Source organism: Caulobacter sp. GW821-FHT10A06 (assembly GCF_059415805.1).
Map to the genome: position 1 here is coordinate 832,753 of NZ_JBWKNY010000001.1, position 49,989 is coordinate 882,741.

45 protein-coding genes (1 of these 45 only partly in view) are annotated in these 49,989 nt (G+C 67.4%); 29 read left to right on the forward strand and 16 right to left on the reverse strand.

Features of this window, described 5'->3' with window-relative positions; translation table 11 throughout:
* Nucleotides 1–146, reverse strand: the start of a protein-coding gene (locus AC07NF_RS03730; protein ID WP_492810782.1) for a GGDEF domain-containing protein. 916 nt of this gene lie to the left of the window's left edge; only the first 146 of its 1,062 coding nucleotides appear in the window; it begins with the start codon at nt 144–146; the stop codon falls past the left edge of the window.
* Nucleotides 147–341: 195 nt separating this feature from the next.
* Here AC07NF_RS03730 and AC07NF_RS03735 point away from each other — a divergent pair, with 195 nt between their 5' ends.
* On the forward strand, nt 342–1,799 hold the full coding sequence (locus AC07NF_RS03735) for a coniferyl aldehyde dehydrogenase (protein ID WP_494630793.1): 1,458 nt from the start codon (nt 342–344) through the stop codon (nt 1,797–1,799).
* Between the two features lie 36 nt (nt 1,800–1,835).
* Nucleotides 1,836–2,981 carry a glycosyltransferase family 61 protein gene (locus tag AC07NF_RS03740; protein ID WP_494630791.1) on the forward strand — a complete coding sequence of 382 codons (1,146 nt, stop codon included), beginning with the start codon at nt 1,836–1,838 and terminating at the stop codon, nt 2,979–2,981.
* Here AC07NF_RS03740 and AC07NF_RS03745 read toward each other — a convergent pair.
* Nucleotides 2,978–3,250, reverse strand: a complete 273-nt coding sequence (locus AC07NF_RS03745) for a hypothetical protein (protein WP_494630788.1) — start codon at nt 3,248–3,250, stop codon at nt 2,978–2,980. The two genes, AC07NF_RS03740 and AC07NF_RS03745, sit on opposite strands and share 4 nt — an antisense overlap.
* A gap of 167 nt (nt 3,251–3,417) precedes the next feature.
* Here AC07NF_RS03745 and AC07NF_RS03750 point away from each other — a divergent pair, with 167 nt between their 5' ends.
* Together AC07NF_RS03750 and AC07NF_RS03755 are read left to right on the forward strand one after the other, a co-directional pair.
* Nucleotides 3,418–3,858 (forward strand): hypothetical protein, encoded by a 441-nt coding sequence (locus AC07NF_RS03750; RefSeq protein WP_494630786.1) that lies wholly within the window; start codon nt 3,418–3,420, stop codon nt 3,856–3,858.
* Nucleotides 3,855–4,538 (forward strand): HTTM domain-containing protein, encoded by a 684-nt coding sequence (locus tag AC07NF_RS03755; RefSeq protein ID WP_494630782.1) that lies wholly within the window; start codon nt 3,855–3,857, stop codon nt 4,536–4,538. The genes AC07NF_RS03750 and AC07NF_RS03755 overlap by 4 nt, the downstream gene beginning before the upstream one ends.
* Before the next feature lie 162 nt (nt 4,539–4,700).
* Here the strand turns inward: AC07NF_RS03755 and AC07NF_RS03760 are convergent, their stop codons facing one another.
* Nucleotides 4,701–6,365: a DEAD/DEAH box helicase gene (locus AC07NF_RS03760; protein ID WP_494630779.1), complete on the reverse strand. Its 1,665-nt coding sequence runs from the start codon at nt 6,363–6,365 to the stop codon at nt 4,701–4,703.
* Between the two features lie 122 nt (nt 6,366–6,487).
* Between AC07NF_RS03760 and AC07NF_RS03765 the strand changes: the two genes are divergently transcribed.
* The 3 genes from AC07NF_RS03765 to mfd are packed head-to-tail and all read left to right on the forward strand — an operon-like array spanning nt 6,488 to nt 11,008.
* Nucleotides 6,488–7,219 (forward strand): class I SAM-dependent methyltransferase, encoded by a 732-nt coding sequence (locus AC07NF_RS03765; RefSeq protein ID WP_494631702.1) that lies wholly within the window; start codon nt 6,488–6,490, stop codon nt 7,217–7,219.
* Between the two features lie 23 nt (nt 7,220–7,242).
* Nucleotides 7,243–7,536, forward strand: a complete 294-nt coding sequence (locus AC07NF_RS03770) for an FAD assembly factor SdhE (protein ID WP_125158468.1) — start codon at nt 7,243–7,245, stop codon at nt 7,534–7,536.
* Nucleotides 7,537–7,540: 4 nt separating this feature from the next.
* Nucleotides 7,541–11,008: a transcription-repair coupling factor gene (gene mfd, locus AC07NF_RS03775; RefSeq protein ID WP_494630775.1), complete on the forward strand. Its 3,468-nt coding sequence runs from the start codon at nt 7,541–7,543 to the stop codon at nt 11,006–11,008.
* Between the two features lie 6 nt (nt 11,009–11,014).
* On the opposite strand, the gene AC07NF_RS03780 is transcribed toward mfd, so the two are convergent.
* The 3 genes from AC07NF_RS03780 to AC07NF_RS03790 all read right to left on the reverse strand — a co-directional run bounded on the left by AC07NF_RS03780 (nt 11,015) and on the right by AC07NF_RS03790 (nt 14,893).
* Nucleotides 11,015–11,635 carry a DsbA family protein gene (locus tag AC07NF_RS03780; RefSeq protein ID WP_494630772.1) on the reverse strand — a complete coding sequence of 207 codons (621 nt, stop codon included), beginning with the start codon at nt 11,633–11,635 and terminating at the stop codon, nt 11,015–11,017.
* 837 nt (nt 11,636–12,472) lie between these two features.
* Entirely contained in the window at nt 12,473–14,260 is a 1,788-nt protein-coding gene (locus tag AC07NF_RS03785) for a hypothetical protein (RefSeq protein ID WP_494630769.1), read from the reverse strand.
* Nucleotides 14,261–14,377: 117 nt separating this feature from the next.
* A complete protein-coding gene (locus AC07NF_RS03790; RefSeq protein ID WP_492810767.1) occupies nt 14,378–14,893 on the reverse strand; it encodes a GNAT family N-acetyltransferase in 516 nt (171 codons plus the stop codon).
* 160 nt (nt 14,894–15,053) lie between these two features.
* On the opposite strand from AC07NF_RS03790, the gene secG reads away from it, so the two are divergent.
* From secG to AC07NF_RS03810, 4 genes are all read left to right on the forward strand, one after another.
* The gene (gene secG / locus AC07NF_RS03795) at nt 15,054–15,611 is read left to right on the forward strand and encodes a preprotein translocase subunit SecG (protein ID WP_494630767.1); all 558 of its coding nucleotides are present in this window, start codon (nt 15,054–15,056) and stop codon (nt 15,609–15,611) included.
* Between the two features lie 114 nt (nt 15,612–15,725).
* Nucleotides 15,726–17,378, forward strand: coding sequence for a CTP synthase (gene pyrG, locus AC07NF_RS03800; protein ID WP_492810763.1), 1,653 nt, complete (start codon nt 15,726–15,728; stop codon nt 17,376–17,378).
* Between the two features lie 125 nt (nt 17,379–17,503).
* Nucleotides 17,504–17,686 (forward strand): 50S ribosomal protein L32, encoded by a 183-nt coding sequence (gene rpmF / locus AC07NF_RS03805; RefSeq protein WP_172263992.1) that lies wholly within the window; start codon nt 17,504–17,506, stop codon nt 17,684–17,686.
* 123 nt (nt 17,687–17,809) lie between these two features.
* Complete coding sequence (locus AC07NF_RS03810) at nt 17,810–18,796, forward strand: retropepsin-like aspartic protease (RefSeq protein ID WP_494630764.1); 987 nt, start codon at nt 17,810–17,812, stop codon at nt 18,794–18,796.
* 3 nt (nt 18,797–18,799) lie between these two features.
* Here AC07NF_RS03810 and AC07NF_RS03815 read toward each other — a convergent pair whose 3' ends face one another.
* A complete protein-coding gene (locus AC07NF_RS03815; protein ID WP_494630761.1) occupies nt 18,800–19,564 on the reverse strand; it encodes an enoyl-CoA hydratase in 765 nt (254 codons plus the stop codon).
* Between the two features lie 113 nt (nt 19,565–19,677).
* Here AC07NF_RS03815 and eno point away from each other — a divergent pair, with 113 nt between their 5' ends.
* The 8 genes from eno (at nt 19,678) to AC07NF_RS03855 (ending at nt 29,102) form a co-directional block, all read left to right on the forward strand.
* Nucleotides 19,678–20,958 carry a phosphopyruvate hydratase gene (gene eno, locus AC07NF_RS03820; RefSeq protein ID WP_494630758.1) on the forward strand — a complete coding sequence of 427 codons (1,281 nt, stop codon included), beginning with the start codon at nt 19,678–19,680 and terminating at the stop codon, nt 20,956–20,958.
* Between the two features lie 373 nt (nt 20,959–21,331).
* Complete coding sequence (locus AC07NF_RS03825) at nt 21,332–21,634, forward strand: FtsB family cell division protein (protein ID WP_047405705.1); 303 nt, start codon at nt 21,332–21,334, stop codon at nt 21,632–21,634.
* A 167-nt stretch (nt 21,635–21,801) separates the two neighbouring features.
* Nucleotides 21,802–22,833, forward strand: a complete 1,032-nt coding sequence (pdhA, locus tag AC07NF_RS03830) for a pyruvate dehydrogenase (acetyl-transferring) E1 component subunit alpha (protein ID WP_454716210.1) — start codon at nt 21,802–21,804, stop codon at nt 22,831–22,833.
* Complete coding sequence (locus AC07NF_RS03835) at nt 22,830–24,194, forward strand: pyruvate dehydrogenase complex E1 component subunit beta (RefSeq protein WP_494630753.1); 1,365 nt, start codon at nt 22,830–22,832, stop codon at nt 24,192–24,194. Before pdhA ends, AC07NF_RS03835 begins: the two co-directional genes overlap by 4 nt.
* Nucleotides 24,195–24,340: 146 nt before the next feature.
* Nucleotides 24,341–25,636 (forward strand): pyruvate dehydrogenase complex dihydrolipoamide acetyltransferase, encoded by a 1,296-nt coding sequence (locus AC07NF_RS03840; protein ID WP_494630751.1) that lies wholly within the window; start codon nt 24,341–24,343, stop codon nt 25,634–25,636.
* A gap of 24 nt (nt 25,637–25,660) precedes the next feature.
* Entirely contained in the window at nt 25,661–26,137 is a 477-nt protein-coding gene (locus AC07NF_RS03845; protein ID WP_492810752.1) for a glutathione peroxidase, read from the forward strand.
* Nucleotides 26,138–26,219: 82 nt separating this feature from the next.
* Nucleotides 26,220–27,620 carry a dihydrolipoyl dehydrogenase gene (lpdA, locus tag AC07NF_RS03850; RefSeq protein WP_492810751.1) on the forward strand — a complete coding sequence of 467 codons (1,401 nt, stop codon included), beginning with the start codon at nt 26,220–26,222 and terminating at the stop codon, nt 27,618–27,620.
* 18 nt (nt 27,621–27,638) lie between these two features.
* Entirely contained in the window at nt 27,639–29,102 is a 1,464-nt protein-coding gene (locus AC07NF_RS03855; RefSeq protein WP_494630747.1) for a DUF6880 family protein, read from the forward strand.
* On the opposite strand, the gene AC07NF_RS03860 is transcribed toward AC07NF_RS03855, so the two are convergent.
* From AC07NF_RS03860 to AC07NF_RS03870, 3 genes are all read right to left on the reverse strand, one after another.
* Nucleotides 29,099–29,494: a DoxX family protein gene (locus AC07NF_RS03860; RefSeq protein WP_291874390.1), complete on the reverse strand. Its 396-nt coding sequence runs from the start codon at nt 29,492–29,494 to the stop codon at nt 29,099–29,101. The two genes, AC07NF_RS03855 and AC07NF_RS03860, sit on opposite strands and share 4 nt — an antisense overlap.
* 84 nt (nt 29,495–29,578) lie before the next feature.
* Entirely contained in the window at nt 29,579–31,132 is a 1,554-nt protein-coding gene (locus tag AC07NF_RS03865; protein WP_494630743.1) for an AMP-binding protein, read from the reverse strand.
* Between the two features lie 104 nt (nt 31,133–31,236).
* Entirely contained in the window at nt 31,237–32,139 is a 903-nt protein-coding gene (locus AC07NF_RS03870; protein WP_494630741.1) for an alpha/beta fold hydrolase, read from the reverse strand.
* A 230-nt stretch (nt 32,140–32,369) separates the two neighbouring features.
* Here AC07NF_RS03870 and lipA point away from each other — a divergent pair, with 230 nt between their 5' ends.
* Together lipA and AC07NF_RS03880 are read left to right on the forward strand one after the other, a co-directional pair.
* A complete protein-coding gene (lipA, locus tag AC07NF_RS03875; RefSeq protein WP_494630737.1) occupies nt 32,370–33,347 on the forward strand; it encodes a lipoyl synthase in 978 nt (325 codons plus the stop codon).
* A 5-nt stretch (nt 33,348–33,352) separates the two neighbouring features.
* A complete protein-coding gene (locus AC07NF_RS03880) occupies nt 33,353–33,805 on the forward strand; it encodes a type II toxin-antitoxin system RatA family toxin (protein ID WP_494630735.1) in 453 nt (150 codons plus the stop codon).
* Here AC07NF_RS03880 and AC07NF_RS03885 read toward each other — a convergent pair.
* Genes AC07NF_RS03885 through AC07NF_RS03895 form a run of 3 tightly spaced genes read right to left on the reverse strand, consistent with a single transcriptional unit; the run spans nt 33,802 to nt 36,591 of the window.
* Nucleotides 33,802–34,917, reverse strand: a complete 1,116-nt coding sequence (locus AC07NF_RS03885) for an FUSC family protein (protein WP_494630733.1) — start codon at nt 34,915–34,917, stop codon at nt 33,802–33,804. The two genes, AC07NF_RS03880 and AC07NF_RS03885, sit on opposite strands and share 4 nt — an antisense overlap.
* The gene (locus AC07NF_RS03890) at nt 34,918–35,409 is read right to left on the reverse strand and encodes a CinA family protein (protein WP_291874380.1); all 492 of its coding nucleotides are present in this window, start codon (nt 35,407–35,409) and stop codon (nt 34,918–34,920) included.
* 33 nt (nt 35,410–35,442) lie between these two features.
* Complete coding sequence (locus AC07NF_RS03895) at nt 35,443–36,591, reverse strand: bifunctional 2-C-methyl-D-erythritol 4-phosphate cytidylyltransferase/2-C-methyl-D-erythritol 2,4-cyclodiphosphate synthase (protein ID WP_494630728.1); 1,149 nt, start codon at nt 36,589–36,591, stop codon at nt 35,443–35,445.
* 99 nt (nt 36,592–36,690) lie between these two features.
* Between AC07NF_RS03895 and dusB the strand changes: the two genes are divergently transcribed.
* The 8 genes from dusB (at nt 36,691) to hflX (ending at nt 46,569) form a co-directional block, all read left to right on the forward strand.
* Nucleotides 36,691–37,698: a tRNA dihydrouridine synthase DusB gene (dusB, locus tag AC07NF_RS03900; RefSeq protein ID WP_494630726.1), complete on the forward strand. Its 1,008-nt coding sequence runs from the start codon at nt 36,691–36,693 to the stop codon at nt 37,696–37,698.
* Nucleotides 37,695–38,810 carry a two-component system sensor histidine kinase NtrB gene (locus tag AC07NF_RS03905; protein ID WP_492810734.1) on the forward strand — a complete coding sequence of 372 codons (1,116 nt, stop codon included), beginning with the start codon at nt 37,695–37,697 and terminating at the stop codon, nt 38,808–38,810. Before dusB ends, AC07NF_RS03905 begins: the two co-directional genes overlap by 4 nt.
* Before the next feature lie 2 nt (nt 38,811–38,812).
* On the forward strand, nt 38,813–40,234 hold the full coding sequence (locus AC07NF_RS03910; RefSeq protein WP_492810732.1) for a sigma 54-interacting transcriptional regulator: 1,422 nt from the start codon (nt 38,813–38,815) through the stop codon (nt 40,232–40,234).
* 71 nt (nt 40,235–40,305) lie between these two features.
* Nucleotides 40,306–42,564 carry a sensor histidine kinase NtrY-like gene (locus tag AC07NF_RS03915; RefSeq protein ID WP_494630719.1) on the forward strand — a complete coding sequence of 753 codons (2,259 nt, stop codon included), beginning with the start codon at nt 40,306–40,308 and terminating at the stop codon, nt 42,562–42,564.
* Nucleotides 42,561–43,949: a nitrogen assimilation response regulator NtrX gene (gene ntrX / locus AC07NF_RS03920; RefSeq protein ID WP_492810729.1), complete on the forward strand. Its 1,389-nt coding sequence runs from the start codon at nt 42,561–42,563 to the stop codon at nt 43,947–43,949. Before AC07NF_RS03915 ends, ntrX begins: the two co-directional genes overlap by 4 nt.
* The gene (locus AC07NF_RS03925; RefSeq protein WP_492810727.1) at nt 43,950–44,813 is read left to right on the forward strand and encodes a D-amino-acid transaminase; all 864 of its coding nucleotides are present in this window, start codon (nt 43,950–43,952) and stop codon (nt 44,811–44,813) included.
* A gap of 157 nt (nt 44,814–44,970) precedes the next feature.
* Entirely contained in the window at nt 44,971–45,219 is a 249-nt protein-coding gene (hfq, locus tag AC07NF_RS03930) for an RNA chaperone Hfq (protein ID WP_013079113.1), read from the forward strand.
* 12 nt (nt 45,220–45,231) lie between these two features.
* Nucleotides 45,232–46,569: a GTPase HflX gene (hflX, locus tag AC07NF_RS03935; protein WP_492810725.1), complete on the forward strand. Its 1,338-nt coding sequence runs from the start codon at nt 45,232–45,234 to the stop codon at nt 46,567–46,569.
* Here hflX and AC07NF_RS03940 read toward each other — a convergent pair.
* The 3 genes from AC07NF_RS03940 to AC07NF_RS03950 are packed head-to-tail and all read right to left on the reverse strand — an operon-like array spanning nt 46,566 to nt 49,571.
* Nucleotides 46,566–47,381, reverse strand: coding sequence for an alpha/beta fold hydrolase (locus AC07NF_RS03940; RefSeq protein WP_494630712.1), 816 nt, complete (start codon nt 47,379–47,381; stop codon nt 46,566–46,568). The two genes, hflX and AC07NF_RS03940, sit on opposite strands and share 4 nt — an antisense overlap.
* Entirely contained in the window at nt 47,378–48,214 is an 837-nt protein-coding gene (mazG, locus tag AC07NF_RS03945) for a nucleoside triphosphate pyrophosphohydrolase (RefSeq protein WP_494630709.1), read from the reverse strand. Before mazG ends, AC07NF_RS03940 begins: the two co-directional genes overlap by 4 nt.
* A complete protein-coding gene (locus AC07NF_RS03950) occupies nt 48,171–49,571 on the reverse strand; it encodes an MFS transporter (RefSeq protein ID WP_494630706.1) in 1,401 nt (466 codons plus the stop codon). The genes mazG and AC07NF_RS03950 overlap by 44 nt, the downstream gene beginning before the upstream one ends.
* Between the last annotated feature and the right edge of the window lie 418 nt (nt 49,572–49,989).

The window sequence follows — 49,989 nt, forward strand, 5'->3', positions numbered from 1 at the left end:
GCACCGTCCGGGTCGGCGACGTAATGCGTCCACAGCTCGAAGTTCAGCGCGGTCGGCCACACCTGGTGGCGTTCCATGAGCTCCAGCGCACGCGAGGCGATCTTGTAGGCCTCGGGACCGCGCAGCGTGGTTTCGACGTCCGACATCTTTTCTTCCCCCATCGGTGCTTTCCCTTGCGGAAACCCCGATCGCTTGGAGCCTGACCTTAAACTGGAGAGTTCTTACGAGGCGTTAAGAACGAACAACGTTCGCTTGCGCCTCGTCTTCGGCTCGCTCATGGTGATCGCTGATAAGGTAAGTTCCGTCGCGTAAGGCGGATCCTGGGGAGGAGCGACAACGCCATGAATGCACCGGTGAATCTGTCCTTCGACGCCCACAAGGCGGCGATGAACGACGTGTTGCAGCGCCAAAAGGCCGCGCACCTAAAAAATGGGCCGCCGAGCGTCGAAAAGCGCATCGATTGGCTCAACCGCTCGATCGATCTCTTGATTGGTCATCAGGCCGAAATCGCCCGCGCCGTTAATGAAGATTTCGGCTCGCGCTCGCCTGAAGCGACCGCGCTGACCGATGTCGCCGGCTCGATCGGGCCGCTGAAATTCGCCCGTGAAAACGTCGCCAAATGGACGCGCCCCGAGAAGCGCAAGACCACGCCGGCGATCCTGGGTTTGTTCGGCGCCAAGGCCACGGTGCAGTGGCAGCCCAAGGGGGTGGTGGGCGTGATCAGCCCGTGGAACTTCCCGGTCAACCTGACCTTCGCCCCGCTGGCCGGGATTTTCGCGGCCGGCAACCGGGCGATGATCAAGCCGTCGGAATTTACGCCGGCCACGTCCGAGCTGCTGAAGGCGATGTTCGCCAAGGCGTTTGCCGAGGACGAGGTCGCGGTGTTCGTCGGCGGACCCGAAGTGGGTCAGGCCTTCGCCGGGCTGGCCTTCGACCACCTGGTCTTCACTGGCGCGACCTCGGTGGCCCGGCACGTGATGCGGGCGGCGGCCGAGAACCTGGTGCCGGTGACCCTGGAGCTGGGCGGCAAGAGCCCGGTGATCCTGTCGCGCGGCGCGGACATGGCCACGGCCGCGGCGCGGATCATGAACGGCAAGACCCTGAACGCCGGCCAGATCTGCCTGGCGCCGGACTATGTCTTCGCCCCGCAGGACCAGGTCGAGAGCTTCGTCGAGGAGGCCAAGGCCGCCGTCGGTCGTTACTTCCCGACGCTCAAGGACAACCCGGACTACACGGCCGTGGTCGCCCAGCGCCACTACGACCGGGTGAAGGGTTATGTCGACGACGCCCGGGCCAAGGGCGCGCGGATCGTCGAGATCAATCCGGCCGGCGAGGACCTGACCCAGCAGGAACACCGCAAGATCGCCCCGACCCTGATCCTGGATCCCACCGACGACATGAAGGTGATGCAGGAGGAGATCTTCGGCCCGGTGCTGCCGGTGAAGACCTATAAAAACGTCGACGAGGCCGTGGACTATGTGAACGCCCACGACCGGCCGCTGGCCCTCTACTGGTTCGGGACCGACGAGGCCGAGAAGGACCGGGTGCTGGAGCGCACCACCAGCGGCGGCGTCACGGTCAATGACGTGATCTTCCACGTCGCCCAGGAGGACCTGCCGTTCGGCGGCGTCGGCCCGGCCGGCATGGGCGCCTATCACGGCCACGACGGCTTCCGCGAGTTCAGCCACCGCAAGGCGGTGTTCCAGCAGCTGAAGAAGGACATCGCCCCGATGCTGGGTCTGCGCCCGCCGTACGGGGAGGGGATCCGCAAGTACCTGGCCGGGCAGATCAAGAAGTAGCTTCAACAGGACGGCGCGGCATGCTCCAAGCGGCGCATGTCGTTGCCTCTGCGTCCCATCGTCGAAGCCCAGGACTTGCCTCGAATGCAGGTCCCCGAACTGCGCGAGCGTTTCGGGCGGGGCGAGAGCGGGATCGCCTGGTCGCCGGAGCATGACGCCTCGGTTGGCGCGCCGGTCGGCGTGCTGGGTGGCCCTGAAGCCGCGGCCTGGCCGCACGACTTCGCCGCGCCGCCGCCGGTGGACGTTCCGGCGACCTGCGCGATCGGCGAGGCCTGGTGGTTCCCGCGCTTTGGCGGCCTGATCGGGACCGACGGCGCGCTCTACAACGCCACGATCGGCGAGGTTCGGCACGGCTCCCAGGACCTGTCGATCCTGCCGGGGGTCGGGGAAAACACGACCCGGTTCATGCCGCCGACCACTGCGCTCGAGATCGAGACGGGGGCGGTGTTCCTGCCCTGGGGTGCGGGTTTCAACTACGGCCACTTCGTCATCGACGCCCTGACGTCGTTGCAGTTGCTGGAGCAGGCCGGCCTGCTGGAGGGCGTTCCGGTGCTGGCCCCGAAGCTGACGCCCTGGCAGCGCGACCTTATTGCCCTGGCGTTCCCGGACCTCGTGGTCCGTGAGGTCGAGGCGCCGGTCGTCCAGCTGAAGCGGGCGGTCTTCGCCACCAGCATGGACCACTTCCTGCACCACCCGAACGGCGTGTTGGCCGATGTCGCCGCGCGGGTTCTGGCGCGAGCGCCGGCTGGCAAGGGCGCCAAGCGCGTCTATCTCTCGCGCCGGGGCCAGTCGATGCGGGTGATGGTCGGCGAGGCGGCGTTCGAGAAGGCCCTGGCCGCGCGCGGCTTCACCATCGTGCGGCCCGAGACCCTGAGCGCCGGCGAGCAGGTCGCCCTGATCCGCGACGCCGACGTGCTGGTCGGGGCCAGCGGCGCGGCCCTGGCCAACGCCGTTTTCCTGCAGCCTGGCGCGCGGGTCGTGGAGATCCAGCCGCTGAACTTCACCAGCCAGTGGGTGAGGGCGGCTTGCCGGCAGGTCGGTGTAGACTGGCGCGGTTATGTCTGCGCGTCACCCTGCCCGGCGGGTGAGGCGCCGCTGCTGGCCAGGTTCCGTCGAGGCTTCAAGTTCGCCTTCAGGCCGCCCTTGGACGACCTGTTGGCGTTTGTGAATGCGGCGCTCTAGAGGATGCCCTTGCGGCCCGGGACCCACGGGTCCAACGGCTGCTGCTCCTCGCGCTTGACCATGCCGTAGTAGCCGGCGACCCAGACGACCGCGAAGGTGAACAGGCCGCCCCAGAAGCCGCCTGGCGTGGCGAACCACACCGTCAGGCCACTGATCGAGGCCGCGAGGCCCAGCATCGACCAGCGCAGCAGCACCGAGAAGGCGTGATAGGTCTTCTCGTGCGAGATCAGGATGGCTTCCTTGTCGAGTTCGGGTTCGATGGCGGCCACGTTGCAGTCCTCCCATTCTTTTTTGGGTTCTGGCGGACCGGCCGAGCTCCGGCGCGATCAAAGCCGAGAACGGACGATACGATAACAGCGTTCCGCGAGCCTGGCCATTGGGCCAGCGGCGTCCGTCCGGCTAGGCTCCGATCTCGCCCGCGATTCTGGAGGGACCCGTGCGCAGTCCCCTGAAGCTGCTCCTGCCCGCGCTGATCCCGTCCTGGAACTTCTTCGACGTGATCGCCCCGTCGCCGCGCGTGGAGTACGTCCGGCTGCGGTCGATCGGTGATGCGACGGGGGAGTGGAAGGCGTTTCGGCCGAGACCGCAGCGCCTGTCGCCGCTGCAGATGCTGGCGCGCCTGGTCTGGAACCCGCGCTGGAACGAGAGCCTGTTCCTGGTCAGCTGCGCCGAGCGCCTGGGCGACGACGAGACCGCCCATAGCGAGAGCGAGATCTTCAAACGCATCGCCGCCGATGTGATCCGCGAGCCGCAGGACGCCGAACGGCCCTGGCTGTGCTTCCGCGTGATCTTCGTCAGCCGTGTGGGCGAGGCCCTGGTCGATGAGGTGCAATACCAGCCCGCGCCACGCCGCTTGGCGGAGATCGTTGTCGCATGAGCCTGCAGCTCGCCGCCCGCCTGACCGAGATCCTGCTGGCCCTGGCGTTGATCCAGCAGAGCCTGGAGCACATGGTGCGGTTCCGCAGCGAACAGGTGCTGTTCGGCGTCCGGATCGCCCTGTGCCTGCTGGTGCTGGCTGGCATCGCCGCGCCTTGGCCGCTGGTTGGGCTGGCGGGTCTGTCGGTGCTGATCCTGTACCGCTTCGAAGGCCCCTATAACGGCGGGAGCGACCGGATGGGGCTGCTGGCCCTGTGGTGCCTGACCGCCGCGCGCCTGTTGCCGACGCCGCCCTTGCAGGAGCTGGCCTTCGGTTATCTGGGGGCGCAGCTGATCCTGTCCTACGTCATCTCCGGCGGGGTGAAGATCATCAACCCCGACTGGCGTTCGGGCCGGGCCCTGGCCGATGTCTTCCGGTTCTCGGCCTATCCGGTTAACGAAGCCCTGCGCGCCTGGGCCGACCGGCCGCGCGTGCTGCTGGCGATGTCGTGGGCGGTGATGGGGTTCGAGCTGATCTTCCCGCTGACCCTGTTGTGGAAACCCGCCCTGATCGCCGGCCTCGTGGTCGCCGGGACCTTCCACCTGGCCAATGCCTGCCTGTTTGGCCTCAACCGGTTCTTCTGGACCTGGCTGGCGGCCTATCCGGCCATCCTGTGGCTGCAGGCGCGGTTGTTCCACTGAGGGACCGAAACCTCGTCCTTCGACAAGCTCAGGATGAGGTTTCTAGTGAATTGCCGTCAAAAGTAGTCCTCATCCTGAGCCTGTCGAAGGACGAGGGCGGGCCAAGAAAAAGGCGCCGAACCTGAGGTCCGGCGCCTTCGTCATTCGATCGAGGTCGAAACCTTACTTGCCGCGCGGCGGGCGGGCCAGGAAGGCCGGGACGTCGTTGCCGAAGCCGACCACGCGGCGGTCGTCGTCGTCGCGGTCACGGACCGGCTGGACGCCACGCACTGGACGCTCGGGGCGTTCCGGCCGTTCGCTGCGCTCAGGGCGTTCGCTGCGTTCCGGACGCTCGGCGCGTTCAGCACGCTCCGGACGTTCAGCGCGGGCAGGGCGCTCGGCACGTTCAGGGCGTTCAGCGCGTTCGGAACGCTCGGCTTCAACCGCCGGAGCGGCTTCGGCGCGCGGGGCGCGATCGCGTTCGCGGCGCGGGCGGCGCTCGCGGGCGGGACGTTCCTCAGCGACAGCGGCTTCGGGCGCTTCAGTCGCGGCGACGACGGCCTCGGCCGGCGCGTCGGCGGCGGTTTCCTCGGTGCGACGGCCACGGCTGCGCGGGGACGGGCGGTCGCCACGGTCGGGGCGATCGCTACCGCGATCACGACCACCGCGCTTGCGGTCACGGTCGCCGTCGCGCTTGACGGTCACGGCGTTGGAGTAGTCGAGCTCGAGCTTCTCTTCGTCCGGGGTCGAGCCGATCAGCTTGACCACCTTGTCGAAACCCTTGTCGTCGGCCGGGGTGACCAGCATGTAGGTCACGCCCGTGCGGCCGGCGCGGCCGGTGCGGCCGATGCGGTGGACGTAGTCGTCGGCGTGGTGCGGAACGTCGTAGTTGAACACGTGGCTGACGGCCGGGATGTCCAGGCCGCGCGCGGCGACGTCCGAGGCCACCAGGATCTTCAGCGCGCCCGAGCGGAAGTCCGCCAGGGTCTTCATGCGCTGGCTCTGGTCCAGGTCGCCGTGGATCGGGGCGGCGTCGAAGCCGTGCACCTTCAGCGACTTGGCGACGATGTCGACTTCGGTCTTGCGGTTGCAGAACACGATGCCGGTCTCGATGCCGGCCTTCTCGACCAGGGCCCGCAGCGCCAGGCGCTTGGCCTTCGGGTCGGAGGTCGGAACCTTGACCAGCAGCTGGGTGATGTTGGCGTTGGTCGTGGCGGGCTTGGCCACCTCGATCCGCACCGGATCCTTCAGGAACTGCTTGGTCAGGCGCGTGATTTCCGGCGGCATGGTGGCCGAGAAGAACAGCGTCTGCTTCTTGGGCGGCGTCATCTTGAAGATGCGCTCGATGTCGGGGATGAAGCCCATGTCCAGCATGCGGTCGGCTTCGTCGACGACGAGGAACTGCACGCCGGTCATCAAGAGCTTGCCGCGCTCGAAGTGGTCGAGCAGGCGGCCGGGCGTGGCGATCAGCACGTCGACGCCGCGGTCCAGCTTCTTTTCCTGATCGCCGAACGAGACGCCGCCGATCAGCAGCGCCCACGAGAGCTTGGTGCCCTTGGCGTACTTCTCGAAGCTGGCGGCCACCTGGTCGGCCAGTTCGCGGGTCGGGGCGATGACCAGGGCGCGCGGCATGCGGGCCTTGGCGCGGCCCGACTGCAAGCGGTCGATCAGCGGCAGGGTGAAGGCGGCGGTCTTGCCGGTGCCCGTCTGGGCGATGCCAAGCACGTCCTGGCCCGCGAGGGCGACGGGGATGGCCTGGGCCTGAATCGGGGTCGCAGTGGTATAGCCGGTGTCGGCGACCGCCTGCAGGGTCGTGGGCGAAAGCCCGAGGTCGGTAAATTCGGTCATTACACGCTGGTCTGATCGGAGCCGCCCGTGCTTGGGCGAGCGGGCGGCGCGGATTCGCCAGACCTGCTCCGAAGGTGGGGATAAATAGGCGTAAAGTCGGCAAAGTCAATCGCCACAAGGCGATAGGGGGTATTCGGAAGATGAGCGACAACGGCTGGAAAGCTTCCGCCAAGGCCTGGATCGCCGACATGGGCGAGGCTGGAGACTACGGACGCCAGTGGGTGCTGGACGCGCCGATGATCGAGCGCCTGCGCTTGCTGACGCCCCGCCGAGCCCTGGATGTGGGCTGCGGGGAGGGGCGGTTTTGCCGGATCCTGCGCCGCGAGGGCTTCGCCCCCGTGGGCCTGGACCCGACCGCGGAGTTGCTGGACGCGGCGCGGGCGAAGGATCCGGACGGGACCTATGTCCACGGCCAAGCCGAGGTCCTGGACTTCCCCGACGCCAGCTTCGACCTGGTGGTCAGCTGCCTGTCCCTGATCGACATCGAAGCCGCCGACCGGGCCATCGCCGAGATGACCCGGGTCCTAAGGCCTGGCGGGACGCTGCTGATCGCCAATCTGACCAGCTTCTCGACGGCCCGCGCGCATGGCGGCTGGCAGAAGAACGTGCTGGGCCACAAGACCCAGTTCGCCATCGACCACTATCTGGAGCCTCGCGCCAGCTGGGAGGAATGGCGCGGCATTCGTATCCTCAACTGGCACCGTCCGCTGAAGGACTACATGCATTGGTTCCTGGGCCAGGGGCTTGTCCTGACCCACTTCGACGAGCCCGCGCCGCATGGTGGGCCGGCCGAGCGTGCTGACAGATACCGGCGCGTGCCCTGGTACCTCATCATGGAGTGGCGCAAGCCTTAAGGCCCCTCTATATCCGCCAGCACATGACGATCGACCACGACTCCCGCCTTCGGCGCCTTCGTTTCCGCGCCTGGCATCGCGGCTTCCGGGAAGCGGACCTCATTCTAGGCCCGTTCGCGGATGTCCATGGCCCGAACCTGACTCCCGAGCAGATCGACACGCTGGAGACCCTGCTCGAGGAGTCGGACCGCGAGATCTACGCCTGGATCGTCGGCCAGGAGCCGACCCCTGAAAAGTTCGAGACGGACGTCCTGGCGATGATCCGTGCGTTCAGGTTCGAGGCGCACGCCTCGCGCCCGACCGGAGACGGCGCTTAAAAGCATGAGCTACGACGCCAAACAGATCGCCAAGGCCGCGGGCGGCCTGACCCTGGCCGGCGCGCCGGAAGGCTTCGACGCGCTGGTGATGGCCGACATCGCCCGGGCGCGCGGCGGCCTGACCGCGTTCGTGGCCCGCGACACGGCCCGCGCCGGCGCCTTTATCGACGCCCTGAAGTTCTTCGCGCCCGAGATCGAGGCGGTGCTGTTCCCGTCGTGGGACTGCCTGCCTTACGACCGCATCGGTCCGTCCTCGGGCGTCTCGGCCACCCGTATGGCGACGCTGTCGCGCCTGGCCCGAGGCCTGGGCGAGAGCAAGCCGGCCATCCTGGTCATCGCCGCGCCGGCCCTGCTGCAGCGGGTGCCGACCAAGGACGTGCTGCTGCGCGCCAGCTACTCGGCCAAGGTCGGCAATGTCGTCGATATCAAGGACCTGGAGCGCTATTTCGCGGTCAACGGCTACACCCGCGCCTCCACCGTCTCTGAGCGTGGCGAGTTCGCGATCCGCGGCGGCGTCATCGACGTCTATCCGCCGGCGGCCGAAGAACCCGTGCGCCTGGACCTGTTCGGCGACACGCTGGAAAGCATCCGCGCTTTCGACCCCGAGACCCAGCGCTCGACCAAGCAGCTGAAGGAAATCGACCTGCTGCCGGTCAGCGAGGCTCTGCTGGACGCCGACGGCATCTCGCGGTTCCGCAAGGGCTATGTCGCGCAGTTCGGCGCGCCGGGCGATGATCCGCTGTACGCCGCCGTCAGCGAGGGCGGCCGCCGCGCCGGTCTCGAGCACTGGCTGCCGCTGTTCTACGAGCGAATGGCGACGCTGTTCGACTATCTGCCGGCCGGCAGCCTGATCGGCGTCGACCACCAGGCCGCCGAGGCCCGCGACGAGCGCCTGGCGATGATCGCCGACGCCTATGACGCCCGCGCCAGCGCCGACCGCAAGTCGGCCTACCGCCCGCTGGCCCCCGAGGCGCTGTACCTGACCGCCGCCGAATGGGACCGCGAGCTTACCGACCGCCCGCACCGCCTGTTCACGCCGTTCCAGCCCCAGGGCCTGGACGTCGTCGATCTTGGGGCAAAACTGGGCCGGGTCTTCGCCGCCGAGCGGGCCCAGGACAGCGTCAACCTGTTCGAGGCCACCGCCGACCACGCCAAGAAACTGGCCGCCGATGGCAAGCGCGTGCTGTTCGCCTCGTGGTCCGAGGGCTCGTCCGAGCGCCTGGGGACCATGCTGGCCGATCACGGCCTGAAGAAGATCCCGTATGCCGGCTACTGGCAGGCGGCCAAGGCCAATGATCCCAAGACGCCGCAGCGGGTCGTGCTGCCGCTGGACCATGGCTTCGAGACCGACCAGCTGGCGGTCATCTCCGAGACCGACATCCTGGGCGACCGCCTGGCCCGCCCGCGCAAGAAGCGCCGCGCCGCCAACTTCCTGGCCGAGGCCAGCGCCCTGACGCCGGGCGACCTGGTCGTCCACATCGATCACGGCATTGGCCGCTACGAGGGCCTCAAGACCCTGGACGTCCAGGGCGCGCCGCATGACTGCCTGGACCTGATGTACGGCGGCGAGGCCAAGCTCTATCTGCCGGTCGAAAATATCGACCTTTTGACCCGCTACGGCGCCTCGGACCCCGAGAGCGTCCAGCTGGACAAGCTGGGCGGCGCGGCTTGGCAGGGGCGCAAGGCGAAAGCGAAAGAGCGCCTGCGGGTCATGGCCGAAGGCCTGATCCAGATCGCCGCCGCCCGCCAGCTGAAGTCCGTCGAGGAGACCGACGCGCCGCAGGGCGTGTTCGACGAGTTCTGCGCTCGCTTCCCCTACGAGGAGACGGACGACCAGCTCAGCGCCATCCACGACGTGCTGGAGGACCTCTCGTCCGGCAAGCCGATGGACCGCCTGATCTGCGGCGACGTCGGCTTCGGCAAGACCGAAGTGGCCCTGCGCGCGGCCTTCGTGGTGGCGATGAGCGGCAAGCAGGTGGCCATCGTCTGCCCGACGACGCTGCTGGCCCGCCAGCACTACAAGACCTTCAAGGACCGCTTCCAGGGCTGGCCGATCAAGGTCACGCGCCTGTCGCGCCTGGTCACCGGCAAGGAAGCCGCCGAGACCCGCGAAGGCCTGGCCGATGGCACGATCGAGATCGTCGTCGGCACCCACGCGGTGCTCTCAAAGCAGGTCTCGTTCAAGGACCTGGGCATGGTCATCGTCGACGAGGAGCAGCACTTCGGCGTCAAGCACAAGGAGAAGCTGAAAGAGCTTCGCGCCGACGTGCACATGCTGACCCTGACCGCGACGCCGATCCCCCGGACCCTGCAGATGGCGCTGTCGGGCATCCGCGAGATGTCGATCATCGCCACGCCGCCGGTCGATCGCCTGGCGGTGCGCACCTATATCAGCCCGTTCGACCCGGTGACCCTGCGCGAGGCCCTGCTGCGCGAGAAGTATCGCGGCGGCCAGTCCTACTACGTGGTGCCGCGCATCAAGGACCTGGAGGACATCGAGAAGTTCCTCCGCACCCAGGTGCCGGAGGTGAAGTACGTCGTCGGCCATGGCCAGATGGCGGCCACCCAACTGGAAGACGTGATGACGGCCTTCTACGAGGGCCAGTACGACGTGCTGCTCGCCACCACGATCGTCGAGAGCGGCCTCGACATCCCGTCGGCCAACACCCTGATCGTCCATCGCGCCGACATGTTCGGCCTGGCCCAGCTCTATCAGATCCGAGGCCGCGTCGGCCGGTCCAAGGCCCGGGCCTACGCCTATCTGACCACGCCGGTCGAGAAGTCGCTGACCCTGTCGGCCGAGAAGCGCCTGCAGGTGCTGCAGTCGCTGGACAGCCTGGGCGCCGGCTTCCAGCTGGCCAGTCACGACCTGGACCAGCGCGGCGGCGGCAACCTGTTGGGCGACGAGCAGAGCGGCCACATTAAGGAGATCGGCGTCGAGCTCTACCAGCAGATGCTGGAGGACGCGGTCGCCGAACTCCGCCAACGCCAAGGTCAGGAAGCCCTGCTGGAGGATCGGGGCTGGTCGCCGCAGATCAACACCGGCGCGGCCGTGATGATCCCGGACGAGTACGTCCCGGACCTGAACGTCCGCCTGTCGCTCTATCGCCGCCTGTCCGACGCCGAGCAGGCCGCCGATCGCGAAGCCCTGGCCGCCGAGATGATCGACCGCTTCGGCCCGCTGCCACCCGAGACCGACAGCCTGCTCAAGGTCGTCGCCATCAAGGGTTTGTGCCGCGAAGCCAATGTCGCCAAGATCGATGTCGGCCCGAAGGGCGCCGTCGCAAGCTTCCGCAACGACACCTACGCCAACCCGCTGGGGCTGATGCAGTACGTCGGCAAGAACAGCATCATCTGGAAGGTGCGTCCGGACCAGAAGGTCGTGGTCAAGGGCGAGTGGGACACCCCCGCTCAGCGCCTGGACGCGGCCGAGAAGATCCTGGCCGTGCTGGCAAAGTTGGCCAAGGAGTAGGGGGCTTTAAGCCCCTGGATTCTTGGCGGCGCGGATCTTCTGCAGCACGCCCTTCAGCTCCTCGCCCGACAGCGCGCCGGGGATGAGATAGCCGTTGATCACCAGGCCGGGCGTGCCCTGAAATTGCAGGAGCGCGGCCTCGCGCGCGTTGCGCGCCAGGATGGCGTCGATCTCGCCGCCGTGGGCCTTGAGGTCGCGGGTCAGCCGGGGCCAGTCCACGCCAGCCTGCTTGGCGACGGCGTCGACCATCGGCTTGTCGCTGAGACGCGTGGGCGAGAGCATGAAGGCCCGATGCACGGCCTCGTACTGGCCTTGATAGGTCGCCGCCAGCGCCACCCGCGCGGCGTGCTCGGACACGTCGCCGAAGATGGGCCAGTCCTTGTGGACGACGGCCAGCCGGCCGTCGGTCTTCAGCGCATCGGCCAGGACCGGCTCCATGCGCTTGCAGTAGCCGCAGTTGTAGTCGCCGTACATGACGATGACGACGTCAGGGGCCGCAGCGCCCAGGCGCGGTACGCCGGGGTCCTTGAGCAGGTCCTTGAAGCCGTATTCGGCGGCGGAGGCGGTTCCGCAGACGGCCAGCGCGACGACGGACAGGGCGAGCGCCACGAACTGACGGAACGGCATGGCGGGTACTCCGGAGACTAGGGGCGCAGGCATAGCGGATTCGATGGAAAAACCCCTCTCTCATGGAGAGAGGGAGGGGCCCGCCGCGAAGCGGTGGGAGGGTGAGTGGGTACGCCGGTCGACGGCGTGCCGGCACTCCGTCAGACGTCCTAACCACTCACCCCAACCCTCTCTCTAAGAGAGAGGGAGTTTATGGGGATTAAGCGGCCTCTATCCTCGGAATTCGCGATATAGACTTCTGTAAAATCAACGCCCTGTCGATTTTACACGCCTCCGAATGATCCGCGCTCAGAACCCCTCGACAATGATCCCACCTCGTCGCGAGGAAAGGGCGCATGGCCAGCGACCGTTGCGGCGGCGGGGTGTGATCGAGCGGTGAAGGTCCGAGGGGGATACTCGGACGGTCCGGGGCTTCAGCGTGCTGGCTGAACCCGCCCGCCGCTGGCGTGGTCGAAGGCAAAGGGGTGTGTCTTAGCCATTTTTGGCTCGCCTTCTTCGACCGTTGGAGCTTGCCGGAAACGGCGAGGTCCGGCTCCCGGTAAGGCCTGAACAGGGCCACCTGACGGGACGCTGGCGGATAACGATCGCGCGGAGCGTCTGGCTTCGTCGAAACGGTACTAACTCAAACACAGTCCGGGCGCGGCCCGGCGCTCCGCGTCCCTTTCCACCCACTCGCAGCTTCGGGGCGCGAGGGCGATGAAACACGTTCCCTCCCCCTCGATGGGGGAGGGGCAGGGGTGGGGGTGACTACGGCGTCGGATGCCGCGCACGGCGTCCAGCTCAGCAGGTCACCCCATCCCCAACCCTTCCCCATCAAGGGGAAGGGAGAAGACTCCATCAATCCGCGAAGTAAGCCACGTGGACGTGCATGTGACCGATGTCCTTGCCCCCGAAGACCAGGCCGTTGGGGCCGATGTGGACGTGCTTGTCCAGGTCGTCGCGGTGCAGCTCGATCGTGTCGCCGTTGCAGGTGTCGGTCAGGCGGATGGTCTCGGGCACCTGGGTGGCGGTCGAGTCCAGGGCGGTGAAGCCGTTGGTGGTCAGGATGCCGAACTGGCGCCACTTCTTGGGCTTGACCTGCTTGCCGTTCCAGTTCTCGCCCAGACGCGCGCTGGCGATGTGCTGGACCGGGATGTCGCTGATGCCGAACAGGTTGTCGCGGCGCCATTGCTGATAGAACCAGCTGTCGACACTGCCGGCCGAGCAGAAGTTCTCGCTGACGATATTGGGCCAGCTGTCGCGGATGGCCGTGGCCTTGGCGTTGAACAGCTGGAAGTAGCCGTTCGGCTCGAAATTAGTCTGCTCGCCCTTGCCTTCGACCTTCTGGCTGTCGACGCGGCTGGTGAAATACAGGCAGCCCGGGTTCCACGAGTGCGACATGAACAGCTCGTAGAAGCCCTCGAACATGACGATGTCGGCGTCGGTGAAGACGATCCAGTCCGCGTCCTTCAGCCCCTTGAGGCCGTCGTTCAGCATCTTGCCCTTGTTGAAGGCGTGGTCGTCGTCGAAGCAGCGGTCCGAGATCACCAAGGTCGCGCCGTTTTCCTTGACCACTTCCTGGGTGCGCAGGTCGTCGCTGGAGGTGACGACGATCATCTCGTCGAACTCGCGCATGTTCTGCGGCAGGGTCAGGGCCAGGTCGTCGCCGTAGCCGACCGAGGTCAGGACGCAGGCCAGTTTGCGCGGCTTGGTCGAGTTGTGGCCGATGCCGACGCGGCGGCCCGAGCTGGCGTCGCCCACATAGTTGTCGCGGGTCTCGACCTGGCGCTTCTGCATGTGCAGGGCGGGGTCGAACATCTCATAGGCGCGCTTGCGGATCGCCGGGCTGCCCAGCTTCTTCAGGATCGCCTTGTGCTCGGCCGAGATGATGTCGCGGTCCAGCAGGTCCAGCTGCGACGGCCCCGGCTGGGCCAGGCCGCAATAGTTGCAGAGGTCCAGCTGGTCCTTGAAGTCTTCGGGCGTGCGCTGCCACCAGCCGTGCTCGACCGGCCAGGCGCGCTGGCCGTCGAAATACAGGCGGTCGATGGCGCCGGCCACTTCACAGAAATAGGCGCCCTTGTCGTTGATCGTCGCCGACCACAGCTTCTGCACCCAGCAATTGTCGCGATTGTACTCCCACTCGGCGTCCGACATGCCGGTCGCCTGGGTGTAGTCCTTGCGGCTGATCAGCAGCGCCTGGTGCTGGCCCGCGGTCTCGTGGGTGTTGGTGTTGAAGTGGCTGTAGACCTCCATGATGGTCTCGTAGTTCTTGTAGAACCCGTTCCCGAGGCTGGTCCAAAGTCCGCGGCCGTTCGAGCGGTCGAACAGGCGCTGCGTGGCGAAGTCGTTGAAATCCTTGATCGGCGCCTTGCCGTTATTGGTGTTCGGGCCGCCCCACAGCTCGGCGAACCGGCGCGAGATCTGCTCGAAATTGCCGTGCAGGGTGGGTTCGCCGGCGATGACGCCGATCACCTTGTTCGGGGCGTTCCAGCCTTCCATGCTCTTTACCGAGCGCTCGAAGGTCTCCAGCTCCATGTCCCGGCGCTGGGTCTGGTGCGGGATCAGCCGCGTGCAATTGCTGCAGGCCAAGTGGCACTTGGTGCTGATGTCGATCTGGACGATGTCCATGTCGGCGGGCGAGCGCATCGGGATCTCCGTTCCGGACGCACCCGATTCGGGGTGCGACGGTTAACGCAGACCATGCCTGCGTTAATCTCTCGGGTCGATAATACTGATCGCCGCACCCAGACTCTAGACTTCCGACTACAGATCCAGGGCGTAGAGACGGCGGTCGCGACGCTCGCCGTCGCGGTGCACGGCGCCTTTCAGATAGCCCTCGGCCTTGAAGCCCAGCTTCTGCAGCAGGTGCTCGGCGCGGTTGTCGCCGACGTGGGTGCTGGCCACCAGGCTCTTGAGGCCGCTGCTGGCGCCATAGGCGAGGAGGGCGCTGACCGCCTCAGCGCCGAAGCCCTGGCCCCAGCCCTTGCGGTCGACCACGAAGCGGATCTCGGCCCGGTCGTGGCGCTTGTCGATATCGATGAACTCGCAATAGCCCAGGAACGCGCCGCTGGTCGTATGGCGGATGCACCAGTAGGCGGCGTCGCCGGCGACCATCTGGTCGACCTGGGCGGCGACGCGGCTGGTCACCTCGTCAGGATCCTCGATCGGTTCCTGGTCCAGGTTCGACATCACTTCCGCATCACTGAGGAACGGATAGATCAGGGGCGCGTCGTCGACCGTCAGGGGAGCGAGGGTCAGGCGTTCGGTCTCGAGGATCATGCGGTCCGGAGAATTGGCTTGGGGGACTTAAGGGACTTGGGGGGCTTGCGTGGGAGAGCACGCTTCCCAGCTATGGCGCGTAGCCGCCTCTAGTGGTAGAGGGGCCGCTTCGTTTTTCGCGTGGCATTTCGCCCGCGCCCGGATCGAGAACAACTTCGTCATGCTCATCGGCGTCCTGCTGGCCATCAATATCGTCGTCTGCCTCGGTCTGATCGGGGTCGTCCTGCTGCAACGCTCGGAAGGCGGCGCGCTGGGCATGGGCGGCGGCAACACCGGCTTCATGACCGCTCGAGGCGCCGGCGACCTGCTGACCCGCATCACCTGGATCCTGTTCTCCATCTTCCTCGTGATCAGCCTGACGCTGACGATCCTGACCGGTCGCTCCAACACCGGCGGCTCGGTCACCGACCGCCTGAACATCCAGAGCCTGGACGCCAAGACCCTGAACGCCGCGCCGCTGCCTCAGGCTCCCGCCACCGATCCGTCGGCCGCCCAGCCGGGCGCCATCCAGGCTCCGGCCCCGCAGATCAACGCCCCGGCCCCGACCGCGCCGCAGCCCTCGCTGCTGGCTCCGGCACCGGCGGCGCCGGCCCCGACTCAAGCGGCCAAGAAGCCGGCCGCGGCTCCGAAGGCGGCGGCCAAGCCGGCCGAGACGGCTCCGGCGCCCGCAGCGACCCCGACGGTCGCGGCTCCGCCGACTGAGCAACCGAAACAATAACCGTCCCAAGACGGATCTGAACCGACCCCCGAGGGCAACCTCGGGGGTTTAATCTTGTTGATGAACGCAGGTCTTTTCACCGGCGTCGTCGAATCACGGGTAATCTGATCGCCCATGACGCGGTACATTTTCATCACCGGCGGCGTGGTTTCCTCGCTTGGCAAAGGTTTGGCCTCGGCGGCGCTCGGCGCGCTGCTGCAAGCGCGTGGCTACACGGTTCGCCTTCGTAAGCTCGACCCCTATCTCAACGTCGATCCGGGCACGATGAGCCCGTATCAGCACGGCGAGGTCTTCGTGACCGACGACGGGGCGGAAACCGACCTGGACCTTGGCCACTACGAGCGCTTTACCGGCGTGTCGGCCAAGAAGGCCGACAACATCACGACGGGCCAGATCTACAAGACGATCATCGAGAAGGAGCGCCGCGGCGACTATCTCGGCGCGACCGTCCAGGTGATTCCGCACGTCACCAACGAGATCAAGGACTTCGTCCTGTCGCCCGCCATGGACGAGACGGGCGGCAAGCCGGTCGACTTCGTGCTGGTCGAGATCGGCGGCACCGTCGGCGACATCGAGGGCCTGCCGTTCTTCGAGGCCATCCGTCAGCTGCGTCAGGACCTGCCGCGCGGCCAGAGCTGCTACGTGCACCTGACCTTGCTGCCGTTCATCAAGACGGCCGGCGAGATGAAGACCAAGCCGACCCAGCACTCGGTCAAGGAACTGCGCTCGATCGGTATCCAGCCCGACATCCTGCTGTGTCGCTGCGAGCAGGAGATCCCGGCCGAGGAAAAGCGCAAGATCGCGCAGTTCTGCAATGTCCGCCCCAGCGCGGTCATCCAGGCGATGGATAGCTCGTCGATCTACGCCGTGCCGATCGACTATCACCAGGAAGGCCTGGACGCCGAGGTTCTCGACGTCTTCGGCATGCACGACGCCCCGGCGCCGGACCTGACGCGCTGGAAGACGATCGACGACACCGTCCAACACCCCGACGGCGAGGTCACCATCGCCGTCGTCGGCAAATATACCGTCCTGAAGGACGCCTATAAGTCGCTGATCGAGGCCCTGCACCACGGCGGTCTGGCCAACAAGGTCAAGGTCAACCTGGACTGGGTCGAGAGCGAGACCTTCGAGGGCGACGAGGGCGCGGCCGCGGCCCGCCTGGAGAACGCCCACGCCATCATGGTGCCCGGCGGCTTCGGCGAACGGGGTGCGGAGGGCAAGATCCGCGCGGCCCAGTTCGCCCGCGAACGGAAGGTGCCGTACTTCGGCATCTGCTTCGGCATGCAGATGGCCGTGATCGAGACCCTTCGAAACGTCGCCGGGATCAAGGACGCCAGTTCGTCCGAGTTTGGCCCCACAGAGCGTCCCGTGGTCGGCATCATGACCGAGTGGATCAAGGGCAACGAGACCGTCCAGCGTCGCGCCAACGACGATCTGGGCGGCACCATGCGCCTGGGGGCCTACGAGGCGGTCCTGACGGCCGGTTCGAAGGTCGCCGAGATCTATGGCGGCACCGAGATCAGCGAGCGCCACAGGCACCGCTACGAGGTCAATATCGGCTACGCCCACCTGATGGAGGACGCCGGCCTGAAATTGACGGGACGCTCGCCCAATGGCGTGCTGCCCGAGATCGTCGAGCGGGACGACCATCCGTGGTTCATCGGCGTCCAGTACCACCCGGAACTGAAGAGCCGTCCGTTCGCGCCGCACCCGCTTTTCGCCAGCTTCATCGCCGCGGCGAAGGAGCACGGAAGGCTTGTGTGACGCTTTTTCCCCGGGTGCTTGCATCCGGGGAGAGATTCGGGCATAAGCCCCCGCTCACGCGGCGGCCTGGGTCGAACCCTAGCCGCCGCTCCTAATTTTCACGCTCAGCGAGCAGAGTCACTTCGATGGCCGTTCCCAAAAGAAAAACTTCGCCTTCTCGCCGGAACATGCGCCGGTCGCACCACGCCCTGGGCGCCAACTCGTTCGTCGAGGACAAGGACACCGGTGAGCTCCGCCGTCCGCACCATGTCGATCTGAAGACCGGCATGTACAACGGCAAGCAGATCCTGACGCCGAAGGAAGACTAAGGTCTCCTTCCGTCACTGACGGCTTTGAAAACGCCGCCCGGTCCGCCGGGCGGCGTTTTTCGTCGTATTTCCGTCGCGAAATAAAAGAACGGTGTTACGCTTCCCGCAAGGGAGGATACGCCCATGCTCACACGCCGCGACATAGCGGCGGGACTGGGTCTTTCGCTGGCCGCGCCACCGGCGCTGGCGGGCGCGATCACGCCGGTCTCGCTGTCTCAGACACCACCCGCTCCCGTCCCGCCGGTCGAGCAGCCGCTGCTGATCCTCGACGCTTCCCTGGACCAGGACGCCCGCCTGACCGTGCCGGTCATGATCAACGGGCAGGGGCCTTTCCAATTCGTCGTCGACACGGGCGCCGACCGCAGCGTCCTGACGCCGGGCATCGCCGAGCGCCTGGTCCTGCCGCGCGGACCGGACGTGATGGTGCACGGGGTCTCCGGCTCGGTCCTGAGCCAGACGGCGCGTGTGACCCTGCTGCGCAGCGGCGACTCCCGACTGACGGATGCGACCCTGCCGGTGCTGCCCTACGAGCGCATCGGCGCGGACGGTCTGCTGGGCGTCGACATTCTCGAAGACCGCAACATCGTCATCGACTTCCGCAAGAAGCAGCTGGAGATCCGCCGCAGCTCACCGGTCAACGGCTCGTTCCGCTTGCCGCGTGAGGTCTCGGTCGTGGCCGATGAGAAGTTCGGGCGGCTGACCCTGGCCGACTCGCGGATCGCCGGAGCGCGGTCGCTGGCCTTCATCGATTCCGGGGGCGGGGTCAGCATCGGCAACATGGCCCTGGCCCGCGCCATCGCCGCGCGCCGACGCCGGTCGCCCGACTATTTCCAGCAGGCCCGGCTGCTGACCGCCGGCGGTGAGATGTTGCTGGGCGAGTTCCGCGTCGTGCCCTCGATCACGATGGGCGAGCTGCGGATCACCAACATCCCGATGGCCTTCGCCGACCTGCACATCTTCGACGTCTGGGGCCTGAACGATCGGCCGGCGGCGCTGCTGGGCGTCGACGTGCTGCGCCTGTTCGCCCGGGTCGAGCTGGACTTCGGGCTGGGGCGGGTGCTGTTCCGGCTGGGGCAGGGCGGTCTGATCGCCCCGACCCTCAATGCCTAGGACCTACTGGGAGCGTCCGCGCGCCATGACCTGGCGGCGGCGCTCCTCGACCTTCTCCGGCGTGACCTCCCGGTTGTGGCCGGTGGAGCGGGCGTGCTCGGTTTGCAGGCCGTCGCCGAAGGCCTGGCCGTAGCCCTCGTCGATCAGCGACTTGTAGAACGACAGCGTCTCGACCGGGATCGAGGCCATGTCCTGCGCCAGCTTCAGGGCGGTCGGCAGCAGCTCGACGGCCGGCACGACACGATTGACCAGACCCCAGTCAGCGGCCGTGCGGGCGTCCAGGAAGTTGCCGGTCAGGGACAGCTCCTTGGCCCGGTATATGCCGATCAGCCGCGAGAGCTTCTGCGACAGGCCCCAGCCCGGCATGATGCCGACGCGGGCATGGGTGTCGGCGAAGCGGGCGTTCTCCGAGGCGATCAGCACGTCGCAGGCCAAGGCGAGCTCGAAGCCGCCGGTGATGGCCACGCCGTTGATCGCGCCGATCACCGGCTTGCGGCAGGTCTCGACGGCGCGGACAGGGTTGGAACGGGCGTCCTGGTCATTGGCCGCGCCCAGGCCGTCAGCGCCCAGCTCCTTGAGATCCAGGCCGGCCGTGAAGGCCTTCTCGCCCGCGCCGGTCAGGATCACGACACTGACCTCCGGATCGGCGTCCAGCGCGACCATGGCGTCGTACAGGGCCTGTCGCAGCGCCTTGGAGAGGGCGTTCATCGCCTCGGGGCGATTGAGGGTGACAATGGCCACCGGGCCGCGTCGTTCGACGTCCAGCATGTGCTTCTCCCTTTGTGAGCGACGATCAGTCGGCCTCCCAAGGGGAAGTCAAGTTGCGCCCGAGCCCCATGGCGGCTAAAGCCACCGCGCCTTTTGGCCTTGAGGAGCAGTCCATGACCGAGATCGTCGACATCATCGCCCGCGAAATTCTCGACAGCCGGGGCAACCCGACCGTCGAAGTCGACGTCATCCTGGAAGACGGCGCCTTCGGTCGCGCCGCGGTGCCGTCGGGCGCCTCGACCGGCGCTCACGAAGCCAACGAAAAGCGTGATGGCGACAAGGCCCGTTACCTGGGCAAGGGCGTCCTGCAGGCCGTCGACGCGGTCAACGGCGAGATCTTCGACGCCCTGTCGGGCGTGGACGCGGAAGACCAGCGCCGCCTGGACAACCTGCTGATCGAGCTGGACGGCACGCCGAACAAGGCCCGCCTGGGCGCCAACGCCATCCTGGGCGTCTCGCTGGCCGCCGCCAAGGCCGCCGCCGAGTCGGCCGGCCTGCCGCTCTACAAGTACGTCGGCGGCGTGAACGCCCGCGTGCTGCCGACCCCGATGATGAACATCATCAACGGCGGCGCCCACGCCGACAACCCGATCGATATCCAGGAATTCATGATCCTGCCGACCGGCGCCAAGGAATTCCGCGAAGGCCTGCGCATGGGCGTCGAGATCTTCCACGCTCTGAAGGGCGCTCTGAAGGACGCCGGCCACAACACCAACGTCGGCGACGAGGGCGGCTTCGCCCCGAACCTGGCGTCGGCCGAAGCCGCGCTGGACTTCATCGTCAAGGCTGGCGAGAAGGCCGGCTATCGCGCCGGTGAGGACTTCGTCCTGGGCCTGGACGTCGCCTCGACCGAGTTCTTCAAGAACGGCAAGTACGAGCTGGAAGGCGAGGGCAAGTCGCTCGACCCGTCGCAGATGGTCGATTATCTGGCCGGCTTGGCCTCGAAGTTCCCGATCCTGTCGATCGAGGACGGCATGGCCGAGGACGACTTCGACGGCTGGAAGCTGCTGACCGACACCCTGGGCAAGAAGGTCCAGCTGGTCGGCGACGACCTGTTCGTGACCAACCCCAAGCGCCTGCAGATGGGCCTGGACAAGGGCCTGGCCAACTCGATCCTGGTGAAGGTCAATCAGATCGGCACGCTGTCGGAAACCATCGACGCCGTCGAACTGGCCCACCGCCACGGCTACACCAGCGTCATGAGCCACCGCTCGGGCGAGACCGAGGACTCGACGATCGCCGACCTGGCCGTCGCCCTGAACTGCGGTCAGATCAAGACCGGCTCGCTGGCTCGCTCGGACCGTACGGCCAAGTACAACCAGCTGCTGCGCATCGAAGAGATGCTGGACGACCAAGGCGTCTACGCCGCTCGCGCGGCGCTGAAGGGCCGCTAAGCGACCCTTCCAGATCGCTGGAAATGACGAAGGCGCGGCTTCCGAAAGGGGCCGCGCCTTTTGTTTTGCCGGTTCTCAGGTCCCGATTCTGACGCCCATCGCGCCATTTTCTCGCTCGCCGGAATGGTTGCCGGCGCGATTAACCCACAAATTTTCTAAAAGCTGAGCAGTGGTTTCAAACGAGACCATTTCCCCGCTGTTCGCGGTCGCGAAGTGGCTTCGGCGGTGCGGCATCTAGATGCTGGTGAAACCATCTCATCTGAAAGCATCGTTCGCCTAATTCGCGAACCGGTGATAACCCTTCTCAATGCCTGGATTTAGAAGGCGTTAAGCACGGTCTGCGACTCTGTGAGTCCCTCTCTGGGACGCCGAGATGTTCGCCCGACTGCAACCCTTCCTGCCGACTGCGGCGATCTTTTTCCTGATTTTCTACTTCGCCTTTCACGCTCTGACGGGTGATCGAGGCCTGCTGTCGATCTCGCAACGCAATGCGGACCTCGCAGCAAAAACAAAGGAACTCAGGAAGATACGTGCGGAGAGGATGGACCTGGAGGCCCGCGCTCGTCTATTACGCAGCGGCAGTCTGTCGGCTGATCTCCTGGAGGAGCGTGCGCGTTCCCTCCTAGGATATGCCGACCCGAGGGACTATGTGATCCGGGTCAAGCGTCCAAGCTGACCGATCCCGTAATCTCTCGGAATCGATTGCGGGTCGACCTGAGGATCGCCAGATCCAGGGTTGGTCCAAGAGTGCACCAGGGTATTTCCTTCGCGGAACCGACGACTTTTCGGCGGGAAGCACCCTTAGGACGAAGGCCGCGATGAAGATTGGCCAGGGAGATTTGAATGGCGCGTACGCGCAAGGCTGAGGCCTCTGAGGCGAAGGGCGTAGACACCGGTGTCAACGACTTCGTCGGCAAGGACGAACTCCTGAAATTCTATCAGGACATGCTGCTGATCCGCCGCTTCGAGGAGCGCGCCGGCCAGCTGTACGGCATGGGCCTGATCGGCGGCTTCTGCCACCTGTACATCGGTCAAGAAGCCATCGCGGTCGGCATGCAGTCGATCTCGCAGAAGGGCGACCAGATCATCACGGGCTACCGTGACCACGGCCACATGCTGGCCGCCGGCATGGATCCCCGCGAGGTCATGGCCGAGCTGACCGGCCGCGCCGGCGGTTCGTCCAAGGGCAAGGGCGGGTCGATGCACATGTTCGACATCGAAACCGGCTTCTACGGCGGCCACGGCATCGTCGGCGCGCAGGTCGCGCTCGGCACCGGCCTGGCGCTGGCCAACAGCTACAAGGGCAATGGCAACGTCTCGTACGCCTATATGGGCGACGGCGCGGCCAACCAGGGCCAGGTCTACGAGAGCTTCAACATGGCCCAGCTGTGGAAGCTGCCGGTCGTGTACGTGATCGAGAACAACCAGTACGCCATGGGCACCAGCGTCGAGCGCGCCGCCTCGGAAACCGCGTTCCACAAGCGCGGCACCTCGTTCCGCATCCCGGGCGAGGAAGTCGACGGCATGGACGTCGTCGCGGTCCGTGAAGCCGGCACGCGCGCCACCGAGCACGCCCGCAGCGGCCAAGGTCCCTACATCCTCGAGATGAAGACCTATCGCTATCGCGGCCACTCTATGTCGGACCCGGCCAAGTACCGCACCAAGGAAGAGGTCGACGAGGTCAAGACGACCCGCGATCCGATCGACCATATCAAGGAACGCCTGGCCAAGGCCGGCGTGACCGAAGACGACCTGAAGGGCGTCGACGCGGAAGTGAAGCGCATCGTCGCCGAAGCCGCCGAGTTCGCTCGCACGAGCCCCGAGCCCGATCCCTCGGAACTGTATACCGACGTCTACCTGGAGGCCGCCGAGTGACGGACATCCTGATGCCCGCGCTTTCCCCGACGATGGAGGAAGGCACCCTGGCCAAGTGGCTCGTCAAGGAAGGCGACACCATCAAGGCCGGCGACGTGATCGCCGAAATCGAGACCGACAAGGCGACGATGGAAGTCGAAGCCGTCGACGAAGGCGTGGTGGAAGCCATCCTGGTCCCGGCCGGCAGCGAGAACGTCAAGGTCAACACCCTGATCGCGCGCCTGAAGGGCGAGGGCGAAGCCGCGGCTCCGGCCGCTCCGGCTGCTGCCCCCGTCGCCGCTGAAGCCGCTCCGGCTCCGGTCGCGGCTGCCCCGGCCGCTGGTGGCCCGATCTCGGCCGCCTCGACCTTCGCCGATCCGGAAATCCCGGCCGGCACGGCGCTGAAGAAGATCACGGTCCGCGACGCTCTGCGCGACGCCATGGCCGAGGAAATGCGCAAGGACGACCGCGTCTTCCTGATGGGCGAGGAAGTCGCCCAGTACCAGGGCGCCTACAAGGTCAGCCGCGAGCTGCTGCAAGAGTTCGGCGACAAGCGCGTCATCGACACCCCGATCACCGAGCACGGCTTCGCCGGCATGGGCGTCGGCGCGGCGATGGCCGGCCTGAAGCCGATCGTCGAGTTCATGACCTGGAACTTCGCCATGCAGGCGATCGACCACATCATCAACTCGGCCGCCAAGACGCTGTACATGTCGGGCGGTCAGATCAAGTCGTCGATCGTGTTCCGCGGCCCGAACGGCGCGGCTTCGCGCGTCGGCGCCCAGCACAGCCAGGACTACGCCGCCTGGTACGGCAACGTCCCGGGTCTGAAGGTCATCGCGCCGTATGACGCGGCCGACGCCAAGGGGCTGCTGAAGGCCGCCATCCGCGATCCGAACCCGGTCGTCTTCCTCGAACACGAGATGATGTACGGCCACGAGTTCGACATTCCGGACGTCGAGGACTGGGTCGTGCCGATCGGCAAGGCCAAGATCCGTCGCGAAGGTACGGACGTGACCCTGGTCGCCTACAGCCGCATGGTGGGCTTCGCCCTGAAGGCGGCCGAGGAGCTGGAGAAGGAAGGCATTTCGGCGGAGGTCGTCGACCTGCGCACGATCCGTCCGATGGACCACGCCACGGTTCTGGAAAGCGTCAAGAAGACCAACCGTCTGGTCACGGTCGAGGAAGGCTGGGGCCCGATGGGCGTCGGCGCCGAGATCGTCGCCCGCATCACCGAGTTCGGCTTCGACTACCTGGACGCCCCGCCGCTGCGGGTCCACCAGGAAGACGTGCCGCTGCCCTATGCGGCGAACCTGGAAGTGCTGTCGCTGCCTTCGGTCGAGAAGATCGTGAAAGCAGCCAAGACGGTCAGCTACCGCTAAGACCGGCGCGGCCCTTGCCCCAGACGGGCAGGGGCCGCATCGTCTTGGCCAACGAATTCATCCCGCTTCAAAGCGGGGTATCGCGGACGGCGGCCCAGCACATTATGCAGGCTGAAACCGTCCCGAACGATTGAGGAAAAAGCTCAATGTCGATCGACATCCTGATGCCCGCCCTGTCGCCCACCATGGAGGAGGGGACCCTCGCCAAGTGGCACGTCAAGGTCGGCGACACCGTCAAGGCCGGCGACGTGATCGCCGAGATCGAGACCGACAAGGCGACGATGGAAGTCGAAGCCGTCGATGAAGGCGTGATCGAAGCCATCCTGGTCGACGCCGGGACCGAGAACGTCAAGGTCAACGCCCTGATCGCCAAGCTGGCTGGCGAAGGCGAAAGCCCCGCGCCGGCTCCGAAGGCTGAAGCGCCCAAGGCCGCCGCCGCTGCTCCGGCGCCTGCCGCTGCTGCGCCTGCCGCCGCCCCGGCTGCTCCGGCTCCGGCCGCTCCGGTCGCCGCTGACGGCTCGCGCGTCTTCGCCTCGCCGCTGGCCCGCCGTCTGGCTTCGGCCGCCGGCCTGGACCTGAAGGGCATCAAGGGCACCGGCCCGCACGGCCGCGTGGTCAAGACCGACGTCGAAGCCGCCAAGTCGGGCGCTCCGGCCGCCAAGGCTGCTCCGGCCTCGGCTCCCGCCGCTGCCGCTCCGGCCGCCGCCGCGCCGCGTCAGGTCCAGTCGCTGGAGCACCAAGGCATCCCGGCCGGCTCGTACGACCTGATCCCGCTGGACGGCATGCGCAAGACCATCGCGCGCCGGATGACGGAAAGCTTCCGCGACGTCCCGCACTTCCCGCTGCAGATCGATCTGGAGATCGACGCGCTGCTGGCGGCTCGCGCCAAGATCAACAGCCTGCTCGAAAAGCAAGGCGTGAAGGTCTCGGTCAATGACATCGTCATCAAGGCCGCCGCCGTGGCCTTGAAGCAGGTGCCGGAAGCCAACGCCTCATACACGCCGGAAGGCATCGCGATGCACCACAACGCCGACATCGCGGTCGCCGTGGCGGTCGAGGGCGGCCTGATCACCCCGATCATCCGCAAGGCCGAAACCAAGGGCCTGGCCCAGATCTCGGCCGAGATGAAGGACCTGGCCCAGCGCGCCAAGGACAAGAAGCTGAAGCCCGAGGAATTCCAGGGCGGCACCTTCTCGATCTCGAACCTGGGCATGTTCGGCATCAAGTCGTTCGCTTCGATCATCAACGAGCCGCAAGGCGCGATCATGAGCGTCGGCGCGGGCGAGCAACGCCCGGTCGTCAAGAACGGCGAGATCAAGGTCGCCACGGTCATGACCGTGACCCTGACCTGCGATCACCGCGTGGTCGACGGTTCGGTCGGCGCCAAGTTCCTGGCGGCCTTCAAGCCGCTGATCGAAGAGCCGCTGACCCTGATCGTCTGATCTAGGCGCGGGGAGAAGGCGAACATGTCGGTCTACGACTATTCGGCCAAGACGCTGGACGGCCAGGACGTGAGCCTGGCCGACTATCGCGGCCAGGTGCTGCTGATCGTGAACACCGCCAGCAAGTGCGGGTTCACGCCTCAGTACGAAGGCCTCGAGGCGCTCTACAAGGCTCACAAGGATCGTGGGTTCACGGTCCTGGCCTTCCCCTGCAATCAGTTCGGCGCTCAGGAGCCGGGAAACGCCGAGGAGATCGCGAACTTCTGCTCGCTGACCTACGACGTGACCTTCCCGGTGATGAGCAAGATCGACGTCAACGGCGCCGACGCCCACCCGCTCTACAAGTTCCTCAAGAAGGAACAGAAGGGCCTGCTGGGCACCGAGGCGATCAAGTGGAACTTCACCAAGTTCCTGATCGGCAAGGATGGCGAGGTCGTCGAGCGTTTCGCGCCCACGGTTAAACCCGAGGACCTCAAGGTCGCGGTCGAGGCGCTGCTTTAGTTTCTCCCAGACCGGCCCCAAGACCGGTCGATCGGCGCTCTCCGCTCCCCAGGATCGGCGCCCAAGCTAGGGGTTAGAAGACATGTCCACGGAATTCGATGTCGTCGTCATCGGCGCCGGTCCTGGCGGCTATGTGGCCGCGATCCGCGCCAGCCAGCTGGGTCTGAAGACGGCCATCGTCGAGCGCGAGAACCTGGGCGGCATCTGCCTGAACTGGGGCTGCATCCCGACCAAGGCGCTGCTGAAGTCCGGCGAGATCTACGAACAGCTGTCGCATCTGTCCGACTACGGCCTGTCGGTCGAGAAGCCCGGCTTCGACTTCCCCAAGATCGTCGAGCGTTCGCGCGGGATCGCCAAGCAGATGTCGTCGGGCATCGCGTTCCTGATGAAGAAGCACAAGATCGAGGTGATCGAAGGCGAAGCCAAGCTGGAGAAGGGCAACCCTGCTCCCAAGCTGGTCATCGCCCTGAAGGCCGGCGGCAGCCGCACGGTCCAGGCCAAGAACGTCATCCTGGCCAGCGGCGCCCGCGCCCGCGAGATCCCGGCCATTGGCGCGGTCTCGGACGGCGACAAGATCTGGACCTATCGTGACGCCCTGGCGCCCAAGACCATGCCCAAGTCGCTGGTCGTGATCGGCTCGGGCGCCATCGGCATCGAGTTCGCCAGCTTCTACCGCGCCCTCGGCGCCGAGGTGACTGTCGTGGAAGCCCTGGACCGCATCATGCCGGTCGAGGACGCCGAGGTCTCCAAGGCCGCCCAAAAGGCGTTCGAGAAGCGCGGCATCGCCTTCCGCATCGGCGCCAAGGTCTCCAAGGTCGAGAAGACCAAGGACGGCGTCTCGGTCACGGTCGACGTCGGCGGCAAGATCGAGCAGCTGACCGCTGAGAAGTGCATCGTCGCCGTCGGCATCGCGCCGAACAGCGAAGGCCTGGACGCTGTCGGCCTGAACCTGGATCGCGGCCACGCCGTGACCGACAAGCACTGCAAGACCAATGTCCCGGGCCTCTACGCCATCGGCGACATCGCCGGCGGTCCCTGGCTCGCCCACAAGGCCAGCCACGAGGGCATCCACGCCGCCGAAGCCATCGCCGGCTACAAGACCCCGAACGTCAACTCGCCGATTCCGGGCTGCACCTACGCCAACCCGCAGGTCGCTTCGGTCGGCTACACCGAGGCTGGCGCCAAGGCGGCGGGCATCGAGGTCAAGGCGGGTCGCTTTCCGTTCCGCGTCAACGGCAAGGCCGTGGCCGCGGGCGAGACCGAGGGCTTCGTGAAGACCGTGTTCGACGCCAAGACCGGCGCCCTGATCGGCGCTCACATGATCGGCCACGAAGTGACCGAGATGATCCAGGGCTTCGTCACGGCCATCACGCTGGAAGCCACCGAGGAAGACCTGCACGGCATCGTCTACGCTCACCCGACCATGTCGGAAGCCATGCACGAAGCCGCGCTGGACGCCTACGGCCGCGTCCTGCACATCTAGGGCGACCTAGGAGACTGGATGGCGCGCAAGGCCGCTGCGACGACGGACGACGCTCCGGACAAGGGGAAGCCGGCCAAGGCCCGGAAAGGATCGAAGACGACCCTTTCCGAGGCCAATCTGGTCGACCTGGGTCCCGAGCGCCTGGCCGCCATCCTGCTCGACCTCTCCAGCGACAGCCACGTCAAGCGCGTGCTGCGGCTGGAGCTGTTCGCCGAGTCCAACGCCGAAGGTCTGGCGCTGGAGATCAGCAAGCGCCTGGCGACGGTCGGCAAGTCCTCGTCGCGCATCAACTGGCGCAAGCGCGCGGCCTTCGCCAAGGACCTGGACCTGCATCGCGGGATGATCGAGCGGCTGGCGCAGGACGACGCCAACGCCGCGCTCGACCTGATGCTGGACCTGCTGGACCTGGCGACGCCGACCCTGGATCGCCTGAGCCAGGCTGAAGGGCCGATCGGCGACGTCTTCCTGGCGGCCCGTGACAGCATCGGCGCGATTGCCGTCGGAGCCTTGCCGGACCCGATCGTTTTGGCCGATCGCATCGCCAACCTGCTGCGCCGCGACGACTACGCCCAGTTCGGCCCCGTGGTGAACGCCCTAGGCCCCTTGCTGGGCAAGAAGGGGCAAGCCCACCTGCGCGAGACCCTGGAGAAGCTGTTGGCGGCCCGCTCGATCCGCGACGCCCGCAGCGCGATCTACCGTGACGCCCTGCGCCGCCTCGCTGACGCCAGCGGCGACGTGGATGCGTTCGAAGCGACCTTCGCGCCGGACCTGCGCAAGACGCCGCTGGTCTCGGCCGAAATCGCCCGCCGTCTGCTGGAGGCTGGCCGCCCTGAGGACGCCCTGGCCACACTGCACGCCGGTGCGCCCAGCGAGAAGAGCGGCCGCCACCAGAGTTCGCTGGAAGAGCGCTCCGCCTGGGAAGAGGCGATGCTGGACGCCCTGGAGGCCACCGGCCACCACGACGAGGCCCAGAAGCGCCGCTGGGCCGAGTTCGAGCGGACGCTGTCGATCCCGCGTCTGCGCAGCTACCTCAAGGGCCTGCCGGATTTCGACGATGTCGAGGCCGAGGACCAGGCCAAGGCCGTCGCCAAGCGCTTCCCGCAGTTCGATCGGGCGCTGGCGTTCCTGGTCTCCTGGCCCGACTTGGCGGCCGCCGCGCGGCTGGTCCGCGATCGCGCCGGCGAGATCAACGGCGCCGACGACACCCTGATGGCCGAGGCCGCCAGACGGCTGGAAGGCGCGCATCCGATGGCCGCGACCCTGCTGCTGCGGGCCTCGATCCAGTACGTGCTGACTTACGGTGTCGCCACCCGCTATGCCGAGGCGGCGCGGCAGCTGCTGGAGGCGGAGTCACTGTCGGTGATGATCGGCGACTTTGGCGAATACCCGGATCATCAGGCCTTCGTCGCCGACCTGCGCGCCATGCACAGCCGCAAACAGGGCTTCCGCACCGAGCTGGAAGCCCTGGGAGCGACCTTCTAGGGCTTCTTGCGGATCTGGGCGTCGATGCTCCATTCGCCACCGCCCTGGAAGACCAGGTACAGGAAGATGAAGCAGTACAGGATCGCCGGCTCACCGCCGTTCAGCGCGGGCCAGAAGCCCTGGCTGCCGTGCGCCATGAAATAGGCCACCGCCATCATGCCCGACAGCAGGAAGGCGAACGGGCGGGTGAACAGGCCCAGCAGGATATGGGCACCGCCAAAGATCTCCAGCGCGCCGGCGGCCACCAGCAGCGGCGGCAACGGACTGGGCGCGCCGGGCTGGGCGGCGGGGAAGTGGAACAGCTTCATCAGGCCGTGCTCCATGAAGAGCAGGGCGGTGATGATCCGCAGCAGGCTCAGGACGCGCGGCGACCAGACAGCGAGACGTTCCATTCTTCTTCTCTCCTTGAGGCGAGCGTGAGTCGACTGCTCGACCTCACGCTAGCCAAACCTATCGAGGGAGACGATTCAGATATCTCAGGCGGCGGCGCTGTCGGTCTCGGCCATGCGCTGGATGGCGACATAGTCGGTCTTGCCGCTGCCCAGCACCGGCACTTCCTGCACCTTGAGGATCTTGCGCGGCACGGCCAGTTCGGGCGCACCGACGCTCTGGGCGTGGGCCACCAGCGAGGTGACGGCCGCCGTCTGGCAATCGGTGACCAGCACCAGCTTCTCGCCCTTCTTCTTGTCGGGCATCGAGATCACGGCGTGACGGCCATTGGGCCACACGGCCGAGGCCAGATCCTCGGCGGCGGTCAGGGAGACCATCTCGCCGCCGATCTTGGCGAAGCGCTTCACCCGGCCCTTGATGGTGATCCAAAGGTCGTCGGTGACCGTGACCACGTCGCCGGTGTCGTGCCAACCGCCCTCGGGAGCGTCGACGCCGCCATCTTCGCGCAGATAGCCCGACATAATGTTGGGACCGCGCACCAGCAGGCGACCGCCTTCAGGGATGCCCTCGACCGGCTCGATCTTCCATTCCTGGCCGGGCAGCAGGCCGCCGACAGTGCCACGGCGATTGTCGTCGGGCTTGTTGACCGCGATCACCGGCGAGGCCTCGGTCGCGCCGTAGCCTTCCAGCACCGGCACGCCGCCGAACTTCTCGGCGATGATGTTGTGCGTCTCCTCGCGGACCTTCTCGGCGCCGCAGACGATGAACTTCAGGCCCGACAGCTCGTCGCTCTCGGCTGAGCGGGCGTACTGGTTGACGAAGGTGTCGGTCGCCAGAAGCACCGAGCCGCCAACGTCCTTGATCAGCGGCGGGATCTGCTTGGTGTGCAGCGGCGAGGGGTACTGGAACGCCTTCATGCCGGTCATGATCGGCAGGATCACCCCGGCGGTCAGGCCAAAGCAGTGGAAGACCGGCAGCGGATTGAAGAACACCCAGGCCGGATCCAGCGCGATGTGGGCGGCGATCTGCTGGGCGTTTGACACCAGGTTGGCCTGGCTCAGCACCACGCCGCGCGGCGCGCCGAAGCTGCCCGAGGTGAACAGCACCACGCCCTTGTCCGACGGCTTGGCGTGGCTGCGGAACTGGCGCGGGAACAGGCCGGCGGCGGCGGCGAACAGCTTGTCGCTCAGGCCGATCGTGCCGCGCACGTCTTCCAGATAGGTGATCTCGGCGTGTTCGCCGATGGCGTCGACGATGTCGTGCAGCTTGCCCAGCTCGATGAACTTGTGGGCGGTCAGCACGCGCTTGACGCCGGCCAGCTTGCAGGCGGCCTTGATGTTCCGCAGGCCCGCCGTGAAGTTCAGCATGGTCGGCACGCGACCAAAGGCGTGCAGGGCGAAGAAGGTTACCACCGACCCGGAGCCCGACGGCAGCAGCACGCCGACGTTCTCGCCCGGCTTGGTCATGCCGGCGATCTTGCGGCCCAGGGCGAAGCTGGCCCGGATCAGGTCCGTATAGGACAGCGGATTGCGGTCCTGGTCCTCCAGGATCGGTTTCTTGGCGCCGTACTTGTCACGAGCGTCGATGAGGGCGTCGAAGATGGCCTTTTGGCCGTTCTGAACGTCGTAAGCTACCGGCATGCCGGCGAAACCTCCCCGAAGAGCGAAAGCGCGCTCTCGTTCCTAAACGTCGAGTCTGCCGAGGAAGGTCCAGCTTTGCAAGAAAGAGTCACAATGCGTGAGGCTCAGCCCTTGCGCGGCAAGGCTTTGGCCGTCATCCGCGAGCGGGTGAAGTCGACAATGGCGGCCAGCCAGGGGCCGCGAACGGCGCCCGATTCCATGTGCAGGTCGTGGCCGGCGGCAGGGTAACGGGTCTCTTTGCAGTCGATCATCGCCGCGCACAGGCGGCTCTGCGGCGTGGCGGTGACCACCTTGTCCTGGCCGGCGTCCAGCATCAGGGTCGGCACGGCAGTCTTGCGGATGTCGCGGGCGGCGGCCTCCGACGCGTCAAAGAAGGCCGCGAACCAGCCGAGACTGCGTCCGCCCATGCGCAGGTCGGGATTGGCTTGCATCCAGGCCGTTTGGACCTTGCCGCGCTGTGGGTCGTGGGTCAGGCCCGACTGAAAGCCGTCTGGCCCCTCGCGTTTCCACCCGGCCTGGTCGGGCGTGCGAATCCAGCCCAGGCGCAAGGTGCGCATGGCCGGCGTGAACCGCGTGAAGTCGGCGCGCGAGCGGGGCAGGGCGCTCAGGCCGAAGGCGGGCGAGGTGAGGACCAGGCCGTCCATGCCGAGGCCCTGCTCAGCGGCGCGCAAGGCGACCAGGCCGCCTTCGGAATGGCCGATGACCACGAACGGAATGTCGCCCGTCGGTCGGATCACGCCTCGGGTCAGGGCGCGGACGGCGGCGACATCGGGGTCGAAGCTGTCGATATGACCAAGGTCGCGCCAAGGCGTGGAGCGCTCGGAGCCGCCTTGTCCTTGGCGCTCCAGCACCCAGACCGTGAAACCCAACGCATTGAGCTCCGAGACCGTCTCGAACCACTTCTCGGCGCTCTCGCCATAACCGGTCAGGATCAGCAACGCGGCGCGCGGCGCGACCGGCGGGGCGGCGACGCCGTAACGCTGCACCTTGCCTTCGCCGCTGCGCACATAACCCCAGCTCCACCCCTGCGGCGGATAGAAGCGGGAGCCCAGTGAGGGCGGCGTGCGAGTGTCGGAAAAAGGCGCACGCGAGCCACCGTCGCCGCAGGCGGAAACGGCTAAAGCCAGGGCGACAGCAAGAAGGCGGCGACGCATACCGCGACAGTCATTTCGTGCATCGTGGCCTTAAGCAAGATCAAGCGCTTGATCCGGAGGCCAAGAAGACCGATTTAGGCGCCATGGCCACGGTGATCGACACGCTGAAGGCTCGCGGCTCGGAAGACCGGGCGGCGCGCCATCCCGAAAAGCAGAACCGCCCCGATACCCCGGTGCTCCGCAAACCCGATTGGCTGCGCGTGCGCGCCCCGGGTTCGGGCCAGTACAACGAGACCAAGGGCATCGTGCGCGAGCACAAGCTGACCACGGTCTGTGAAGAAGCGGCCTGCCCGAACATCGGCGAGTGCTGGAGCCAGAAGCACGCGACCATGATGATCATGGGCGAGATCTGCACCCGCGCCTGCGCTTTCTGCAACGTCACCACCGGCCTGCCGACCCAGCTGGATCCCGACGAGCCGCGCCGCGTGGCCGAGGCCGTCGCCAAGATGGGCCTCAAGCACGTGGTCATCACCTCGGTGGACCGTGACGACCTGCTGGACGGCGGCGCCCGCCACTTCGCTGAGGTCGTCACCGCGATCCGCGCGGCCGCGCCCGGCACGACCATCGAGATCCTGACGCCGGACTTCCTGCGCAAGGACAATGCCGAGAACGTGGTGATCGACTCCCGTCCAGACGTCTTCAACCACAACCTCGAGACCGTGCCGCGGCTGTATCTCAAGATCCGCCCCGGCGCCCGCTACTACAATTCGCTGCGCCTGCTGGACCGCGTGAAGCAGCGCGATCCCTCCCAGTTCACCAAGTCCGGCCTGATGGTCGGCCTGGGCGAGACCAAGGAGGAGGTCATGCAGGTGATGGACGACATGCGTTCGGCCGGCGTCGACTTCATCACCATCGGCCAGTACCTGCAGCCGACCCGCAAGCACGCGGCCATCGACCGCTTCGTGACGCCGGAAGAGTTCAAGGCCTATGAGGCGATCGCTCGGGCCAAGGGCTTCCTGATGGTCTCGTCCAGCCCGCTGACCCGCTCGTCGCACCATGCGGGCGATGACTTCGCCAAGCTTCAGGCCGCCCGCCGCGCCCTCGACGCCCGCACGGCGTAAACGCCGTGCATCGTCACGTGGTCACGCGCGTGCTGCCGTACGCGCCCGAGCAGCTGTTTCAGCTGGTCGGGGATGTCGAAAACTACCCCAAGTTCGTGCCGTGGATCACCGCCATGCGCACCTGGAACGGCCGTGTCGACGGCGCCGTCAGCACGGTCGACGCCGAGGCCCAGGTCGGCTTCTCGTTCCTGCGCGAGAAGTTCGCCACCCGCGTCCGTCGCGATAGCGAGGCGCTGAGCATCGACGTCAGCCTGCTGTACGGCCCGTTCAAGCGGCTCTCGAATGGCTGGCGGTTCGTCGCCGAGGGTGACGCCACCCGCGTCGAGTTCGTCATCGACTTCGCGTTCAAGGCCGCGCTGCTGGACGCCATGCTGGCCGCCAATATCGATAAGGCCGCCAACAAGCTGATCGCCTGCTTCGAGGATCGGGCCCGCCAAGTCTACGGCGAGAAGGCCTAGTCCTTCTTCCCGGCCGCTTCCTCGATCCGCTCCTCGAAGTCGCCGAGGTTGCCGAACAGGTTCTCTATCGCGAACACCAGGCCGAACACCCGCGCGGCGTCGTCGAACTCTAGCTCGCGGGTCAAGCCCTGTTTGCGCAGCCCCTCGACGCAGGTCTGGAAGGTCTGGTGGACCTCGGCGAAGGCCACGCGATCCGGACGCGCGCCGCCGGCCAGCAGGTCGGCCGTGGCGCGCAGGAACTTGGCGCTGGCCTCCAGCATGTCGGCGGCGGCCGGGGCCAAGCCTTCGGCGGGCAGGGGCTCGTGCAAGGTGCGGCCGACCATCACCGTGTCGTTGCGCAGCCGCCAGAGCGTGCGCGGGATGGCCTCCGACACCGAGCGCTCGCTGAGCTTGCTGGCGTTCTCGCGATCGGCTTCGGTCATGCCGGTCTGCAGCTTGGCCAGCGCCGCGCGCAGGTCGTCCTGGGCCTTGAGGTAGTCGGTGGGGCCAGGAGTGCCGCGCAGGGTCAGGACGTGGCTGTCCAGAATATGAGCCTGCAGGCCGGCGATCTTCTGGACGCTGCTCACCACCGAGGCGTGGGCGCGGGCCGGGAAGATCAGCAGGGTGGCGGCGATGCCGACGACGCTGCCGACCGTGATCTCGGCCACCCGCCAGCCGGCGGCGAGCAGCGGGTCCATGTGGGTCGTCGTGCCGATCAACATGATCACGGCGGTGACCGGCGCCACCTTCAACGCGGGCCGCATCGAGGCCAGGAACGCGAGCAGGGCCACGGTCACGCACAGGATGATCCCGCCAAACTCTGGCCAGCGGGCGTGGCAATAGGCGGCGCCAGCGCCGGCCAGGGCGCCGACCACCGTGCCCATGAAGCGCTCAAGCGAGGCGGTGATGGTCGCACCTAGGCTCGACTGCACCACGATCACGGCGGTGAATACGGCCCAGTAGCCTTGCGGCAGCCGCAACAGCGTCGCCAGGGCGAAGGCTGCGCCAACAGCGGCCGAGACGCGGATGGCGTGGCGAATCTCGGTCTTGCGGGCGGCCGCGGCTTTCAGCGCCTTCTGCGAAAGACCGACGCCGGCGAAGCGTCTCCAGTCGCTGGGCGCGGTCTCGGGCACTTAAGCCACCGCCTCGCGGAGCATTTCCAGGGCGGTTTGCACCGCCGCCAGCTGCACCGCCTCGCGGGTCTCGCCATCGAAGCGTTCGTGGCGGTGGACGACCGAGCGGTTGGCGCGGGCGACGGCGAAGTGGACGGTGCCGACCGGCTTCATCGGCGTGCCGCCGCCGGGGCCGGCGATGCCGGTGATGGCGACCGCGACATGGCCGTTGCTGGCTTCCAGCGCGCCTTCGGCCATCATCCGCGCTACCGGCTCGGAGACCGCGCCGTGGTCGGCGATCAGGTCGCCGGGCACGCCCAGCATCTCGGACTTGGCGCGGTTGGTGTAGGTGACGAAACCACGCTCGAACACGTCGGACGCGCCGGAGATCGAGCAGATCGCGCCGGCCACCAGGCCGCCGGTGCAGCTCTCCGCCGCGACTAGCCGCAGCGACTTGCCGCGCGCCTCGTCGATCAGCAGTCGGGCCAGGGTCTGGATTTCCAGCGGGAACATGCGGCTCTCCGGATTCGCCCTACCTTAGCCTGTTCAGGCCGGCGTCTCGACCGCCACGACCGCCGAAGCGGCCAAGCCCTCGCCGCGGCCGGTGAAGCCCATCTTCTCGGTCGTGGTCGCCTTGACGCTGACCCGGTCGAGCGGAAGGCTCAGGATCTCGGCGAGGCGCTCGCGCATGGCCAGGCGGTGCGGTTTGATCTTCGGGCGCTCGCAGATCAGGGTCACGTCGACATTGACGATCGAGCCGCCCTTGGCGGTCACCAGTTCGGCGGCGTGGATCAGGAACTGGTCCGAGGCCGCGCCCTTCCACTTCGGGTCGGTGGGCGGGAAGTGGTCGCCGATGTCGCCTTCGCCAATGGCGCCCAGGATAGCGTCGGTCAGGGCGTGTAGGCCGGCGTCGGCGTCCGAGTGGCCGATCAGGGTCTCGTCGTGTTTGATCGCGACGCCGCACAGCCAGACCTCTTCGCCCGGGCCCCAGCGGTGGGCGTCGAAGCCCTGGCCGACTCGGGTGATGCGCGCGGCGCCGGCGAGCCGTTCGGCCATGGCGAAGTCCTCGGGATAGGTGAGTTTCAACAGAAGCGGATCGCCCGGCGCGATGGCCACGCGGCCGCCGGCGGCTTCTACCACCTGGGCGTCGTCGGTCGGCTCGCCTTCGGTCCAGGCGGCGTAGGCGGCCAGCAGGGTGTCGCGGCGCGCGGCCTGAGGGGTCTGGGCGCGCCAGAGGTGCTCGCGCGACGTGGTCGTCGGGTTCTGGCCCGGCTCGGCGCGCTTCAGGGTGTCGGCGACGGGCAGGGCGGGCAGGACGGCGTCGGCCGTCTCCAGCGCCTTCAGCACGCCATCGATGGTCGCAGCGGTCAGGAAGGGGCGGGCCGCGTCATGGATCAGGACAGGCTCGTCGCCGGGACGATGGGCGAGGGCGGCCAAGCCTGACTGGACCGACTCGGCCCGCGTCGCGCCGCCGCGTGCAGCACGCCAGCCGGGCAGGCCGGTCAGCACCTCAGCCAGCGCCTTTTCGCCGTCTTCGGTCGTTACGATGACGATGTCCGCGACGCCGGCCGCCAGGAACGCTTCGACGGACCAGCGCAGGACCGGCTTTCCAGCTACAAGCCGCCACTGCTTGGCCTGGCCGGGTCCGGCGCGGGTTCCCGAGCCGGCGGCGACGATCACGGCGGAAAAGGTCATGGCGGCTGTTTAGTCACGCCACCGTCATTGTCCAGTCGATGAAGGCTTTACTGCGCCGCACAATGTGCCTAAAAAGACAGCTACGGGGATGATCACAAAATGAGCAACAAGCTCGAAGTCGGCGGGGTGCAAGTCCCTGGTCGGGTGTGGATCGCGCCCATGACCGGGGTCTCTGACCTGCCCTTCAGAGAAACGGCCACGGCGCTCGGCGCGCCTTATGTGGCGACGGAAATGGTGGCTTGCGCCGAGTTCGCGCGAGGGCGGCCCGATGTCGTGCGTCGCGCGGCGGTGGGCGAGGGGCTGCCGCTGATGGTGGTCCAGCTGGTCGGGCGCGATCCGGACCTGATGGCCAAGGGCGCGCGCATGGCTGCCGACGCCGGCGCTCAGATCGTTGATCTGAACTTCGGCTGCCCCGCCAAGGAAGTGTCCGCCGGCCAGCAGTCGGGCTCGGCCATCATGCGCGAGCCTGACCTGGCCGAAGCCCTGGTCAGCGCGGCGGTCGAGGCCGTTGATGTTCCCGTCACCGTCAAGATGCGGCTGGGCTGGGACGACAATCTGCGGAATGCGCCCGACATCGCGCGCCGCGCCGAGGCGGCCGGCGCCAAGGCGATCACGGTGCACGGCCGCACGCGCAGCCAGTTCTACAAGGGCGTCGCCGACTGGACCGCCGTCGCGGCGGTGAAGCAGGCCGTTTCGGTGCCGGTGCTGGTCAATGGCGACATCATCGATGGCGAGACCGCTCGGATCGCGCTTGAGCAGTCCGGCGCCGACGGCGTGATGATCGGCCGGGGTGTCTATGGTCGCCCCTGGATCGCCGGCGCCATCGAGGCCGCGCTCGAAGGCCGGGGCTTTGCAGAGCCGCAAGCCGAGGAGCGCCTAGCCATCGCGCTCACCCATTTCCGCCGCAGCCTCGACTTCTATGGCGAGCCGCTGGGCCTGAAGATGTTCCGCAAGCACCTGGCCTCCTACATCGAAGCCGCGCCCTGGCCCGAAACGGCCGAGGCCCGACGGGCCGCTCGCGCAACCCTGTGCCGACTTGAGGATCCCGCCGCCGTGGAGGCCGCCCTGCGCGACCTGTGGCTGGCGGGTGGGAGATTAGCCGCATGACCGACCGCGCCCGCGTCCTGGGAGGGGTTACTCCAGAAGCCTTGAAGGCCGCCGCCTTCGACCTCAGCCCTGAGCCGGCCCTGGTGGTCGACCGCGAGGGCGGGCTGGTGGCGGTCAACGAGGCCGCCGAGGCCCTGTTCGGCCACGGCCTGTCGCTGCTGGCGCGCGGTCGTTTCCGCGCCGCCCTGCCGCCGGGCTCGGTGCTGGTCTCACTGCTGGACCGGGCGATCTTCGAAGGGGCGCTGGTGCGCGAGCACGGCGTCGAGGTCAATCTGTTCGGCCAGCCGCCGTTCGAGGCCGACGGCGCCGCCGCGCCTCTGGGCGATGGCTCTGTGCTGTTGACCCTGCACGTCAAGGGCGTGCTGGGTGTCGACAAGGCCGCCGACGCCGCCGGCCTGCGCTCGGTCGTGGGCCTGGGCAAGATGCTGGCCCACGAGATCAAGAACCCGCTGGCCGGTATCCGCGGCGCGGCGCAGCTGCTGAAGACCGGCGCCAGCGCCGTCGACCAGCCCCTGGCCCAGCTAATCGTCGACGAGACCGATCGTATCCGCCGCCTGGTCGACCGCATGGAGGCCTTCTCCGACGAGGTCCCGACGCCGCGTGAGCCCGTCAATATCCACCAGGTGCTGGACCGCGTCCGGGCCCTGACCGCCAACGGCGTCGCCGACGGCCTGCAGATGAAGGAAAGCTACGATCCTTCGCTGCCGTCGGTCTGGGGCGACGAGGATCACCTGATCCAGATCTTCCTGAACCTGACCAAGAACGCCGCCGAGGCCGCCCATATGCGTGGCGACGACCGGGGGCAGATCTCGATTCAGACGGCCTGGCGTCCCGGCGTCCGGGTGCGCGGGGCTGACGGCAAGTCGGCTAGCGGCGCGCCGATCGAGGTCAAGGTGATCGACAACGGCCCCGGCGTGCCGGCCAGCCTGCGCGACCACCTGTTCCAGCCGTTCGTCACCACCAAGGCCAACGGCACGGGCCTGGGCCTGGCCCTGGTCACCAAGCTGGTCACCGCCCACGGCGGTCTGATCGACTTCGAATCCGAGCCCGGTCGCACCGTGTTCCGCGTGCTGCTGCCGGTCGCCCCCGATACCCTTTCCGGAGACGCCTGAGCATGAACGCCGCGAGCAAGAAGATCCTGATCGCCGACGACGACAGCTCGGTGCGTCTGGTGCTCAGCCAGGCCTTCACCCGCCTGGGCTATCAGGTCCGCGCCACGGGCAACGCCACCACGCTCTTGAAGTGGGTCACGGACGGCGAGGGCGACCTGGTCGTCACCGACGTGATGATGCCCGACGAGAACGTGTTCGACGTGCTGCCGCGCATCCGCAAGGAGCGGCCCAAGCTGCCGATCATCGTGATGAGCGCGCAGAACACCCTGCTGACGGCGGTCAATGCCGCCGACGCCGGCGCGTTCGAATATGTCTCCAAGCCTTTCGACCTGGACGACGTCACCGCCGCCGCCCGCCGAGCTTTGTCGCGTCCGGCCGATACCGAGGCCTCCAAGGCCCAGGCCCGCGCCATGCGTGATGAGCGTCTGCCGCTGATCGGCCGCTCGGCGCCGATGCAGGAGGTCTATCGCACCATCGCCCGCCTGGTGGGCGCCGACCTCACGGTCCTGATCCTGGGCGAGAGCGGCACCGGCAAGGAGCTGGTCGCCCGCGCCCTGCACGAGCTGGGTCGCCGTCGCGACGGCAAGTTCGTGGTGCTGAACCTGGCGGCGGTGCCGCGCGAGCGGGTCGAGGTCGAGCTGTTCGGGCGCGGAGACGGCGACAACGGCCGCCTGGTCGAGGCCGACGGCGGCACCCTGTTCCTGGACGAGATCGGCGACATGCCGCTGGACGCCCAGACCCGCCTGCTGCGGGTGATCGACGGCACCGAGCCGGTGATCAATCCCAAGACCGGCCGCCGCCCGAACGTGCGGATCATCGCCGCCACCAACCGTGACCTGCGCGGCCTGATCCAGCAGGGCCTGTTCCGCGAAGACCTGTTCTTCCGCCTGAACGTCGCCCCGGTGCGCCTGCCGCCGCTGCGCGATCGCGCCGAGGACATTCCGGATCTGGCCCGCACCTTCCTGCTGCGCGCCGCCCGCGAAGGCCTGCCCGCCAAGACCATCGACCAGAGCGCGCTGGATCGCCTGAAGACGCACCCGTGGCCGGGCAACGTCCGCGAGCTCGAGAACCTGATGCGCCGGATGTGCGCCCTCTATGCCGAGGAGCTGATCACTGCCCGCATCGTCGATCGCGAGCTGCAGGATCACACCCCGGCGGTGCGTTCGGAAGAGGGCCCGGTGACTCTAGCCACTCTGGTTGAGCGTCACCTGGCCTCGCACTTCGCCGACCAGCCCGACGGCGTGCCGCCGGCCGGCCTGTACGACCGCGTGTTGCAGGAGGTCGAGCGTCCGCTGATCCAGCTGACCCTGTCGGCGACGCGGGGCAATCAGGTGCGGGCGGCCGAGATCCTGGGCCTGAACCGCAACACCCTGCGCAAGAAGATCCAGGATCTGGGCGTCGAAATGACTCGGGGTCGTCGCTAAACCCTGAACGCTGAAGCTTTATCAGCACATAGCTGTTGAATTTAGGACACACGCTCCTAAACTCCCCGGCGATGTCTTCAGTGGCTTACGCGACGGGATCGGAGACCCCGCCGACCCGGTTCAGCCGGGCCTGGTGGCGAGAGCTTCTGCGGTCGCGCTACCTGATCGGCGGGGGCTATGCGCTGGCGGTGATCCTCACCGTCGCCGGCGTCGCCTTGGCTTCGTCGCCGCCCAAGACCGATTCGATCAGCACGGCCTCCACCGTCATCCTGGTGGTGCTGAGCTTCAACCTGGTGCTGATCCTGGGCGTGGCCACCGTGGTGGGCCTGCGCCTCTATGACCTGATCGACGCCCGGGCCAGCGACGCCGGCGCCCGTCTGCACCTGCGTTTCGTCGGCCTGTTCTCGCTGGCGGCCGTGGCCCCGGCGGTGATCGTGGCGCTGTTCTTCGGCGTGCTGGTCAATCGGGGCGTGGACGGCTGGTTCAGCCAGCGGGTCCAGACCGTGGTCGGCAACTCGGCCAAGGTCGCCAACTCGTACGTCGAGCAGCAGACCCGCTACATCTCCGAACACATCGGCCCGATGGCCGCCGAGGTGAACCGCGCCGCGCCGGCCCTGGGCCAGCAACCCGTCGCCTTCGGTCACTATCTGGCTGAACAGACCAAGGATGCCGGTTTCGCCGCCGCCTATGTGCTGGACCGCGACGGCCGCATCCTGGCGCGGGCCGAGATCGGCGAGACGCTGCCCTTCCTGGCGCCGCCGCCCTCGAGCTTCGCGGCCACCGACAACGGCGAGGTCACTGCCCAGCGCTTCGTGTCGGGTGACCTTTTCAGGGCGCTGTACAAGCTGAACGCCTTTCCCGACGCCTACCTCTACGTGGTGCGACCGATCGAGAAGGGCATCCTGACCCACCTGATCGAGACCCAGGACGCCCTGGTCGCCTACCGCGACGCCGAGCGTAGCCGCGGCCGGATCCAGGCGATCTTCGGGCTCAGCTATCTGGAAACGGCGCTGCTGGTGCTGGTGGCCGCCATCTGGGTCGGCATCGCCGCCGCCAACTCGATCGCCGGCCCGGTGGCCGGGCTGGTCGAGGCGGCGGGCCGTGTGTCCGGCGGCGACCTGGACGCCCGCGTGGAGTCCGACACCGGCCCCGAAGAGATCCGGGCGCTGTCCAACGCCTTCAACATGATGACCAGCGAGCTGCAGTTGCAGCAGGCTGCGCTGAAAGCCGCCAGCCTGGACGCCGAGAGCCGTCGCCAGTTCATCGAGACGGTGCTGTCGGGCGTCAGCGCCGGCGTCGTCAGCCTGGACGAGCGCGGCAAGGTCTCGGCCGTCAATCGTCGGGCGGTGACGCTGCTGGGCCTGTCGGACAACGCCCTGGGCGTGGATCTGGTCGAGCTGGCCCCCGAGTTCGAGACGGTGATGGAGGCGCTTCAAGAGAGCCGCCCCGACACCGACGTCGAGGTCGATATCATGCGCGAGGGCGAGACCCGCCGCCTGCGGGTCCGCGCCGCCGGTCACGTGGCCGAGGGCCTGGTTCTGACCTTCGACGACATCACCCGCCTGATGGCTGCCCAGCGCAACGCCGCCTGGAAGGACGTGGCGCGCCGCATCGCCCATGAGATCAAGAACCCGCTGACCCCGATCCAGCTGTCGGCCGAGCGCCTGCGCCGCAAGTACCGCAAGGAGATCGCCAGCGACCTGGAGACCTTCGACCGCTGCACCGAGACGATCATCCGCCAGGTCGGTGACATCGGCCGGATGGTCGACGAGTTCTCGGCCTTTGCCCGCATGCCCGCGCCGCGCTTCGAGCCAGCCAACCTGACCGAGATGCTGCGCCAGGCGGTCTTCGCCCAGCGCTTCCAGGACGCTGAGATCGAGGTGAAGCTGGAAGAGCCGGGCGAGGGCGACGTCTGGGTCACCTGCGACCAGCGGATGATCGGCCAGGCCCTGACCAACATCCTGAAGAACGCCGGCGAGGCGGTCGGCGGACGGCGGGCGCTGGAACCCGAGTTGCCGGGCCGGATCACCGCGATCCTAACCTCGGACGCCGACGACCTGTGCGTGACGATCGAGGACAACGGCGTCGGCTTGCCCGCCAAGGACCGCGATCGCCTGACCGAACCGTATGTGACCACCCGCGAGAAGGGCACGGGCCTTGGCCTGGCCATCGTCAAGCGGATCATGGAGGACCATGGCGGCAGCCTGGCCCTCACCGACGCACGCGCGCTCCCAGGAGCCCGCGTGATCCTGAAGTTTCCGACGACCGTACGACTGCACGCCTCGGCCCCCAATCATGCGGACCAAAGTGGCGTTGAGGAGATGATATGAGCGCCGATGTTCTTGTGGTGGATGACGAGGCCGACATCCGCGAACTGGTGGCCGGCATCCTGGAGGATGAAGGTTATGCGGTCCGCACGGCCGCCGATTCCGACCAGGCCCTGGCCGCCATCCGGGCGCGCAAACCGGCCTTGCTGGTCCTGGATATCTGGATGCAGGGCGGCGGCATGGACGGCCTGGAGCTGCTGGACATGGTCAAGCAGCTGGATCCCGACCTGCCGGTGATCATGATCTCGGGCCACGGGAATATCGAGACCGCCGTCAGCGCCATCAAGCGCGGCGCCTACGAGTTCCTGGAGAAGCCCTTCAAGTCCGACCGGCTGCTGCTGATCGTCGAGCGGGCGCTGGAAGCGGCGGGCCTGCGCCGCGAGAACCGCCGGCTGCGCGCCCAGACCCTGGCCCCCGACAGTCTGATCGGCAAATCGGCGCCGGCCCAGGCCTTGCGCCAGCTGATCCTGAAAGTCGCGCCGGCCAACAGTCGTGTGCTGGTCTCGGGTCCGCCCGGCGCGGGCAAGGAGCTGGTGGCGCGCCTGATCCACGGCGCCAGCACCCGCACCAAGCAGGAGTTCGTCGCCGTCAGCGCCGCCGGCATGGCCCCCGAGCGCCTGGATGTCGAACTGTTCGGCGAGGAAGGCGAGGGCGGTCGGCCGCGCAAGATCGGCGTGTTCGAACGCGCCCACGGCGGCACCCTCTACCTCGACGAAGTGGCCGACATGCCGCGCGAGACGCAAGGGCGCATCCTGCGGGTGCTGGTCGAGCAACGCTTCCGTCGGGTGGGCGGCGACAACGACGTCCAGGTCGACGTACGGGTCATCTCGTCCAGCTCCCGCGACCTGCGTGACGAGATCACCAGCGGGCGGTTCCGCGAGGACCTGTTCCACCGCCTGAACGTGGTGCCGGTGCGGGTGCCGGGCCTGGCTGAGCGCCGCGAAGACATCCCCGAGCTGATCAACTTCTTCGTCGAGAAGATCAGCGAAGCCACCGGCCTGCAGCGCCGCAAGCTGGGCGAGGACGCGCTGGCCACCCTTCAGGTTCAAACGTGGCCGGGCAATGTCCGCCAGCTGCGCAACAACGTCGAGCGCATGCTGATCCTGGCCTCGGGCGAGCCGGGCGAGCTGATCACGGCCGAGATGTTGTCGGGCAATGACCAGCCCAGCGCCGGCAATGCGGGCGCGATCGGGGCCGAGCGGATCATCGCCCTGCCGTTGCGCGAGGCGCGTGAGCTGTTCGAGCGAGAGTACTTGAACGCTCAGATCCTGCGGTTCGGCGGCAACATCTCGCGCACGGCCAACTTCATCGGCATGGAGCGCTCGGCGCTGCATAGGAAGCTCAAGTCCCTGGGCGTGGCCGGCGCTCGGGCGGAAGAGGAAGAGTAGATGTCGCGTTTCGCCTACGTGAACGGCCGCTTCGTGCGTCACGGCGAGGCCGCCGTCCATATCGAGGATCGCGGCTATCAACTGGCCGACGGCGTCTACGAGGTCTGGGCCGTGTTCGACGGCAAGCTGGCCGACGCCGAGGGGCACTTCGCCCGCCTGTGGCGCAGTCTGGACGAACTGCGCATCGCCCACCCGATGAGCGAGGCCTCGCTGCTGTTGGTGCTGCGGGAAGCCGTGCGTCGCAACAAGGTCAAGGAAGGCCTCTGCTACCTGCAGGTCACCCGCGGCGTCGCCAAGCGCGACCATGCCTTCCCGAACCCGGCCGTGCCGCCGGCGGTCGTGATCACCGCCAAGTCGGTGGACCGCGCGGCCGCCGACAAGAAGGCTCTGGCCGGCGCGTCGATCATCTCCGTGCCGGAGAACCGCTGGGGCCGTTGCGACATCAAGTCGATCGGCCTGCTACCCAACGCCCTGGCCAAGCAGGCGGCTCGCGAGCGCGGCGCCATTGAGGCCTGGTTCGTCGACGACATGGGGCTGGTCACCGAAGGCGCCTCGTCCAACGCCTGGATCGTTGATGGCGACGGCGTGCTGCGGACCCGCGACACCAACGCCAACATCCTGCGCGGCGTCACCCGCTCGACCCTGCTGGAGGTGATCCGCGAAAGCGGCATCCCCATGAGCGAGAAGCCCTTCACGATCGCCGAGGCCCAGGCCGCCAAGGAGGCCTTCATCACCGGCGCGGGGTCGCTTCTGACGCCGATCGTTCAGGTGGACGGGGTGAAACTGAGCGACGGAAAGCCTGGTGAGGTGGCGACACGGCTACGGCGTCTCTATATTGAACGAGCGCGTCAAAAAGCCGTCTGAAGTCGGAGCAATATTCGACAGGAGCGGCTTGCGGTAGCGCGACCAGTTGGAAATTTTCACTGAGGGCTTGTCGCTTTCGGCGAAAAATCATCTAGCATGGTCTTGTTTGTGTGGGGGGCGTGTTGCCCTCCGAGAACAATGAGAGGGGAACCCCCGAATGTCCGCCGAAAAGAAACAGAATCTTCAGGACACCTTCCTGAACAGCGTGCGCAAGTCGAAGACGCCGCTCACCATCTTCCTCGTCAATGGCGTCAAGCTGCAAGGCGTGGTCAGCTGGTTCGACAACTTCTGCGTCCTCCTGCGTCGCGATGGCCAGTCGCAACTGGTCTACAAGCACGCCATCTCCACCATCATGCCGGCTCAGCCTGTGCAGCTCTATGAGCCCAGCGCCGATTCCGACGACTGAATTTAGAGACATTTGTCCAAATCTACTTCCCGGTCGATTGACCACGCCGCGCCGATCCTGAAGGCGCTTGTCATCCATCCGGCGCGGCAGCTGCGCGGCCAGGCGGCCCTCGAGGCCCGGGATCCCAATGCCCGGCTCGAGGAAGCCGTCGGCCTCGCGGTCGCGCTTGATCTCGACGTCGTCGAGACGGTGATCGCGCCCCTGCGCGCCGTCACGCCGGCGACCTTGTTCGGTAAGGGCAAGATCGAGGAGTTCGCGGCGATCTGCGAGGTCGAGCACATCGACGTCGCCGTCTTCGACGATCAGCTCACGCCCATCCAGCAGCGCAATCTCGAGAAGGCGCTGAAGGTCAAGGTCGTGGACCGTACCGGCCTGATCCTCGAGATCTTCGCCCGCCGGGCCCGGACCCGTGAGGGCCGTCTGCAGGTCGAGCTGGCCAGGCTCGAATACGAGCGCTCGCGCCTCGTCCGCACCTGGACCCACCTGGAACGCCAGCGGGGCGGCACCGGCTCGACCGGCGGCCCCGGCGAAACCCAGATCGAACTCGACCGCCGCCTGATCCGCGACAACATCATCAAGCTCAAGAAAGAGCTCGACGAGGTGCGTCGCACGCGGACCCTGCATCGCAGCGCTCGCAAGAAGGTGCCGTATCCGACGGTCGCCCTGGTCGGCTACACCAACGCCGGCAAGTCCACGCTGTTCAACCGCCTGACCGAGGCGGAGGTGCTGGCCAAGGACATGCTGTTCGCGACACTGGACCCGACCCTGCGCACCGTGAAGCTGCCCGACGGGCGGCCGGCGATCATGTCCGACACCGTCGGCTTCATCTCCGACCTGCCGCACGAGCTGGTCGAGGCCTTCCGCGCCACCCTCGAGGAGGTGCAGGAGGCCGATGTGGTGCTGCACGTCCGCGACGTGGCCAATCCCGACAGCGAGGCCCAGGCCCGTGACGTCGAGACGGTGCTGGGCGAGCTGGGCGTGACCTTCGACGAGGGCAAGACCGTCGTCGAGGTCTGGAACAAGATCGACCTGCTGCCCGAAGACGACCGCGAGGTCGTCGAAGGCCATGCCCGTCGCAAGAACGCCTCGGCGGTCTCGGCCGTGACGGGCGAGGGCTGCGAGGCCCTGCTGCGCCGGATCAGCGGCCTGATCGACGACTCCCCGCCGGTCGAGGTGCAGCTGAAGGCCCAGGACGGCCAGGCCATCGCCTGGATCTACCGCAACGGCCGGGTCTTGAGCCGATACGATGGTCCGGACGGCGACGTCACGATCGTCACGCGGCTGGACAGCCAGGCCCTGGGCCGGTTCGAGCGCCAGTTCCCCGGCGCCGTGGTGGGCGAGGCCGACTAGTTCGCCTGCAGCAGCGCGTCCTTGATCGCCTCGACCACCACGTCGGGGCGATCCTGCATGACGTTGTGGCCGCTGCCGGTCGCCAGCACCGTCCGCCGCTTGGGCGACTCCGCGACGAACGCCTTGTGGGCCGCCCGCATCGCCTCGCCCTCGGCCGGGGTCTCGTTCCACGAGGTCTCGGCGACGATGTCGACCACCGGCAAGGTCGCGGGCAGCGTCACGTCCTGCATGGCGCCGGCGGTGTCGGCATAGGCCTCCATCATCGGGATCAGGGCCTTGGCCAGGTCCGGCGCCTTGGCTTTCAGCTCACCGTACTGCGGGCGATAGCGAGCCTGGATCCGGCCCGCCCAGGCCGCGTCGATCAGGCGAGGCAGGTTGGCGTCGACCAGCACCAGCCCCTTCACCTTCGGATCGCGCGCCGCCAGCCGCTCGACGATGTAGCCGCCATAGGAGTGGCCGACCAGGATACGCGGACCGGCGACCCCGCAGCGGTCCAGCACGGCCGCCAGGGCCTTGGTCTCCTGCTCGATCGAATAGGCCGTCGGCGCCAGCTGGCTCTGACCCAGGCCCGAGCGGTCATAGACCAGGGTCGTGACGCCCAGCGTCCGGATCTGTGGCTCGACCTCGGTCCAGGCCGCCGACGCAGCGCCGCCACCGGCTTCGAAGACGACCGTGACCGGGCCGGAACCCTGGGTCTTGGCCCACAGGCTATAGCCGCCGACATCGACCAGGCCATCGCAGCCAGCGAAGGCCGCGCCGCCGCTCAGGGCCAGCCAGGCGCTCGCGGTAATGGCTAGCGCCCGGCCCCTCATCTCTTGGCCTTCTCGGCCGCCTTGGCGTCGTTCCACAGGGCGTCCATCTCCGCCAGATCGGACTGGTCGGGCGTCTTGCCACGCTCGGCTAAGCCCGCTTCCACGAAGGCGAAGCGGCGGGTGAACTTGGCGTTGGTGGCGCGCAGGGCGTCCTCGGGATCGACGTCCAGCTTGCGAGCCAGGCTGGCGCAGACGAACAGGATGTCGCCGAGTTCCTCTCGGGCCTTGGCCATATCGCCGGCCGCGATTTCGACCGCGATCTCCTCGGTTTCTTCGCGCAGCTTGTCGAGTACGTGCGCCGCGTCCGGCCAGTCGAAACCGACGCGAGCGGCGCGCTTGGTCAGCTTCACGGCGCGGGTCAGGGCGGGCAGGCCGGCCGGCACGTCGTCCAGCACCCCGGTCTTGGCCTTGGCCTTGCGCTCCTGCGCCTTCAGCTCCTCCCAGCCGGCGACCTGGGCCGAGAGGTCGTCATAAGCGTGGTCGCCGAAGACGTGCGGGTGGCGGCGGATCATCTTGTCATTGATGGCCGCGGCGACGTCCTTGAGGTCGAACGCGCCCTGTTCCTCGGCCATCCGCGAGTGGAAGACCACTTGCAGCAAGAGGTCGCCCAGCTCTTCCTTCAGCTCCGGCAGGTCGCCCCGCTCAATGGCGTCGGCGACCTCGTAGGCCTCCTCGACCGTGTAGGGCGCGATCGTCGCGAAGGTCTGCTCCAGGTCCCAGGGGCAGCCACCGTTCGGATCGCGCAGCTTGGCCATGATCTCCACGAGACGGGAGATCGGATGCTGATCTTCACTCGGCGGGGCGAGGGGCGGGGACTTGGTCGGGGAGGACATGCGGTTCCGGCTCGGCTACGGGCTTGGCGTCCCCCTGCGCCGCATCCCGCGCCGCGAGTTGGCGCTGAATCTCGGCGAGACGGTCCGCATCCAGCGGATAGCGCAACATGATCGCCGCGACCACCAGTCCCAGGAACGCCGGCGCAAAAGCGTAGAGGCCGATCAGGGCCGCATCGCCCGTGGGCGTCGAGACCTTCGGATCGAAGCCCATCGCGCCCAGGATGATGAACACCCCGACGGCCAGGGCGTAACCCAGCTTAATGGTGCCGGTGACGATGGCGTAGAGCAGGCCGGTCTTGTCGACGCCGCTCTCCAGTCGTTCCTCGTCGCCGATATCGGCCATCATGGCGCGCACCAGCAGCGGCGCGGCCGAGTAGGGCAGCCCGGCCAGGACCAGCACCAGCATGCCGATGACGACATTGCCGGCAGGCGTGACCACGACCGCCAACTGCACGACCGCGTACAGCAGCGAAGCGACCAGCAGCGACCGGTGCTTGCCGATCCGCTTGGCCAGGGCCGGCCACAGCGGCGCGCCGGCCAGGGCGGCGATGAAGTAGATCAGCAGCAGCACGCCGGCCTGGGTCTTGTCGAAGTTCTTCATGCGCTCGAAGAAGAACAGGAACAGCGTGCCGGTGATGCCCGGCGCCAGGCCCATCAAGAGGTCGGCCATCAGCAGCCGCTGCACCGACGGGCGTCCCAGCAGCTTCAGATACTGCCGCAGCCCGGTGTCGCCATGGCGCGGCGGCGGCGCGGGCTCGCGCACGGTCGTGACGGCCAGCAGGACGGTGAGCGGCGCCAGCAGGACGATGAACCAGCCCATGGCGCTGATGCTGTCCAGGTGGTCGCCCTTGAAGACGCCGGTCACGATCGGCGGCAGGCACAGCACCAGGATCATGCCGACGACATTTGCGCCCTGCCACCAGCCATAGACGCGCGAGCGCTGCTGATAGTCGGAGGACAGGACGGCGCCCCAGGCGGTCTGCGACAGCACCACCATCGAATAGCCGACGTACAGAACGCTCAGCCAGAACCACAGATAGATGGGACCGACGCCGGGCTGGGCCATGAACAGGGCGAAGGTGCCGATGGCGATCACCGGCGTGCCGGCGGCCAGCCACGGTCGGAAGCGGCCCCAGCGGCTGCGCGTGCGGTCCATCATGCCGCCCAGCACCGGGTCCAGCAGCATGTCCAGCAATTTGACGATCAGGAAAGCCGCGCCCACCGTCGCCATGGGGAGGCCCAGGGAGTTGATGTAGTACTCGGGCAGGTACACCACGAGCGGCAGGCCCATCGCCGCGATCGGCACCGCGGGCGCCGCGAACCGGGCCATTGACCCGTTCGAAAGTCGGTCGGTCATGCCGTTACTCCTTCCCCCGCGCTGTTGGTCGCGCTCGGACACTGAAGGTCGCTGAACGACCGTTTGAATGAGTGTGCGGGCAATGGTCGTCGAGCGCCAGCCTCTTCGTGCAGTCGCACGGCTTCGCCGCCTCATGCGGCAGGCCGCTGAAGGGATGGAAAGGGATGCGGAGCGCCGGACAGCGTCCGGAGTGTGAAAAATGAATACCGTTTCGACGAAGCCAGGACGCTCCGCGCGATCGTTATCCGCCAGCGTCCCGTCAGGTGGCCCTGTTCAGGCCTTACCGGGACCTGGACCCCGCCGTTTCCGGCAAGCTCCAGAGGCCGAAGAAGGCGAGCCAAAAATGGCTAGGACGCACCCCTTTACCTTCGACCACGCCGACGGCGGGCGGGCCTGGTCAGCGAACCAGGTCCCCGGA

What these genes read in the sequence shown, in the direction of transcription:
- AC07NF_RS03735 (WP_494630793.1), top strand. Translation starts at nt 342, where the DNA reads ATGAATGCACCGGTGAATCTGTCCTTCGACGCCCACAAGGCGGCGATG.
- AC07NF_RS03740 (WP_494630791.1), top strand. Translation starts at nt 1,836, where the DNA reads ATGTCGTTGCCTCTGCGTCCCATCGTCGAAGCCCAGGACTTGCCTCGA.
- AC07NF_RS03755 (WP_494630782.1), top strand. Translation starts at nt 3,855, where the DNA reads ATGAGCCTGCAGCTCGCCGCCCGCCTGACCGAGATCCTGCTGGCCCTG.
- AC07NF_RS03760 (WP_494630779.1), bottom strand. Translation starts at nt 6,365, where the DNA reads ATGACCGAATTTACCGACCTCGGGCTTTCGCCCACGACCCTGCAGGCG.
- AC07NF_RS03770 (WP_125158468.1), top strand. Translation starts at nt 7,243, where the DNA reads ATGACGATCGACCACGACTCCCGCCTTCGGCGCCTTCGTTTCCGCGCC.
- mfd (WP_494630775.1), top strand. Translation starts at nt 7,541, where the DNA reads ATGAGCTACGACGCCAAACAGATCGCCAAGGCCGCGGGCGGCCTGACC.
- AC07NF_RS03780 (WP_494630772.1), bottom strand. Translation starts at nt 11,635, where the DNA reads ATGCCGTTCCGTCAGTTCGTGGCGCTCGCCCTGTCCGTCGTCGCGCTG.
- AC07NF_RS03785 (WP_494630769.1), bottom strand. Translation starts at nt 14,260, where the DNA reads ATGCGCTCGCCCGCCGACATGGACATCGTCCAGATCGACATCAGCACC.
- AC07NF_RS03790 (WP_492810767.1), bottom strand. Translation starts at nt 14,893, where the DNA reads ATGATCCTCGAGACCGAACGCCTGACCCTCGCTCCCCTGACGGTCGAC.
- secG (WP_494630767.1), top strand. Translation starts at nt 15,054, where the DNA reads ATGCTCATCGGCGTCCTGCTGGCCATCAATATCGTCGTCTGCCTCGGT.
- pyrG (WP_492810763.1), top strand. Translation starts at nt 15,726, where the DNA reads ATGACGCGGTACATTTTCATCACCGGCGGCGTGGTTTCCTCGCTTGGC.
- rpmF (WP_172263992.1), top strand. Translation starts at nt 17,504, where the DNA reads ATGGCCGTTCCCAAAAGAAAAACTTCGCCTTCTCGCCGGAACATGCGC.
- AC07NF_RS03810 (WP_494630764.1), top strand. Translation starts at nt 17,810, where the DNA reads ATGCTCACACGCCGCGACATAGCGGCGGGACTGGGTCTTTCGCTGGCC.
- AC07NF_RS03815 (WP_494630761.1), bottom strand. Translation starts at nt 19,564, where the DNA reads ATGCTGGACGTCGAACGACGCGGCCCGGTGGCCATTGTCACCCTCAAT.
- eno (WP_494630758.1), top strand. Translation starts at nt 19,678, where the DNA reads ATGACCGAGATCGTCGACATCATCGCCCGCGAAATTCTCGACAGCCGG.
- AC07NF_RS03825 (WP_047405705.1), top strand. Translation starts at nt 21,332, where the DNA reads ATGTTCGCCCGACTGCAACCCTTCCTGCCGACTGCGGCGATCTTTTTC.
- pdhA (WP_454716210.1), top strand. Translation starts at nt 21,802, where the DNA reads ATGGCGCGTACGCGCAAGGCTGAGGCCTCTGAGGCGAAGGGCGTAGAC.
- AC07NF_RS03840 (WP_494630751.1), top strand. Translation starts at nt 24,341, where the DNA reads ATGTCGATCGACATCCTGATGCCCGCCCTGTCGCCCACCATGGAGGAG.
- AC07NF_RS03845 (WP_492810752.1), top strand. Translation starts at nt 25,661, where the DNA reads ATGTCGGTCTACGACTATTCGGCCAAGACGCTGGACGGCCAGGACGTG.
- lpdA (WP_492810751.1), top strand. Translation starts at nt 26,220, where the DNA reads ATGTCCACGGAATTCGATGTCGTCGTCATCGGCGCCGGTCCTGGCGGC.
- AC07NF_RS03855 (WP_494630747.1), top strand. Translation starts at nt 27,639, where the DNA reads ATGGCGCGCAAGGCCGCTGCGACGACGGACGACGCTCCGGACAAGGGG.
- AC07NF_RS03860 (WP_291874390.1), bottom strand. Translation starts at nt 29,494, where the DNA reads ATGGAACGTCTCGCTGTCTGGTCGCCGCGCGTCCTGAGCCTGCTGCGG.
- AC07NF_RS03865 (WP_494630743.1), bottom strand. Translation starts at nt 31,132, where the DNA reads ATGCCGGTAGCTTACGACGTTCAGAACGGCCAAAAGGCCATCTTCGAC.
- lipA (WP_494630737.1), top strand. Translation starts at nt 32,370, where the DNA reads ATGGCCACGGTGATCGACACGCTGAAGGCTCGCGGCTCGGAAGACCGG.
- AC07NF_RS03890 (WP_291874380.1), bottom strand. Translation starts at nt 35,409, where the DNA reads ATGTTCCCGCTGGAAATCCAGACCCTGGCCCGACTGCTGATCGACGAG.
- AC07NF_RS03895 (WP_494630728.1), bottom strand. Translation starts at nt 36,591, where the DNA reads ATGACCTTTTCCGCCGTGATCGTCGCCGCCGGCTCGGGAACCCGCGCC.
- dusB (WP_494630726.1), top strand. Translation starts at nt 36,691, where the DNA reads ATGAGCAACAAGCTCGAAGTCGGCGGGGTGCAAGTCCCTGGTCGGGTG.
- AC07NF_RS03905 (WP_492810734.1), top strand. Translation starts at nt 37,695, where the DNA reads ATGACCGACCGCGCCCGCGTCCTGGGAGGGGTTACTCCAGAAGCCTTG.
- AC07NF_RS03910 (WP_492810732.1), top strand. Translation starts at nt 38,813, where the DNA reads ATGAACGCCGCGAGCAAGAAGATCCTGATCGCCGACGACGACAGCTCG.
- AC07NF_RS03915 (WP_494630719.1), top strand. Translation starts at nt 40,306, where the DNA reads ATGTCTTCAGTGGCTTACGCGACGGGATCGGAGACCCCGCCGACCCGG.
- ntrX (WP_492810729.1), top strand. Translation starts at nt 42,561, where the DNA reads ATGAGCGCCGATGTTCTTGTGGTGGATGACGAGGCCGACATCCGCGAA.
- AC07NF_RS03925 (WP_492810727.1), top strand. Translation starts at nt 43,950, where the DNA reads ATGTCGCGTTTCGCCTACGTGAACGGCCGCTTCGTGCGTCACGGCGAG.
- hfq (WP_013079113.1), top strand. Translation starts at nt 44,971, where the DNA reads ATGTCCGCCGAAAAGAAACAGAATCTTCAGGACACCTTCCTGAACAGC.
- AC07NF_RS03940 (WP_494630712.1), bottom strand. Translation starts at nt 47,381, where the DNA reads ATGAGGGGCCGGGCGCTAGCCATTACCGCGAGCGCCTGGCTGGCCCTG.
- mazG (WP_494630709.1), bottom strand. Translation starts at nt 48,214, where the DNA reads ATGTCCTCCCCGACCAAGTCCCCGCCCCTCGCCCCGCCGAGTGAAGAT.
- AC07NF_RS03950 (WP_494630706.1), bottom strand. Translation starts at nt 49,571, where the DNA reads ATGACCGACCGACTTTCGAACGGGTCAATGGCCCGGTTCGCGGCGCCC.